This is a genomic window from Rhizobium sp. UFLA01-1127, from assembly GCF_059803845.1.
Window position 1 is genome coordinate 1 of sequence record NZ_JAUQTZ010000033.1, and the last position, 54162, is coordinate 54162.

Annotated in this window: 56 protein-coding genes; 25 read left to right on the forward strand and 31 right to left on the reverse strand. The window is 60.6% G+C overall.

The features are described 5' to 3' along the window. Nucleotides 1-134: 134 nt before the first annotated feature. Both Q4Q11_RS10800 and Q4Q11_RS10805 read right to left on the reverse strand, forming a co-directional pair. Nucleotides 135-1028, reverse strand: a complete 894-nt coding sequence (locus Q4Q11_RS10800; RefSeq protein WP_498569488.1) for a sugar phosphate isomerase/epimerase family protein — start codon at nt 1026-1028, stop codon at nt 135-137. A 4-nt stretch (nt 1029-1032) separates the two neighbouring features. Continuing rightward, nucleotides 1033-2076 (reverse strand): Gfo/Idh/MocA family protein, encoded by a 1044-nt coding sequence (locus tag Q4Q11_RS10805; protein ID WP_498569489.1) that lies wholly within the window; start codon nt 2074-2076, stop codon nt 1033-1035. A 135-nt stretch (nt 2077-2211) separates the two neighbouring features. On the opposite strand from Q4Q11_RS10805, the gene Q4Q11_RS10810 reads away from it, so the two are divergent. The 3 genes from Q4Q11_RS10810 to Q4Q11_RS10820 all read left to right on the forward strand — a co-directional run bounded on the left by Q4Q11_RS10810 (nt 2212) and on the right by Q4Q11_RS10820 (nt 4122). Next, a complete protein-coding gene (locus Q4Q11_RS10810; RefSeq protein ID WP_498569490.1) occupies nt 2212-3255 on the forward strand; it encodes a substrate-binding domain-containing protein in 1044 nt (347 codons plus the stop codon). 92 nt (nt 3256-3347) lie between these two features. Continuing rightward, a complete protein-coding gene (locus Q4Q11_RS10815) occupies nt 3348-3737 on the forward strand; it encodes a group II truncated hemoglobin (protein ID WP_112503717.1) in 390 nt (129 codons plus the stop codon). 7 nt (nt 3738-3744) lie between these two features. After that, the gene (locus Q4Q11_RS10820) at nt 3745-4122 is read left to right on the forward strand and encodes a DUF423 domain-containing protein (RefSeq protein ID WP_113213438.1); all 378 of its coding nucleotides are present in this window, start codon (nt 3745-3747) and stop codon (nt 4120-4122) included. 37 nt (nt 4123-4159) lie between these two features. Here the strand turns inward: Q4Q11_RS10820 and hmuQ are convergent, their stop codons facing one another. The 5 genes from hmuQ to Q4Q11_RS10845 all read right to left on the reverse strand — a co-directional run bounded on the left by hmuQ (nt 4160) and on the right by Q4Q11_RS10845 (nt 7065). Next, entirely contained in the window at nt 4160-4474 is a 315-nt protein-coding gene (gene hmuQ / locus Q4Q11_RS10825; RefSeq protein WP_113213439.1) for a heme-degrading protein HmuQ, read from the reverse strand. Nucleotides 4475-4492: 18 nt separating this feature from the next. Continuing rightward, on the reverse strand, nt 4493-4771 hold the full coding sequence (locus Q4Q11_RS10830; RefSeq protein WP_113213440.1) for a hypothetical protein: 279 nt from the start codon (nt 4769-4771) through the stop codon (nt 4493-4495). After that, nucleotides 4768-5166 carry a DUF2325 domain-containing protein gene (locus Q4Q11_RS10835; RefSeq protein WP_113213441.1) on the reverse strand — a complete coding sequence of 133 codons (399 nt, stop codon included), beginning with the start codon at nt 5164-5166 and terminating at the stop codon, nt 4768-4770. Before Q4Q11_RS10835 ends, Q4Q11_RS10830 begins: the two co-directional genes overlap by 4 nt. Before the next feature lie 197 nt (nt 5167-5363). Next, nucleotides 5364-6608, reverse strand: a complete 1245-nt coding sequence (gene tolA / locus Q4Q11_RS10840) for a cell envelope integrity protein TolA (protein WP_498569491.1) — start codon at nt 6606-6608, stop codon at nt 5364-5366. A 4-nt stretch (nt 6609-6612) separates the two neighbouring features. Further along, on the reverse strand, nt 6613-7065 hold the full coding sequence (locus Q4Q11_RS10845; protein ID WP_498569492.1) for a hypothetical protein: 453 nt from the start codon (nt 7063-7065) through the stop codon (nt 6613-6615). Nucleotides 7066-7253: 188 nt separating this feature from the next. Between Q4Q11_RS10845 and hemP the strand changes: the two genes are divergently transcribed. The 7 genes from hemP to Q4Q11_RS10880 all read left to right on the forward strand — a co-directional run bounded on the left by hemP (nt 7254) and on the right by Q4Q11_RS10880 (nt 12282). Then, nucleotides 7254-7427 carry a hemin uptake protein HemP gene (gene hemP, locus Q4Q11_RS10850; RefSeq protein WP_498569493.1) on the forward strand — a complete coding sequence of 58 codons (174 nt, stop codon included), beginning with the start codon at nt 7254-7256 and terminating at the stop codon, nt 7425-7427. Between the two features lie 8 nt (nt 7428-7435). Then, nucleotides 7436-8491, forward strand: coding sequence for a ChuX/HutX family heme-like substrate-binding protein (locus Q4Q11_RS10855; RefSeq protein ID WP_112503698.1), 1056 nt, complete (start codon nt 7436-7438; stop codon nt 8489-8491). Nucleotides 8492-8501: 10 nt separating this feature from the next. Next, on the forward strand, nt 8502-9437 hold the full coding sequence (locus Q4Q11_RS10860; protein ID WP_112503695.1) for an ABC transporter substrate-binding protein: 936 nt from the start codon (nt 8502-8504) through the stop codon (nt 9435-9437). 37 nt (nt 9438-9474) lie between these two features. After that, nucleotides 9475-10548: a FecCD family ABC transporter permease gene (locus Q4Q11_RS10865; RefSeq protein WP_498569509.1), complete on the forward strand. Its 1074-nt coding sequence runs from the start codon at nt 9475-9477 to the stop codon at nt 10546-10548. A 7-nt stretch (nt 10549-10555) separates the two neighbouring features. Further along, complete coding sequence (locus tag Q4Q11_RS10870; protein WP_498569494.1) at nt 10556-11347, forward strand: heme ABC transporter ATP-binding protein; 792 nt, start codon at nt 10556-10558, stop codon at nt 11345-11347. A gap of 170 nt (nt 11348-11517) precedes the next feature. Next, the gene (locus Q4Q11_RS10875; RefSeq protein ID WP_113213447.1) at nt 11518-11868 is read left to right on the forward strand and encodes a glycine zipper domain-containing protein; all 351 of its coding nucleotides are present in this window, start codon (nt 11518-11520) and stop codon (nt 11866-11868) included. Between the two features lie 9 nt (nt 11869-11877). Further along, on the forward strand, nt 11878-12282 hold the full coding sequence (locus tag Q4Q11_RS10880; RefSeq protein WP_498569495.1) for a hypothetical protein: 405 nt from the start codon (nt 11878-11880) through the stop codon (nt 12280-12282). Between the two features lie 141 nt (nt 12283-12423). Here the strand turns inward: Q4Q11_RS10880 and Q4Q11_RS10885 are convergent, their stop codons facing one another. Together Q4Q11_RS10885 and Q4Q11_RS10890 are read right to left on the reverse strand one after the other, a co-directional pair. After that, nucleotides 12424-12975, reverse strand: coding sequence for an RNA polymerase sigma factor (locus Q4Q11_RS10885; protein ID WP_112503680.1), 552 nt, complete (start codon nt 12973-12975; stop codon nt 12424-12426). 12 nt (nt 12976-12987) lie between these two features. Then, the gene (locus Q4Q11_RS10890; protein ID WP_112503677.1) at nt 12988-13194 is read right to left on the reverse strand and encodes a NepR family anti-sigma factor; all 207 of its coding nucleotides are present in this window, start codon (nt 13192-13194) and stop codon (nt 12988-12990) included. Nucleotides 13195-13457: 263 nt separating this feature from the next. Here Q4Q11_RS10890 and Q4Q11_RS10895 point away from each other — a divergent pair, with 263 nt between their 5' ends. The 4 genes from Q4Q11_RS10895 (at nt 13458) to preA (ending at nt 18596) form a co-directional block, all read left to right on the forward strand. After that, nucleotides 13458-14252: a response regulator gene (locus tag Q4Q11_RS10895; RefSeq protein WP_112503674.1), complete on the forward strand. Its 795-nt coding sequence runs from the start codon at nt 13458-13460 to the stop codon at nt 14250-14252. A gap of 228 nt (nt 14253-14480) precedes the next feature. Further along, nucleotides 14481-15431, forward strand: a complete 951-nt coding sequence (locus Q4Q11_RS10900) for a sensor histidine kinase (protein WP_498569510.1) — start codon at nt 14481-14483, stop codon at nt 15429-15431. Between the two features lie 479 nt (nt 15432-15910). Further along, nucleotides 15911-17269 (forward strand): NAD(P)-dependent oxidoreductase, encoded by a 1359-nt coding sequence (locus Q4Q11_RS10905; RefSeq protein WP_112503668.1) that lies wholly within the window; start codon nt 15911-15913, stop codon nt 17267-17269. Nucleotides 17270-17282: 13 nt separating this feature from the next. After that, nucleotides 17283-18596, forward strand: coding sequence for an NAD-dependent dihydropyrimidine dehydrogenase subunit PreA (gene preA / locus Q4Q11_RS10910; protein WP_112503665.1), 1314 nt, complete (start codon nt 17283-17285; stop codon nt 18594-18596). A 91-nt stretch (nt 18597-18687) separates the two neighbouring features. On the opposite strand, the gene Q4Q11_RS10915 is transcribed toward preA, so the two are convergent. After that, nucleotides 18688-19332 carry a TetR family transcriptional regulator C-terminal domain-containing protein gene (locus Q4Q11_RS10915; RefSeq protein ID WP_112503663.1) on the reverse strand — a complete coding sequence of 215 codons (645 nt, stop codon included), beginning with the start codon at nt 19330-19332 and terminating at the stop codon, nt 18688-18690. A gap of 309 nt (nt 19333-19641) precedes the next feature. On the opposite strand from Q4Q11_RS10915, the gene Q4Q11_RS10920 reads away from it, so the two are divergent. After that, complete coding sequence (locus tag Q4Q11_RS10920; protein ID WP_112503660.1) at nt 19642-20895, forward strand: Zn-dependent hydrolase; 1254 nt, start codon at nt 19642-19644, stop codon at nt 20893-20895. A gap of 250 nt (nt 20896-21145) precedes the next feature. Further along, a complete protein-coding gene (hydA, locus tag Q4Q11_RS10925) occupies nt 21146-22600 on the forward strand; it encodes a dihydropyrimidinase (protein ID WP_498569496.1) in 1455 nt (484 codons plus the stop codon). A gap of 135 nt (nt 22601-22735) precedes the next feature. On the opposite strand, the gene Q4Q11_RS10930 is transcribed toward hydA, so the two are convergent. Beyond that, complete coding sequence (locus Q4Q11_RS10930) at nt 22736-23149, reverse strand: cupin domain-containing protein (RefSeq protein WP_112503654.1); 414 nt, start codon at nt 23147-23149, stop codon at nt 22736-22738. 124 nt (nt 23150-23273) lie between these two features. Here Q4Q11_RS10930 and Q4Q11_RS10935 point away from each other — a divergent pair, with 124 nt between their 5' ends. The 7 genes from Q4Q11_RS10935 to Q4Q11_RS10965 all read left to right on the forward strand — a co-directional run bounded on the left by Q4Q11_RS10935 (nt 23274) and on the right by Q4Q11_RS10965 (nt 32498). Continuing rightward, the gene (locus tag Q4Q11_RS10935) at nt 23274-24065 is read left to right on the forward strand and encodes an ABC transporter ATP-binding protein (protein WP_112503651.1); all 792 of its coding nucleotides are present in this window, start codon (nt 23274-23276) and stop codon (nt 24063-24065) included. Nucleotides 24066-24074: 9 nt separating this feature from the next. Next, nucleotides 24075-24410, forward strand: coding sequence for a DMT family transporter (locus tag Q4Q11_RS10940; protein WP_498569497.1), 336 nt, complete (start codon nt 24075-24077; stop codon nt 24408-24410). Nucleotides 24411-24412: 2 nt separating this feature from the next. Then, the gene (locus Q4Q11_RS10945; protein ID WP_498569498.1) at nt 24413-25300 is read left to right on the forward strand and encodes an ABC transporter permease; all 888 of its coding nucleotides are present in this window, start codon (nt 24413-24415) and stop codon (nt 25298-25300) included. Continuing rightward, nucleotides 25297-26430, forward strand: coding sequence for an ABC transporter permease (locus Q4Q11_RS10950; protein ID WP_498569499.1), 1134 nt, complete (start codon nt 25297-25299; stop codon nt 26428-26430). The genes Q4Q11_RS10945 and Q4Q11_RS10950 overlap by 4 nt, the downstream gene beginning before the upstream one ends. Before the next feature lie 56 nt (nt 26431-26486). Beyond that, nucleotides 26487-27455, forward strand: a complete 969-nt coding sequence (locus tag Q4Q11_RS10955; protein ID WP_112503640.1) for an ABC transporter substrate-binding protein — start codon at nt 26487-26489, stop codon at nt 27453-27455. A 493-nt stretch (nt 27456-27948) separates the two neighbouring features. Further along, on the forward strand, nt 27949-29139 hold the full coding sequence (locus Q4Q11_RS10960; protein ID WP_498569500.1) for an efflux RND transporter periplasmic adaptor subunit: 1191 nt from the start codon (nt 27949-27951) through the stop codon (nt 29137-29139). A 14-nt stretch (nt 29140-29153) separates the two neighbouring features. Beyond that, complete coding sequence (locus Q4Q11_RS10965) at nt 29154-32498, forward strand: efflux RND transporter permease subunit (RefSeq protein WP_498569501.1); 3345 nt, start codon at nt 29154-29156, stop codon at nt 32496-32498. A 38-nt stretch (nt 32499-32536) separates the two neighbouring features. Here Q4Q11_RS10965 and ureG read toward each other — a convergent pair whose 3' ends face one another. The 16 genes from ureG to urtA all read right to left on the reverse strand — a co-directional run bounded on the left by ureG (nt 32537) and on the right by urtA (nt 46478). Beyond that, on the reverse strand, nt 32537-33148 hold the full coding sequence (ureG, locus tag Q4Q11_RS10970) for an urease accessory protein UreG (RefSeq protein WP_113336670.1): 612 nt from the start codon (nt 33146-33148) through the stop codon (nt 32537-32539). A gap of 202 nt (nt 33149-33350) precedes the next feature. After that, nucleotides 33351-34037: an urease accessory protein UreF gene (locus Q4Q11_RS10975; RefSeq protein ID WP_498569502.1), complete on the reverse strand. Its 687-nt coding sequence runs from the start codon at nt 34035-34037 to the stop codon at nt 33351-33353. A 6-nt stretch (nt 34038-34043) separates the two neighbouring features. After that, nucleotides 34044-34547: an urease accessory protein UreE gene (gene ureE / locus Q4Q11_RS10980; RefSeq protein ID WP_498569503.1), complete on the reverse strand. Its 504-nt coding sequence runs from the start codon at nt 34545-34547 to the stop codon at nt 34044-34046. 78 nt (nt 34548-34625) lie between these two features. After that, the gene (locus tag Q4Q11_RS10985; RefSeq protein WP_498569504.1) at nt 34626-35486 is read right to left on the reverse strand and encodes a GGDEF domain-containing protein; all 861 of its coding nucleotides are present in this window, start codon (nt 35484-35486) and stop codon (nt 34626-34628) included. 295 nt (nt 35487-35781) lie between these two features. Next, nucleotides 35782-37494: an urease subunit alpha gene (gene ureC, locus Q4Q11_RS10990; protein WP_113336674.1), complete on the reverse strand. Its 1713-nt coding sequence runs from the start codon at nt 37492-37494 to the stop codon at nt 35782-35784. 3 nt (nt 37495-37497) lie between these two features. Then, nucleotides 37498-38121, reverse strand: a complete 624-nt coding sequence (locus Q4Q11_RS10995) for a Urease operon accessory protein (RefSeq protein ID WP_112503619.1) — start codon at nt 38119-38121, stop codon at nt 37498-37500. Nucleotides 38122-38138: 17 nt separating this feature from the next. Then, entirely contained in the window at nt 38139-38567 is a 429-nt protein-coding gene (locus tag Q4Q11_RS11000) for a lysozyme inhibitor LprI family protein (RefSeq protein WP_498569511.1), read from the reverse strand. A gap of 128 nt (nt 38568-38695) precedes the next feature. Beyond that, nucleotides 38696-39001 (reverse strand): urease subunit beta, encoded by a 306-nt coding sequence (locus tag Q4Q11_RS11005; protein WP_112503616.1) that lies wholly within the window; start codon nt 38999-39001, stop codon nt 38696-38698. Nucleotides 39002-39011: 10 nt separating this feature from the next. After that, nucleotides 39012-39266 (reverse strand): DUF1272 domain-containing protein, encoded by a 255-nt coding sequence (locus Q4Q11_RS11010; RefSeq protein ID WP_112503834.1) that lies wholly within the window; start codon nt 39264-39266, stop codon nt 39012-39014. Nucleotides 39267-39273: 7 nt separating this feature from the next. Beyond that, nucleotides 39274-39576: an urease subunit gamma gene (locus tag Q4Q11_RS11015; RefSeq protein ID WP_104823998.1), complete on the reverse strand. Its 303-nt coding sequence runs from the start codon at nt 39574-39576 to the stop codon at nt 39274-39276. A gap of 31 nt (nt 39577-39607) precedes the next feature. Beyond that, nucleotides 39608-40429 carry an urease accessory protein UreD gene (locus Q4Q11_RS11020; protein ID WP_113213459.1) on the reverse strand — a complete coding sequence of 274 codons (822 nt, stop codon included), beginning with the start codon at nt 40427-40429 and terminating at the stop codon, nt 39608-39610. Nucleotides 40430-40697: 268 nt separating this feature from the next. Continuing rightward, complete coding sequence (gene urtE / locus Q4Q11_RS11025) at nt 40698-41393, reverse strand: urea ABC transporter ATP-binding subunit UrtE (RefSeq protein ID WP_113213460.1); 696 nt, start codon at nt 41391-41393, stop codon at nt 40698-40700. Nucleotides 41394-41579: 186 nt separating this feature from the next. After that, complete coding sequence (urtD, locus tag Q4Q11_RS11030; protein ID WP_498569505.1) at nt 41580-42335, reverse strand: urea ABC transporter ATP-binding protein UrtD; 756 nt, start codon at nt 42333-42335, stop codon at nt 41580-41582. Between the two features lie 4 nt (nt 42336-42339). Beyond that, nucleotides 42340-43500: an urea ABC transporter permease subunit UrtC gene (gene urtC, locus Q4Q11_RS11035; protein WP_113213462.1), complete on the reverse strand. Its 1161-nt coding sequence runs from the start codon at nt 43498-43500 to the stop codon at nt 42340-42342. Continuing rightward, nucleotides 43497-45122, reverse strand: a complete 1626-nt coding sequence (gene urtB, locus Q4Q11_RS11040; protein WP_498569506.1) for an urea ABC transporter permease subunit UrtB — start codon at nt 45120-45122, stop codon at nt 43497-43499. Before urtB ends, urtC begins: the two co-directional genes overlap by 4 nt. Before the next feature lie 66 nt (nt 45123-45188). Continuing rightward, on the reverse strand, nt 45189-46478 hold the full coding sequence (gene urtA, locus Q4Q11_RS11045; RefSeq protein ID WP_113213464.1) for an urea ABC transporter substrate-binding protein: 1290 nt from the start codon (nt 46476-46478) through the stop codon (nt 45189-45191). 229 nt (nt 46479-46707) lie between these two features. Here urtA and Q4Q11_RS11050 point away from each other — a divergent pair, with 229 nt between their 5' ends. Both Q4Q11_RS11050 and Q4Q11_RS11055 read left to right on the forward strand, forming a co-directional pair. Then, complete coding sequence (locus Q4Q11_RS11050) at nt 46708-50088, forward strand: hybrid sensor histidine kinase/response regulator (protein ID WP_498569507.1); 3381 nt, start codon at nt 46708-46710, stop codon at nt 50086-50088. Nucleotide 50089: 1 nt separating this feature from the next. Beyond that, entirely contained in the window at nt 50090-51013 is a 924-nt protein-coding gene (locus Q4Q11_RS11055) for a response regulator transcription factor (protein ID WP_113222843.1), read from the forward strand. 41 nt (nt 51014-51054) lie between these two features. On the opposite strand, the gene Q4Q11_RS11060 is transcribed toward Q4Q11_RS11055, so the two are convergent. From Q4Q11_RS11060 to Q4Q11_RS11075, 4 genes are all read right to left on the reverse strand, one after another. Beyond that, nucleotides 51055-52026, reverse strand: coding sequence for a 2-hydroxyacid dehydrogenase (locus Q4Q11_RS11060; protein WP_113213467.1), 972 nt, complete (start codon nt 52024-52026; stop codon nt 51055-51057). Between the two features lie 179 nt (nt 52027-52205). Beyond that, on the reverse strand, nt 52206-53327 hold the full coding sequence (locus tag Q4Q11_RS11065; RefSeq protein WP_112503588.1) for a branched-chain amino acid ABC transporter substrate-binding protein: 1122 nt from the start codon (nt 53325-53327) through the stop codon (nt 52206-52208). Nucleotides 53328-53511: 184 nt separating this feature from the next. Further along, nucleotides 53512-53865: a DUF6867 family protein gene (locus Q4Q11_RS11070; protein WP_112503586.1), complete on the reverse strand. Its 354-nt coding sequence runs from the start codon at nt 53863-53865 to the stop codon at nt 53512-53514. 24 nt (nt 53866-53889) lie between these two features. Continuing rightward, a partial coding sequence (locus tag Q4Q11_RS11075) for an ATP-binding cassette domain-containing protein (RefSeq protein ID WP_498569508.1) occupies nt 53890-54162 on the reverse strand: 273 nt, incomplete at its 5' end.

Sequence of the window (54162 nt, forward strand, 5' to 3'; positions counted from 1 at the left end):
ACATGGGACAAGGAGCGGACGCTCGGCAGTTCCTCCGTTTGGATACCCGTCCTGCCTGAAGCGTCAGCCGCTCCGGGCATTTCATTAACGCACAACTTGCCTCTTAAATCGATGCAGTTTTGCAAACGCATGCGCTACTCGACGAATTCGCCACCCCGGCTTGCCTTCAGATAGTTCAGGCCATGAACCTGGCCAGTCATTTCGAGCGCATCGCGATAGACCGGATCATGCCAGCCTTCGATGTCGATGGAACCGGACCAGCCGGCGAGGCGCAATTCGGAGATAATGTCGGTCCAGTTGCTGTCGCCGAAGCCCGGCGTGCGCATGAACACGAATTTCTCCTTGCCGAAGATGCCGTGCTCCTTGATGACATCCCAGCGGATCGTCGCATCCTTGCCGTGGACGTGGAAAATCTTTTTCGCCCATTTGCGGATCTGCGGCAGCGGCTCGATCAGATAGACCATCTGATGGCAAGGCTCCCATTCCAGGCCGAGATTGTCGTCAGGCGTCTCGTTGAACATCAGCTCCCAGGCGTCGGGATTATGCGCGATGTTCCAATCGCCGGTCGCCCAGTTGCCGTCCATGGCGCAATTTTCGAAGGCGATCTTGATGCCCCTGTCGGCAGCGCGCTTGGCAAGCTCGCTCCAAACCTGCTTGTAGCGCGGCAGGCTGTCGGTGAGCGGCTTGTTGCGGATGCGGCCGGTGAAGCCGGCAACGCAGGTCGCGCCGAAATGATGGGCATTGTCGATGCAGTCCTTCCAGCCTTGCAGCGTCTGCAGGTCCATCTCGCGCTCTTCGAGCGGATTTCCGAACATGCCGATGGTCGAGATGGTGATGTCGCGATCGCCGATAGCGTCGCGGCAGCGCTTGCCGAGTTCCGCGAGATTCTGGCCGTTGGTGCTCTGCCAGAAGAAGGGTTCGAAACTTTCGAAGCCCAGATCGGCGATCTTGGCGATGTTGTTGGCGGCATCCTCGTTCGTCGCCCTGATCATCGTGCCGATACGGATGGCTTTTGCCGGATTTGTCATGATGTCATTGTCCTTGTGCTGAAATATCGACGCGCCGGCCGGTCTTGGCGCTCTCGATGGCGCCTAAAACCATGGCGAGGCTGCAAATATTGTCGTCGCTTGCGGTCTCGGGAGCCTTGCCCGTCTTAACCGCCTCGATGAAGGAGGCGATGACGCTGGCATGGCCATGCGTTTCTTCCTCATGTCTCGGTCCAGGGACCTCGATCGGCGTGAAGCCGTGCAGCAGGCCGGGCTCGTTGCCGGCAACGGCAGCTTCGAAATTCTCTTCGCCGTCCCAGGTCAGCATGCCCTTGCTGCCGGTGAGCCGCCATTGGCTCTCCCAGCTCGTGCGCCGGCCCTCCGCGCACCAGGAGCCGCGATAGCTGAAAACAACATCATCGGAAAAATCGAAGAGCGCGTGCGCCGAAGCGCCGTGCTTGTACCAGGAGCCCACGGGGTTCTTCTCGACGCAGTAGACCGAAAGCGGCACCTTGCCGGACACAAAACGAGCGGCATCGAACGTGTGAATCGCCATGTCGAGCAGCAGCACATTGTCCATCTCCTCGCGGAAACCGCCGAAATGCGGACCGAGGAAGAAATCGCAATGAACGCCCGTCAGCTCGCCGATCGCCCCCTCCTCGACGAAGCGCCGCAGGCGACGGATCCCGGAAATGAAGCGGCGGTTCTGGATAATGGCATGGACCTTGCCGGCCTTGGCGGCAAGCTCGATCAGGGCCGCACCCTCGGCCAGCGACGTCGCCATCGGCTTTTCGCTCAAGACATGACAGCCGGCCTTAAGCGCCGTCGAAACCACGCCGAAGCGCGCCGCCGGAATGACGACGTCAAAAACGAGGTCTGCCTTGGTCGCAGCGATGACGTCTGCGAGGTCGGAGCCAATGACGGCACCTTCGAGGGAAAACTCTTTCGCAAGGTTTTCGGCGGTCGCCCGATTGAGATCGACCAGACCGACAACCTGAATGGATTCGGCAAGCGATGGTGTCGCGGCGATGGCCCTGAGCCAGCCCTTGGACATAGCTCCGCACCCGCACAAAATGGCATTAAATTTCACGATGTCCTCCAGCGGGCGGTGCGTAACCCCTCATGACACGCGCTCCGTAAACGTTTACGATACTATGCGAAAAGATTTTCCTGTGTCAATAGAGGAGGACTACGGAAAATGGAGCATGGAGGAAAACCGCGGCCGATGAAGGGAATTCGTCAGCTTGCCGAGCATCTCGATATCTCGATCGGCACAGTATCACGCGCGTTGAACGGCAAGCCTGATGTCAACGAGGAAACCCGCAAGCGCGTTCTCGCCGCCGCCGAACAGCTCGGCTATGTGGCAAACCAGTCCGGGCGCAGTCTTAGGCAAGGCACGACGAACGTCATCGGGCTGATGATCCAGTCCAGCCGGGAAACGGTTGAAAACAGCGACAACTTCTTTCTGACCGTAACGGGCGGACTGCAGAGCGTGTTCTCGCGCCATAAGCTCGATCTGATCATGCTGCCCTGCCCGCATGACGAGGACCCTTACGAATATCTGAAGCGCATGGTGGCAAGGCGGATTGTCGATGCGCTGATCATTTCGGAAACGCAGCGCGTCGACAAGCGCTTCGATCTGCTCGCCAAGGCGAAAATCCCGTTTGCCGCGCTAGGCCGCAGTCTTTCGGGCACACAGCATCCATGGGCCGACCTCGATTTCGACGGCGTCGTCAATTGCGCCGTCGACCGGCTCGTGGCGCATGGACATCGCCGCATCGCCGTCAGCGCGCCTTCAAGCGACATCAATCTCGGCTTCATCTTCGTCGAGGGCTATCGCCAGGCGCTGGAGCGACATGGCATCGCCTATGATCCGGCATTGGTCATTCGAGCCAAATCGAGCGAACAGGGCGGCTATCAGGTTGCCGACGAACTGCTGAACCTCGAAAGCAGGCCGACGGCCGTGATCCTGATATACGAATTGATGGCGATCGGCTTCTATCGGCGCGTCATGGAAGCCGGCATCATTCCGGGGCGCGACATTGCGGTCGTCAGCTTCCGTGAGGCGCCGCGCGCCAAATTCCTGCAGCCGGCGCTGACCTGCTTTCGCACGTCCGTACACGATCTTGGCGTCGAGCTGGCTGAAATCCTGCTTTCCAGTATGCCCGCCTACAGCGAGGAATACCCTAGGAAGACACGCCAGACGGTGTGGCCGCTCGAGCTCATCCCCGGGGAAAGCGACGCATTTCACTTGAAGGTCGAAACATAAAACAGCGCCGAAACGCCGCACCGGCCGCTTCGACGATTGCGGCCTTGCCCGTGAGTCGCCATGTAGGACATCGCAAAACAGGGGCCGGGGGCTTGAGCGAAGAAACCATCACACTTTACCAGGCGATCGGCGGCGACCCGACTGTGCGGGCTCTGACGTCGCGCTTTTACGAATTGATGGACACACTGCCGGAGGCTGCCAATTGCCGCGCCGTGCATCCACCGAGCCTCGAAGGCTCGCAGGAGAAATTCTACGAGTATCTGACCGGCTATCTCGGCGGGCCGCAGCTCTATATCGAGAAGCGCGGCCATCCCCGCCTGCGCAGCCGCCATTTCGTCGCCGCGATCGGCCCGAAGGAGCGCGACGAATGGCTGCTGTGCTTCCGCCGCGCCATGGATGAGACCATCGAGAACGAAAAGCTGCGTGCCATCATCTGGGAGCCGGTCGAGCGTCTGGCATTCCACATGCAGAACCGGGAATGAGGAAGACATGACCATAGGCACCATAATCCGTCCGGTCACCCTGTTTATCGCCGGCATCCTCGGCGGCGGCGGTGTCGCGCTGGCCGCGGCTGCCACCCATGGCGGCGACACGCATTTCCTTGGTGCGGCCTCCACCATGAGCCTCGCCCATGCGCCCGCCCTTCTGGCCCTTTATGCCGGCTATGACCGCATCCGCACTGCGCCGATCGCTGCAGTCCTGCTGGGATTGGGAACGCTGATCTTCGCCGGTGACCTGACCATGAGGCATTTTGGCGGAAACTCGCTCTTTCCGATGGCTGCTCCGGCGGGCGGGATGGGCATGATCGCCGGCTGGGCCGCGATAGCGCTCGGCGCCTTCTTCAGGATGAGTTCCACAAAGGCGTGAACCCGGCACGATTACGTACGATGCTGGTTATTCAGGCTCAAATACCGGGAACCACGCTGAAGCCTTCGAATTGCGGCGGCCCCCAATAGAGCCGCTTGTTTTCGCCCGCATTGCGATGCGCCATGCGAAAATGCTCGGATTTCGTCCAGTTGATGAAATCCTCTTCGCTGTGCCAAGCGGTGTGCGATGAAAACAGCGTATAGCCGCCATCGACATCGGCCTTGCCGCGCAGAAGACGAAACTCCAGAAAACCGGGCACTTCGGAGAGCCGGGAATCGCGCCCTCTCCACACCTCTTCGAATTCGCCCTCCAAACCGATGACGACCTTGAAGCGGTTCATGGCGATGTACATGGCAACCTCGTTCGACGATCAGACTTTCTCGCGACCGGCGACAGTCTTATCCACGTCAGACGCAAAGGCAATGACATTTGCGCCATCGCGGCCCGCGTCATTGAGAGGCCGATCCGATGCCTTTCCCGGCAGCCGCGCCTTCCAGGCGGGGAAGGATGCGATGTTGGCGGCGCGCTGCCGCTCTTCGGCGCGGCGCATCAGCAATTCGCAGAGTTCGGGCACAAGCCCGTCGCCATTCTGTGCGGCCAGCTTGTGCAGGCCGATCAGCATAAGCCCGTCAGGGCCATTATCGATCATCTTGAAGCATCCCGTTCATTCATCGTCTGCAGCGCCCGCTCCAGGCTGGACTTGCTGCCGTTGCGCAAGGGAATGAAGGCCTTGCCGAACTTCTTGCAGCCGGTCTTCACCCGCAGGCAGGCGTCGTGGCTGATGCAATCGATCGGGCAGAAGACGCAGTCGACCGATGGCAGGACGGTGTCGATGCGAGATACCGCTTCGCGCAGGCCGCCATCGTGATGGATCAGCTCGGCGCCGAAGCTGCTGGCGATCTGACGCAGATGCGCCACCTGGCAATCGCGACCGCCCACATAAAGGAAACTGCACCCGTCGAGACCGGATTTCCCGGAAATCTGCGCCGCCGCCTGCGCTTCGCGACCCTCGCGCCCAGAATCTTTCTTCCCCTTACGCGCCATGCATCACCCGTTTGCTGGTTGCTCTCGCGCGCTCGAGTCCATCGAGCGCGAGGCGACCTTATTGAACTTGATTTTTGCAGTAAAGTATAAAGTTGAGAGTTTTAATCATATTTTTAAGCACAGCGCCAATGCCCTTGCGTTTTCAGTCGCAGCCGGCAACCGGAATCCAATCCCGCGCGTGGATCGAGTGCTCAATCCTATCGTCCCGTCACTTGCACTTCTTGGGTGAACGACCAGCTCGGCTTGCCCCATTCCGAGGGCAACGGCGGGAACGGTGCCGCCCGACGGATACCGCTGGTGACTGCTTCGTCCAACTCCGGAAAACCCGAACTCCGCGCGATAGAAAGAGCGGTCAGATCACCGCTCGAGCCGATTGTGAGGCGGACACGAACAGTAATACCGGGTTGGTATTTGGATGAGAGACGCACAGCGCGCCGGATACGCGACTGCACCTTGCCCGGATAATTGGCGACGGCTGCACTTCCGGCGCCGGTCCGGTGAGCGTTTATCTGTGAATTATTATCGGATTGCGCCGTTTCGGTCCCATCGACAGAGCCCTTCTTCGAATTCTCCTGGCTCTCGCCGCGCGATCCCGACTTTACCTTCGCGACTTTGGCGACGGGCTTCTTGACTTCCTTCGGCCGCTCGACCGGCTTCGGCTTTTCGACGGGCGTTACGACTTCCGGCGGCGGATTCGTCGGCTGAACTTCCGCGATCCGGGTATCTATAGGCTGCACCGGTTCGGCCGGCTGGACCACCGTCGTCTCGGCTGGTGCTTGCGTCGCCAGAATCTGCGGCTGTTCCGACGCTACTTCCGGCGGCTGGGTTCGCTCGACCGGCTGGAGGGTTTCAGCGGTTTGCACCTGCTGCGTTTCCACCTCCTGCGGCTGGACAACACCGGGCTGCGGCGGCGCCTGGTCAGGCGTCACCTCGGTCGGCCGCACCGTCTGCGGCTGCACGGCCTCGGCGGTTACCTGCTCTGGCTCCATCTGCGGGTTTTCCTCGCCCATGGCCATCTGATCGGCATCGGAATTGCCGATCATGAGGACACTGACGGTGTCACCGGCCTCTTCCTGCGCCTCCTCTGGCGCCGCTGCGAAGGTGAATAACAATGTGGCGACGATGGCGGCATGGAACAGACTTGAGCCGAGGCCGGAAAAAAGGAGCGGCATCCTGTGACCCGATAGGGTCCGATGCGGCTTTTCGGGAAGCGCGTCCATTGGCAGGGCTTCAGTTGCCTGGACGGCAGGCTCCGCCGGATGATCCGGAAACAAGCCGATCTCGGTAAAGCGGCTATAGTGCACCACAGCCTCGCCCGCCGGCGGTCGCGGCACGCCCTCGAGGCCGGTCAGTTCGTGACCGGGCAGCACGCTCGGATAGTTGTCATTCAAGCCGCCATTGGCGCGGCGCTCCATGGAAACTTTCGCCGAGCGTGTCGCCATGGCTTCAGCCTTCGAAAGGAACAGATGTCTGCGAGCGCGTGTTTAGAGCGGCCTTGCACTCACCTGCGGCCGGACCGTCACAGACCGGCGTGTCGTTGACGATGATGCGCGATAGGGTCTCGCACTTCACCCCCGGCATATCGAATTGCCGCACCCGCTTCTTGCCGAGCGGCAGATCGCGAAAATCGAGCACAATGACGCGGTCGACGGCATTCTTGTCGTTGAAGAAGGCAAGCTCGAACGAGATCTTGTTGATCGGTATCGCCATATCGTTTTCGGCAACAAAGGTCATCATGCATCCCTTCTGCGAGGAAGCCAATGCATTGAGCTCGACGGTGAGCTTGTGCGCAGCCGATGCGGGTGCCGCGGAATTCGCATCCTGAGCGAAAGCAGAAACAGAAGATGCCGCTGCAAACAGCCCCGAGGCGGCGAGCGCCAAGATCGTTTTCGTCAGCATCAGCATGTCTCCTGTATGTGCTTGACGCCGCTCGCCCAGCGCGGCCCTGGCGTGTATCGTCGAAATTTTTAAACTTGACTCTATAGGTATCCTATTGTGTGTTTATGAAACCATGAGTAAGAGAGTCAAGATAAATTTGGCCGCGCAACGGTTCGGCCTCCGATGAATTTTAGGCAAAACTAAACAGGATGATTGCTGAGAAGACCCCTACGCCGCCGGTGCAATACATGGCCGCACCACAGATACGAATTGTCGAGAGCACGGATATTTTCCGGGGCCAGACCGAAATCATGATCAAGCATGAGGGCGTTATCTACCGCTTGAAGATTACCCGCCAAGGCAAGCTGATACTCAACAAATAGGCAGACAGATGACTGAGACGACCCGCCCAACCCCCGCTGAAATCCGCGCCTTCCGCGCCGAAAACCCGAAGATGCGCGAGCGCGATATCGCAGCCCGCCTCAACATTTCCGAAGCCGCTCTTGTGGCGGCGGAAGTCGGCATCTCGGCCATCCGGATCGACGCGAATGTGGATCGCTTCCTGGCGCACATTGCTTCGCTCGGCGAGATCATGGCCCTGTCGCGCAACGAAAGCGCCGTGCATGAGAAGATCGGCGTCTATGAAAACATGAAGTTCGGCGCGCAGGCTGCCATCGTACTTGGCGAGAATATCGATCTGCGCATCTTCCCGAAGCGCTGGGCGCATGGCTTTGCCGTCACCAAGACGGATGGCGAGCAGAAGAGGCTGAGCCTCCAGTTCTTCGACAAGGCCGGCGATGCGGTCCACAAGGTGCATCTGCGCCCGGCCTCGAATGTCGCGGCCTATCATGCCATGGTCGCCGAACTGCGGGTCGAAGAGCAGTCACAGGAATTCGTCGAAGATCGCTCGGGTTACGACAATGGCGCGACCGACGGCGGTGTCGGCCGTGACGAGCTGCGCGACAACTGGAGCCGCATGACCGACACGCATGAATTCTTCGGCATGCTGAAAAAGCTGAAGATCGGCCGCCAGGAAGCGATCCGCACCGTCGGCGATGACTACGCATGGAGGCTGGACGCCGGCGCTGTTGCCGAGATGATGCACGCCTCGGTACGCGAGGGTCTGCCGATCATGTGCTTCGTCGCCAATGAAGGCACCGTCCAGATCCATTCCGGCCCGATCCATAACGTGCAGACCATGGGTCCCTGGATCAATGTCATGGATCCGACCTTCCACCTGCATCTGCGGCTGGATCACATTGCCGAGACCTGGGCCGTGCGCAAGCCGACTAAGGACGGCCATGTCACCTCGCTCGAGGCCTATAATGCCAAGGGCGAGATGATCATCCAGTTCTTCGGCAAGCGGAAGGAAGGCTTCGACGAGCGCCCCGATTGGCGCACCATCATGGAAAGCCTGACGAGATCAGGCGCCAGCGTCGCCGCGTGAGAAATGGTGCATGACGATGTTTAAGAACCTCAAGCACATCCGGCCATGGGAAATCGCCCTGACCATGATGGTGATGAGCCTGCCGCTCGTGCCGGCCAATCCGATCGCGGGCCTTGGCAGCTTCGTGCGCCACACACACGCCGCCGAGGCGGCACCGAAGATCGATACGTCACGCCTCGTCACCATCGGCGGCGATATCACCGAAATCGTCTATGCGCTCGGCGAGGAAAAGCGGCTGATCGCCCGAGATTCCACCAGCCTCCACCCCAAGGAAGCGACCAAGCTTCCCGATGTCGGCTATATGCGTGCCTTGTCGCCGGAAGGCATTCTGGCCGTCAATCCGACCGCCATCATTGCCGTCGAAGGCTCCGGCCCACCGGAAGCGCTGGCGGTGCTGCGCAATGCCAGCCTGCCTTTCGAGACCGTGCCGCAAACCTACGATCGCGACGGCATCCTGAAGAAGATCGAAGTCGTCGGCGCGCTGCTCGGCGTGCCGGACAAGGCCAAGACTCTGGAAGGCAAGGTCGCCGCCGATCTCGACGCGGCCATCAATGAATCTGCAAGGCGCCCGGAGGCCGAGCGCAAGCGCGTGCTCTTCGTGCTCAGCAATCAGAACGGCAAGATCATGGCTTCCGGCAGCGACACGGCCGCCGACGGCATCATCAAGCTCGCCGGCGCCATCAATGCCGTCAGCGGCTTCTCCGGTTACAAATCGGTGACCGACGAGGCGATCATCGAAGCCAAGCCTGACGTCATTCTGATCATGGACCGCGAAGGGCCACTGTCGATGTCGAACGAAGACCTTCTCACGCAGCCGGCCATTTCCCTGACGCCGGCGGCCAGCCGCAGGGCTATCGTGCGGATGGATGGCATGCACCTGCTCGGCTTCGGACCGCGTACCGCAAGCGCCATCCGCGAGCTGAACATTGCGATCTACGGAGGCTGACGTGGCATTCAACGATGCTGTGGCGGGGCTGAAGCAGATGTCGCGAACCACGGCTCGCCGGCGCCAAGGGGATCGCACCGCCCTTGCGGCCCTCGTCATCGCCGGCCTCGCTCTGTTTTCAGCAGCGGCCTTTCTGTTTTCGATCACGACAGGCGCGGCGAATGCTTCGGTCATCGACGTGATTGAGGCCATGCTGAGCGGTAGCGCGGAAAGCACGCTCAGCATTCGCGACCGCATCGTTATTTTCGATATCCGCCTGCCCCGCGCAGTCCTCGGCTTCCTGATCGGCGGCGGGCTGGCGGTCTCGGGTGCTGTCATGCAGGGCCTCTTCCGCAATCCGCTCGCCGATCCCGGCTTGATCGGCGTATCGGCCGGCTCCAGCCTCGGCGCTGTCGCCATGATCGTCCTCGGTGGCGGTACGCTTGTTCCCGTCGCACATCTGTTCGGCATCTTCGCTCTGCCCATCGCCGCCTTCGTCGGCGGCCTGGTAACGACGATACTGCTTTACAAGATTGCAACCCGATACGGGCAGACATCCATCGCAACCATGCTGCTCGCCGGCATCGCACTCGGTTCGCTGGCGCTCGCAGCGACCGGAATCCTCATCTACATGGCCGACGACCGGCAATTGCGCGACCTCACCTTCTGGAGCATGGGATCGCTGGCGGGCTCGACCTGGAGCAAGGTTACGGCCGCAGCTCCGATCATCCTCCTTTCGCTCCTGCCCCTGCCCTTCATGGCACGCGGGCTGAACGCGCTGACGCTCGGCGAAGCGGCCGCGTTCCACATGGGGATAGCCGTGCAGCGATTGAAGAATATCGCCATCGTCAGCGTAGCCGCGGCGGTCGGCGCCTCCGTCGCCGTCAGCGGCGGCATCGGCTTCGTCGGTATCGTCGTGCCGCATGTTCTGCGCATCGCGATCGGGCCGGATCATCGCTTTCTGCTGCCCGCCTCGGCGCTGCTGGGCGGCTCCTTGCTCGTCATCGCCGACGTGATTGCCCGCACCGTCGTTTCCCCGGCAGAATTGCCGATCGGCATTCTGACGGCCGGTGTCGGCGGTCCGTTCTTCCTTTGGATGCTGCTCAGGCAGCGCTCGCGCCTCAGCCTGTGAGCCCGCGATGATCGAGGTCTCCAATCTGAACGTACGGCTTGCCGGCAAGCCGGTCGTGCGCGACGTCTCCTTCACGGCCGAGGCCGGAACGCTGACGGCGATCTGCGGACCGAACGGCTCCGGCAAGACCACGACGATGAAAGCCGTCTCCGGCGAACTCGCCTATCGCGGTTCCGTGCACATGAACGGTGCCGAGATCGGCGGTCTGGAACCCTGGCAGCTCGCCGAGATGCGCGGCGTGCTGCCGCAGGCAAGCTCGATCTCCTTTCCCTTCACCGTGCGCGAAATCGTTCGCATGGGTCTCGCGAGTGGCCGCAGCCGTCATCCGGAGCAGGCCGACCGCATCGCGACCGAATCGCTTGCCGCCGTCGATCTCGGCGGCTTCGAGGGCCGCCTCTATCAGGAGCTCTCCGGCGGCGAACAGCAACGTGTGCAGCTCGCCCGCGTGCTGTGCCAGATTTCCGAGCCCATCACGGACGGCAGGCCGTGCTGGCTGCTTCTCGACGAACCGGTCTCCAGCCTCGATATCAACCATCAGCTCGCCATCATGACGCTTGCCCGGCAATTCGCCCGGCGCGGCGGCGGCGTCATCGCCGTCATGCACGATCTCAACCTGACCGCGCTTTTCGCCGATCGGATGGTCCTGCTCAAGGACGGCCGGCTGCAGGCCGAGGGTTCGGTCAAGGACGTGCTGACGGACCGGCATCTTCAGGGCGTGTTCGGCTGCAATCTCAGGGTCAACCGCGTCCCCGCCGATGGCGCCTCTTTCGTCCTCGCTCATAGCGCGCTGGGCGACTGACCATCCACCGCCCTGCACGCTCCGGAACTTTTTGCTGCATCCGCGCGTTGGGAACAAGTGATCGAAATCAATGTTTCAAATGCAAGATTGCGTAGTGTTTCGGATATTCTCCGACAAAGGCGGATAACAGGCGCCTTGAGGCGCGCAAGCAAAGCGAAAGGGAGCTGAACATGGCTACATCCATTCTGCATTCGGCGCGCCGCAAGCGCGATGGCGGCAGTCTGCAACAGGTCGAAGCAAGCATCGAGGATCAGATCGAATCGCTGCGCGAAGAAGTCGCAGCCTTCGCCAAGCTCGTAAGCGAAAACAGCGCCAAGCAGGGCGAGAAACTGCGTGCGAGCGCGGAATCCGGATTTGACGATTTGACTGTTCGTGGAGAGGAGCTGCTGCGCGATTTGCAGCGTGGCTACGCAAGAGGATCGCGCGAGGTCCGCAGGACCGTGCGCCAGCACCCGGTCGCCACCATCGGCGCGGCGGCCGCATTCGGCCTCGCCGTCGCTCTACTTCTGTCTCGCCGCTAGGGTGGCGGCATGATCGCTCCGGTCCTACGCCTGCTTCTGTTGGGCACATTCAACCGAACCGTTGCGCGAACCAAACGCAACGGTATTTTCATTGTCATCGCAGCCCTTCTTCTATTGACGGCCTATGTCTTCGCGCTTGTCGCGGCAGCCATCTGGCTTGTCACGATCTACGGCGCGGCGGTATCGGCACTGTTGATCGCAGCGGGTGCCTTGCTGCTTGGCCTAATCGTCCTCGTCATCATGGCAATCATCAACCAGCAGGAGCAGCGGCGGGCCCGTGAGCGTCGGCTGGCGATGGAATCGATGGCAGCGGCGGTCCTTGGCCTCGCGCGCAAACAGCCGTTGATGACGGCTGCCATTGCTGCTGCCCTCATATTCGGCAGCCTGTTCGGAACGAGCGACGAAGACGATTGATCCGGCGATCCCTAAAGCGGGAAACGGTTGGCAACACGGAAATACATCCACAGTGCCCACGACTTTCCAGCCAAGGCATGAAGCCACGCGAAATTATCAAGGCATACACCGCCCGCCCGGTCTGCCGGGCGGGCCTGCTTATCAGAAAGCGAATGCTTTGGAGGTCAGCGGCGCGGAGGTAGCATCGGGCCCGAAATCCGCCTCGCCGGAAATATCAAGCAATTCCTGCAGCCTCTGGCGCGCACGATTGACGCGGCTCTTGATGGTGCCGACCGCACAGCCGCAAATCTCGGCCGCTTCCTCATAGGAAAATCCGGACGCACCCACCAGGATGATGGCTTCGCGCTGATCCGGCGGCAGCTGATCCAGTGCCTTGCGGAAATCCTGCAGATCGACGGCACCGTATTGCGAAGGATGCGTCGCCATGGATTCGGTGAATACGCCGTCGGTGTCCTGCACCTCCCGGCCGCTCTTGCGCATCTGGCTGTAGAGTTCGTTTCGCAGGATGGTGAAGAGCCAGGCTTTCATATTCGTGCCCATCTCGAAATGGTCCTGCTTGGCCCATGCCTTCATGATGGTGTCCTGGACAAGATCGTCGGCGCGATCGTGACGACCCGTCAGGGAAATGGCGAACGCGCGCAGGCTCGGGAGGGCCGCGAGGAGTTCGCGCTTAAAGCTCGATTGCGTTTCCATCGCGCCCACCTCCTATTCGGAGACCTTTGCGGAAGCCAGGCGCTCGGCCTGATCAAGCTTCTCGAGCAGATCGAGAAAGCGATCGGGAATGGCTTCATCCTGCGCGGCGGCATAAAACGAACGCAGCCGGTTGCCGATTTGATTGTTGGGATCGAGGATATCCACCGCGCGCAGGTCTGATGTCTTCTTGTCCGCGTCCTCGTGATTCTGGATAGTCATTATAGCCCGCTCGCTTCTCAATTGTCTCGCGTTCATGGATAAGCGCACCCTTCGCCTCCCCGTCAGGAGGCCTGATTGAACTCATCCAAACGTGTTGCCTAACGAATCGTAAAGGATGAGGACTGCCGATTGTAAGCATTGTAATGCGACTGCCTAAAAAAAGTTCCGGCAAACAGGAACTTTTTTACTCAACTGACGTTTGTTAGTCATTACGGCGTCTGCGCTGTATTTAATTAGAATTTGATAAAGGGCGGGAGCCATTGATGACACTTTCAACACGCATTGCGCCGCATCTTCCCTATTTGCGTCGCTATTCTCGTGCTTTGACCGGAACACAGACGTCGGGAGACGCCTATGTTGCTGCGGTTTTGGAAGCCATCATCGCCGACATCTCCATCTTTCCGGACACGGACAGCGACCGCGTCGCACTCTATAAACTGTTCACGAAGCTGTTCGGTTCCGTGACACTTCAGATTGCTGAACCGGCATCTCCCTTTGCTTGGGAACAGCGCGCCTCGGTGAACCTTTCGAAGGTCCCCCCGCTTGCCCGCCAGGCCTTCCTGCTGGCATCGGTCGAAAGTTTCCGCATCGGCGAGATCGCCGATATCCTCGACATTTCAGAAAGCGACGCCATGCACCTGCTCGATACCGCGTCTCAGGAAATCTCGCGGCAGGTGGCGACGGACATCATGATCATCGAGGATGAGCCGCTGATTGCGATGGACATCGAACAGATGGTGGAAAGCCTCGGTCATCGCGTTACCGGCATCGCCCGCACGCATGCCGAAGCGGTCGCGCTCTACAATGCGACCAAACCGAGCATGGTGCTTGCCGACATCCAGCTCGCGGATGGCAGCTCGGGTATCGACGCCGTCAACGACATCCTCAAGACCGCAAGCATACCGGTAATCTTCATCACCGCCTTCCCCGAGCGGCTGCTGACCGGCGAGCGGCCTGAACCGACCTTCCTCGTGACCAAGCCGTTCAATCCGGACATGGTTAAGGCCCTCATCAGCCAGGCCCTCTTCTTTAACGAAACCACAAAGGTGGCCGCCTGATCGAAGTAAAATCCCTGTGTCGGAACAAAGATTATGACCGGACGTTGCTGTCGAGGGCGGCCGGTTTACCGACTGTTATATGGAGCGATTTTATAGGTCGGTTCAAGTTGTTGCGAGTGAGAACGTCCTATCGGCGGGGTTCTCGGAATTCGAGTGAAAGGCAGGCCGGTGAATACCTCTGAACCATTACCCGGTGCGCCTTTGAGCTTGGAAGGCAAAGCCGCTCTGATGGAGCGGGCGCTTGCGAGGGCCAGCGTGTCGATCCTGTTTCAGGATGCCAATCTTTCGATCCGCTATGCCGACAACCTGCCGGATCATCTGCAGCCGTCCGTGGTCATAGGCGGCAACGACTCGCATCTCTTCGGCGAGAAGGATGGAGAGCATCTTTCTCGGCTAAAGCGGGGCGTACTTGAAAGCGGCAAGCCTGCAACCGCCGAGGTCGAAATCGCCAGTGGCGACGGCATACGCATCTATGAGCTGAAGATGGAGCGTATCGGCGGCCGCAAGCCGCAGGGCGTGCTCTCCGTCATCTCCGAGATCACCGAAAGCCGCCACCGCGAGAAAGTGCTGAAGTCGCTGTTGCGGGAACTGTCGCATCGCTCGAAGAACCTGCTGGCTATCATCCAGGGCATCGCAACGCAGACCGCGCGCCACACGCTTTCCGTCGACAATTTCCTCATCAAGTTCCGCGGCCGCCTGCAATCCCTGTCGAATTCGCAGGATCTCATCACGGATTCCAGCTGGCGCGGCGCATATCTCTTCGAACTCGCGGAAAAGCAGTTTGCCCCCTATTGGCCGGATGCCGGCGTGCCGATGCCGATCTACGGCATCAATGCCCACCTCACACCCAATGCCGCGGTTCATCTGGGGCTCGCCCTGCACGAGCTGATCGTCAATTCCGCATCGCATGGCGCCATCTCGACGGGCGCCACCAGTATCACGCTGAATTGCAAGGAGGCCGAACTCGACGGCAAGAAGGCCATAGAGGTCGCCTGGTCGGAGCGTTTTTATGCGCCCACCAGCCATGAATTCGAGGACAACAGTTTCAGCCGTACAGTGCTTGAGCGTGTCGTTCCGACCTCCATGAACGGCCGCGCCGACTTCGCCATCGACGACGGCAGTATCGGCTACCGCCTGACCATTCCCGAAACCGAATACGAAATTCTGAGACGCCGCTGAAGCGCGGCGAAGACAAAAGAAAACAGTCAGTGCGAGGGCGGCGCACTGACTGCTTACACTCATCGGGAGGGGACCGTGAGTAGAAGTCCTGAGATATATTGGGCGTGCATCAGGAGATGCGATCATCATCAGGACAGTTACATAACGACGCTGCAAAGCCTTGGTTCCACGCACCTGTTAAAAAATTCATCTATTTTTCATATTTCCTCGCGGCCGTAAAAATGATGCCGGCCCCCGCTTGATGCACGCCCCTCTCCCTAACGGAGCCAGACTTCGGCAATCCGCTTCTTCTTCCACTGCAGAAAAATTTAGCTGAAACATAGGCTTGTCCAGATATGGGAGCCGGTTCGACATATGTTTTCGCTGCGGCGGAAATGCGTCTCCTGGCGGATTTCATGGTCAAAATTTTACCGTTTGATAAATTTTTTAAGCTGAGTTACCGTTCCCGTACTAGCCGTTTACTATAAGAGGGAACTTCAATGGGACGACTGGAAACTGGGATTCATAAGGGCAGGCTGACGCCCGCCGAATATGATGCAAACTTTTCCGATCTTCACCCGCGCCTCAACAAGCATGAGGCGCTGGTCGCATCCGACCGCTGTTATTTCTGTTACGACGCGCCGTGCATGACGGCCTGTCCCACCTCCATCGACATTCCGATGTTCATTCGCCAGATCTCGACGGGCAATGCGCTCGGCTCGGCCAAGACGATCTTCGACCAGAACATCCTCGGCGGCATGTGCGCCCGCGTCTGTCCCACCGAACAGCTCTGCGAGCAGGCTTGCGTGCGCAATACCGCCGAAGAGCGCCCGGTCGAGATCGGCCGGCTGCAGCGCTATGCGACCGATGCGGCGATGGCCGAAAACAAGCAGTTCTATACGCGTGCCGAATCCACCGGCAAGAAGATCGCCGTCATCGGCGCCGGCCCGGCAGGCCTTGCCTGCGCCCACCGTCTCGCCGTCAACGGCCACGACGTCACCATCTTCGACGCCCGCGAAAAGGCCGGCGGCCTGAACGAATATGGCATCGCCACCTACAAGACGGTCGACGACTTCGCCCAGAAGGAAGTCGACTATGTGCTCGCCATCGGCGGCATCGAGGTGAAGAACGGCCAGACGCTCGGCCGCGATTTCAGCCTCTCCGACCTCTCGCAGCAATATGACGCCGTCTTCCTCGGCCTCGGCCTTGCCGGCGTCAATGCGCTGCGTGCCGAAGGCGAGGATCTCGATGGCGTCGCCGACGCCGTCGCCTATATCGCCGAGCTTCGTCAGGCCGGCAGCAAGGCCGACATCGCCATCGGCCGCCGCGTCGTCGTTCTCGGCGGCGGCATGACCGCAATCGACGCCGCCGTACAGGCGAAACTGCTCGGCGCGGAAGAGGTGACGATCTGCTACCGCCGCGGCAAGGAGCACATGAATGCCTCGGAATTCGAGCAGGATCTAGCCGCCTCCAAGGGCGTCATCATCCGCCATTGGCTCGCACCGAAGCGCATCCTCGACAAGGACGGCAAAGTCGCCGGTATCGAGGTCGAATATACGGAGTTGCGTGACGGCAAGCTCGTAGGCACCGGCGATGTCGGCGTCATCGCCGCCGATCAGATCTTCAAGGCGATCGGCCAGACGTTCGAGGCTTCAGGCCTCGGCGCATTGCGCATGGAATCCGGCCGCATCGCCATTGATGGCGAAGGCCGGACCTCGATCGAAGGCGTATGGGCCGGCGGTGACTGCGTGCTTGGCGGCGATGACCTGACGGTCTCGGCCGTAGCACAAGGTCGTGACGCGGCCGAATCCATCAACCGTGCGCTTAGCTCGGCCACGCCGGCCGCTGCAGTCGCCTGAAGGGAGCACCGACATGGCTGATCTCCGCAATAATTTCGTTGGCATCAAGTCCCCGAACCCGTTCTGGCTGGCCTCCGCGCCGCCGACCGACAAGGCCTACAACGTCGAGCGCGCCTTCAAGGCGGGCTGGGGCGGCGTGGTCTGGAAGACGCTCGGCGAAGAAGGCCCGCCGGTCGTCAACGTCAACGGCCCGCGCTACGGCGCGATCTGGGGCGCCGACCGCCGTCTCCTCGGCCTCAACAATATCGAGCTGATTACGGACCGCGACCTCTACACCAACCTGCGTGAGATGAAGCAGGTGAAGAAGAACTGGCCGGATCGCGCGCTGATCGCCTCGATCATGGTGCCTTGTGAGGAACAGGCCTGGAAGGCGATCCTGCCGCTGGTCGAGGAAACGGAAGCGGACGGCATCGAGCTCAACTTCGGCTGTCCCCACGGCATGTCCGAGCGCGGCATGGGTTCCGCGGTGGGGCAGGTACCGGAATATATCGAAATGGTCGTGCGCTGGTGCAAGCAATATACGCGCATGCCCGTCATCACCAAGCTGACGCCCAACATCACCGATATCCGCAAGCCAGCCCGCGCCGCCAAGGCCGGCGGCACCGACGCGGTATCGCTCATCAATACGATCAACTCGATCGTATCGGTCGATCTCGACAACTTCGCTCCGAATCCGACGGTCGGCGGCAAAGGCAGCCATGGCGGCTATTGCGGCCCGGCGGTCAAGCCGATCGCGCTCAACATGGTGGCCGAGATCGCCCGCGATGCGGAAACCTATGGCCTGCCGATCTCGGGCATCGGCGGCATCACGACGTGGCGCGATGCCGCCGAGTTCCTGGCGCTCGGCGCCGGCAACGTGCAGGTCTGCACGGCGGCGATGACCTATGGCTTCAAGATCGTGGAGGAGATGATCACGGGCCTTTCCGACTGGATGGATGAGAAGGGGCACCGCACTCTGGACGATGTTATCGCCCGCGCCGTGCCGAATGTCTCCGACTGGCAGTATCTCAACCTCAACTACATCGCCAAGGCCAAGATCGACCAGGATGCCTGCATCAAGTGCGGCCGTTGTCACATTGCCTGCGAGGACACCTCGCACCAGGCGATCACCAACATGGTCGATGGCGTCAGACGCTTCGAGGTGATGGAAGAGGAGTGCGTCGGCTGCAATCTCTGCGTCAACGTTTGCCCTGTCGAAAACTGCATCACCATGGAAGAACTGCCGGCAGGTTCGCTCGACAAGCGTACCGGCAAGATCGTCGACCCGAACTACGCCAACTGGACGACCCATCCGAACAACCCGATGGCGCGTCAGGCGGCGGAGTAGAGCAAACCGCTATCGAAAACTTCCGCATCCATGCTCCCTGCATGGGTGCGGAAGATGGTGACTGTGGTGACGATGTGAGGAGGACACTGAGCTACAGGCGCCGAATCCGAAGGCCATCGACGAAAAGCTGTTCGAGATAACGGGCGGCATCCTCGAAACGACCCTCGCCCGAATGCTCCTCACCGAGCACGGCACGCACCTGCACATCGAAGTCGGCATAATGCTGCGTGGTCGACCAGATCGAAAAGATCAGGTGATAGGGATCGCATTTGGCGATCTTGCCAGCCTGCGCCCAGGCGCGGATGACTTCCACCTTCTCGTCGACGAGCGCCTTCAGCGGCCCGCGCAGCTCATCCTCGACATGCGGCGCACCTTGCAGCATCTCATTGGCGAAAAGCCGGCTTTCACGGGGGAAATCCCGCGCCATCTCGAGCTTGCGGCGGATATAGGAGCGGATCTCGCTTTCAGGATTGCCATTGGCATCGAAGGCGCGCAGCGGCTCCAGCCATGTAAAAAGCACCCGGTCGATCAAGGCCCGGTGCATCGCTTCCTTGGTGCGGAAATAATAGAGCAGATTGGGCTTCGACATGCCGGCGACGTCTGCGATCTGATCGATGGTCGAGCCACGGAAGCCGCTGACGGAAAACACATCCAGCGCGGCTTCCAGTATGATTTCCTCTTTCTCTTCCTGGATTCGTGTGCGGCGCTGTGTCCTGGCGGCTCTCGGGATGGCCATGTCTGCTCTGTTTCTCCTTGAAATCCAAGCCTTTCGGCCATGCCCTCATTCACTCTGCCGATGCATCGGATTTGGGCAATCGCCTGAAATTTTATCGGAAATTTTCGTTCTTTTCGTCTTGAGCCGCGCCACGGAAGTTGTAATGTTTACCAATCGGTCAAATTATCTGTCAGATGTTTCTTAAACGCAACTGGCGATTTTCCGGGCGAGAAAAACAAGACGCGCGCTCGGGAATTTGAAATAAGACCAACGGGAACAATTTGGGCATGCGCCTTGCATGCCCCAGGACAAACAGGTGAGGATTGCATCATGGTGGCAGCGCCAGGAGAAAACATGCGTATCAATGGCGATCGCCTTTGGGATACGCTAATGGACATGGCGAAAATCGGCCCCGGCATTGCCGGCGGCAACAATCGCCAGACGCTGACCGATGCCGATGCCGAGGGACGCAGCCTTTTCAAGAGCTGGTGCGACAAAGCCGGCATGACCGTCGGCGTCGACAAGATGGGCACGATGTTCGCGACCCGTGCCGGCACCGACCCGAACGCGCTGCCCGTCTATGTCGGCTCGCATCTCGACACTCAGCCGACCGGCGGCAAGTATGACGGCGTGCTCGGCGTGCTCGCCGCGCTCGAAGTCGTCCGCACGATGGACGACCTCGGCATCAAGACCAAGCATCCGATCGTGGTCACCAACTGGGCGAATGAGGAAGGCGCGCGCTTCGCTCCCGCCATGCTGGCCTCGGGCGTCTTTGCCGGCGTACACACGCTTGACTATGCCTATGGCCGCAAGGATCCGGAGGGCAAGACCTACGGCGACGAGCTGAAGCGCATTGGCTGGCTCGGTGACGAAGAGGTCGGCGCGCGCAAGATGCACGCCTATTTCGAATACCATATCGAGCAGGGTCCGATCCTCGAGGCAGAGGACAAGACGATCGGCGTCGTCACGCACTGTCAGGGTCTGTGGTGGCTGGAATTCACGCTGACCGGCAAGGAAGCCCATACAGGTTCGACGCCGATGGCCATGCGCGTCAATGCCGGCCTTGCCATGTCGCGGATCGTCGAGATGGTGCAGAGCGTGGCGATGGAGAGCCAGCCGGGCGCCGTCGGCGGCGTCGGCCAGGTCTTCTTCTCGCCGAACTCGCGCAACGTCCTGCCGGGCAAGGTGGTATTTACGGTCGATATCCGCACACCCGACAAGGCAAAGCTCGATCGCATGCGTGCCAGGATCGAAGCGGAAGCGAAAGAGATTTGCGATTCCCTCGGCGTCGGTTGCTCGGTGGAAGCCATCGGCCATTTCGAACCGGTCACCTTCGATCCGAAGCTCGTCGCATCCGTGCGCAATGCCGCCGAGAGGCTCGGCTACAGCCACATGAACATCATCTCCGGGGCAGGCCACGATGCCTGCTGGGCCGCCAAGGTCGCGCCCGCCACGATGGTCATGTGCCCCTGCGTCGGCGGCCTCTCGCACAACGAGGCCGAGGAAATCTCCAAGGAATGGGCGACCGCCGGCGCGGATGTGCTGTTCCACGCAGTCGTAGAGACGGCGGAGATCGTGGCGTGATCATGGCCTACGCCCAGCCATCCCCCTCATCCGCCCCTGAGTTGATCGAAGGGCAGGCACCTTCTCCCCGAGGGGAGAAGGGGATTCCCGCCGCAGCGCCATCTTTCTTAGCAAGCCGCCGGCGCAGTCGGAAATTGCGCTGCACCAATGGCGCCACGCCTCACCTTCTCTCTTCGGGGAGAAGGTGGCCCAAAGGGCCGGATGAGGGAGCGCCGAGGATGCCAGAATCTCAAAACAGGGAACAGACACCATGAGCACAGTCATCAAGGGTGGAACCATCGTCACGGCCGACCTGACCTATAAGGCCGACGTCAAGGTCGAAGGCGGCAGGATCGTCGAGATCGGGCAGAACCTCTCGGGCAACGAAGTGCTTGACGCTTCCGGTTGTTACGTCATGCCCGGCGGCATCGATCCGCATACGCATCTCGAAATGCCATTCATGGGCACCTATTCCTCCGACGATTTTGAAAGCGGCACGCGCGCAGCCCTTGCCGGCGGCACGACCATGGTGGTGGATTTCGCGCTCCCCTCGCCCGGCCAGTCGCTGCTCGAAGCGCTCACCATGTGGGACAACAAGTCCACCCGGGCGAATTGCGACTATTCCTTCCACATGGCGATCACCTGGTGGGGCGAACAGGTCTTCAACGAGATGGAAGCCGTCGTCCGTGACAAGGGCATCAATACCTTCAAGCACTTCATGGCCTATAAAGGCGCGCTGATGGTGGACGACGACGAAATGTTCTCCTCCTTCCAGCGCTGTGCCGAACTCGGCGCTTTGCCGCTCGTCCATGCCGAAAACGGCGATGTGGTCGCGCAGATGCAGGCAAAGCTGCTGGCCGAAGGCAATAACGGACCGGAAGCGCACGCTTACTCCCGCCCGGCCGAAGTCGAGGGCGAGGCAACGAACCGCGCCATCATGATCGCCGACATGGCAGGCTCGCCCGTCTATATCGTCCATACCTCCTGTGAACAGGCGCATGAAGCCATCCGCCGCGCGCGCCAGAAGGGCATGCGCGTCTATGGCGAGCCGCTGATCCAGCACCTGACGCTCGACGAAAGCGAATATGCCAATCCGGATTGGGATCACGCCGCCCGCCGCGTCATGTCGCCGCCCTTCCGCAACAAGCAGCATCAGGACAGCCTCTGGGCCGGCCTCGCCTCCGGCTCGCTGCAGGTGGTCGCGACCGACCATTGCGCCTTCACGACCGAGCAGAAGCGCTTCGGCCTCAACGACTTCACCAAGATCCCGAACGGCACCGGCGGTCTTGAGGATCGCATGCCGATGCTCTGGACCTACGGCGTCAATACCGGCCGCCTGACGATGAACGAATTCGTCGCCGTCACCTCGACCAACATCGCCAAGATCCTCAACGTCTATCCGAAGAAAGGCGCGATCCTCGTCGGCGCCGATGCCGATATCGTCGTTTGGGACCCGAAGCGCTTGAAGACCATCGCCGCCAAGACTCAGCAGTCGGCGATCGACTACAACGTCTTCGAAGGCAAGGAAGTCACCGGCCTGCCGCGCTATACGCTGACGCGCGGCGTCGTCGCCATCGAGGAAGGCACGATCAAAACGAAAGAAGGCCATGGCGAGTTCGTCAGGCGCGACCCGTTCACCGCTGCCAACCGCGCGCTTTCCACCTGGAAAGAAGTCACCGCGCCGCGCAAGGTGCAGCGCAGCGGCATCCCCGCAAGCGGGGTATGACGCTTGGGCACGGCGCTTCGGCTCATCGGCCGCCTAGAGCAATTCCAGGAAAAGTGCGTAGCGATTTTCCGTCTGGAATTGCGAGAAAATAAAGAGATAGAGCATTTTCGCGATTCGAAGAAAAGCGAAACGGCGCTAGCGCGGCACATACCGCTCCAGATCCGGCAGCAGGACCACGCTTTCCTGCTCGTTCGGATCGGTGCGGGCGATGACCGCTGTCGCCGGCCGGTCGCTGAGGTTGGCGGGAAGATGCGGAACGCCGGCCGGGATATAGAACATCTCGCCCTCGCGCACGATGACGTGCTCCTCCAGACGCTCGCCGAACCAGCAATGCGTCTCGCCGGAGATCGCGTAGATCGCCGTCTCATGCGAGGCGTGAAGATGCGCCTTGGCGCGGGCGCCCGGCGGAATGGTCAAAAGATGCATGCAGATCCCCGTCGAACCCACTGTCTCGGCGGCAATCCCTTCGAAATAATTGAGGCCCTGTTTTCCGGCATAGGTGCTGCCGGGCCGCACGACACGGCAGGTGGGCTTCGATGAGACACTCATGGCATTGCTCCCCTCTGTCCAGCAGCCACAAGGCGTCCTCGCCTCTTCGGACTGCGGCAATGCCAAACAGAATAACACGCAATCCGCCCCAACCATGCGGCGAAAACAGGACTGGTAGGTGTTAATGACGTCATCCGCTTCCTCCGTCGTCTCCGCGCGGAATCTCTGTCTCACCTACAATACGAACGACGGGCCGGTGCATGCGCTGAGCAATGTCGATCTCGATGTGCGCAAGGGTGATTTCGTCTCCTTCATCGGCCCTTCTGGCTGCGGCAAGACCACTTTCCTGCGCGTCATCGCCGATCTCGAGCGCAAGACATCGGGCGACATCAGCGTCAACGGCATGTCGCCGGAAGACGCCCGCAAGGCTCGCGCCTATGGCTATGTCTTCCAGGCCGCAGCCCTTTATCCCTGGCGCACCATCGAGAAGAACATCGCCCTGCCGCTTGAGATCATGGGCTATGACAGGCAAGAGCAGGCCAAGCGCATCGCCCGGACTCTGGAGCTGGTCAATCTTAACGGCTTCGAACACAAGTTTCCCTGGCAGCTTTCCGGCGGCATGCAGCAGCGCGCCTCGATCGCCCGTGCTCTGGCCTTCGACGCCGATCTGCTGCTGATGGACGAGCCCTTCGGCGCGCTTGACGAAATCGTCCGCGACCACCTGAACGAACAGCTTCTGAAGCTGTGGAAGCAGACGAACAAGACCATCTGCTTCGTCACCCACTCCATACCGGAGGCCGTCTATCTGTCGACCAAGATCGTGGTCATGTCGCCGCGGCCAGGCCGCGTCACCGATGTCATCGAATCGACGCTTCCGGCAGAGCGGCCGCTCGGCATTCGCGAAACGCCGGAGTTCCTGGAAATTGCCCACCGTGTCCGGGAAGGCTTGCGGGCCGGACATAGCTACGAGGAATAGGACCGAGCCATGAACCCGCAATTCCTCCTTTGGCTTGTCGGCGCGATGGCGATCTTCATCGGCGGTGCCACAGCCTCGCGCGCCTATATCGCCAACAACAATATGCTGGTGCTGGTCCTGTCGCTGGCGCTCTATTGCGTCGGCAATCTGATGATGGTGCGGCTGATGCGCGAGGGCGGGCTTGGCCTGGCGATCTCCGCCTCCTCCATCGCCCAGCTCGTCGTCGTCAACGTCATCGCCTTCATCGTCTTTGGAGAACGGCTGAGCCTGCAGCAGCTTGCCGGCGTGGGCCTTGGCATCGTCGCCATGATCCTCATGCTGCTTCCCGCGCAAGGAAGGGCGTGACCATGGAAAAGGAACAGTTCTTCAAGCACAGGTTCCTGCCGGTCGCGACGATCGTGCTGGCGATCATCCTGCTCTGGTATGTCTTCGCCGTCATCCTCAATGCGCCGTTCCAGCGCGATATGGACCGGCGCGGCAATGCCAGCCCGACAGCGATGGAATTCATCGGCAAGACGCTGTCGCAGCCGAAACCCACCCTGCCCGCACCGCATCAGGTTGCGCAGAATGTCTTCGAAAACACCTTCCTGCGGGTTCCGACAAGCAACCGCAGCCTTGTCTACAATGCGTGGGTGACGCTGGCGCCGACGGCGGTCGGCTTTGCCTTCGGCACAATCCTCGGCGTGCTCTTCGCGGTCGGCATCGTTCATCTCGTCGCGCTCGACCGCAGCCTCATGCCCTGGATCATCGCATCGCAGACGATCCCGATCCTTGCCATCGCCCCGACGATCATCGTCGTCTTCAGTGCCCTTGGCATCGATGGTCTGATCCCCAAGGCACTGATTTCCACCTATCTGTCGTTCTTCCCGGTCACCGTCGGCATGACGAAGGGCCTGCGTTCGCCGGAAATCATGCATCTCGACCTGATGCGCACCTATAATGCCAGCAGCTGGCAGACCTTCTGGAAACTGCGCGTGCCGGCCTCGATACCCTTCCTCTTCACGTCCATGAAAGTCGCGATTGCCGCAAGCCTCGTCGGTACGATCGTCGGCGAACTGCCGACTGGCGCCGTCGCCGGCATCGGCGCAAAGCTCTTGGCAGGCTCCTATTACAGCCAGACGATCGATATATGGGCGGCGCTGGTCGCAGGCTCGGTCCTTGCGGCAATTCTCGTCGGCATCGTCAGCATCGCTGCCCGCATCGTCGAGCGCTCGATGGGAGGCAGAACGGCATGAGATCCTTTCATTTCTCCTGGCAGGGCATATTCGCCATTCTTCTCTGTCTTGCGGCGATCCCCGCCTTGCCGCTGGCTGCGGCAGATGCCGCCGCACCTTTCAGCAGCGGAACGACCTTCGTCATCTTCATTCTCATTGCCGCGGCCGCCGCCCTATCCTTCATGCACCTTTCCGAAGACCTGAACGCGGCGATCCTCTTCTTCGGCGCGCATGCGGCGGCATGGCTGCTGCTCGCGGGAATTTCCGGCAATGAAGGCAAGGCGCAAGCGTCCTTCTTTATTCTGATTGCCGCTGCCTGGCTACTGGCCTGGCGCTGCGTTTCCGTCCTGTCGTCGATGCGCTCGCAGTCGGCCGCCGGCAGCTATACGCTGCGGCTGCTGATCCCGGCGATCTTCGGCATATGGATACTGATCGTCTGGGAAGCCGTCACCCGCGGCGGCGGTGTTTCCCTGGTGCTGCTGCCGCCGCCAAGCACTATTGGCGCTCGGATCGCCAGCTCGCTTCCGACGCTCTGGATCGATGTGCGCCAGACGATCCTCACCTCCGTCCTAATCGGCTATATCATCGGCTGCGCCAGCGGTTTCGTCGTTGCCATTCTCGCAGACCGTTTCGCCTTCCTGCGTCGCGGTCTGCTGCCGATTGGCAACTTCGTCTCGGCTTTGCCGATCATCGGCGTCGCACCGATCATGGTCATGTGGTTCGGCTTCGACTGGCAGTCGAAGGCCGCCGTCGTCGTCATCATGACCTTCTTCCCGATGCTGGTGAACACGGTGACGGGCCTTGCCGCAGCCGGCAACATGGAACGCGACCTGATGCGCACCTACGCATCGAGCTATTGGCAGACGCTGTTCAAGCTGCGCCTGCCGGCTGCCGCTCCTTTTATTTTCAATGCGCTGAAGATCAACTCGACCCTGGCGATGATTGGTGCCATCGTGGCGGAATTCTTCGGCACGCCCATGTCGGGCATGGGCTTCCGCATTTCAACCGAAAACGGCCGGTTGAATCTCGATATGGTCTGGGCCGAGATCGCGGTTGCCGCGATCGCCGGCTCGGTCTTTTACGGTATCGTCGCCATCATCGAACGAATGGTGACGTTCTGGCATCCGTCTATCCGCGGTGGGCAGACGTAATCCAGGATCCCTTCCAAGGGATCAAGGCATAACTCCAGAGGGAAAAGGGTGAAGACATGAAAAAAATAATGTTTGCATTGATGGCAAGTGCCATGACGCTTGCCGCCACCCAGGCCGCAATGGCGGCGGACAAGGTGACCTTGCAGCTGAAATGGGTGGCTCAGGCGCAGTTCGGCGGCTACTTCGTTGCCAAGGACAAGGGCTTCTACAAGGACGAAGGTCTCGATGTCGATATCAAGGCGGGCGGCCCCGATATCGCTCCGGAGCAGGTGATCGCCGGCGGCGGCGCCGATGTCATCGTCGACTGGATGGGCGGTGCGCTGGTTGCCCGCGAAAAAGGCGTTCCGCTCATCAACATCGCCCAGCCCTTCGAAAAATCCGGCCTGGAACTGATCTGTCCGAAGGATGGCCCGGTCAAGACGGAGAAGGATTTCAAGGGTCATACCCTCGGCGTCTGGTTCTATGGCAACGAATATCCCTTCTTCGCCTGGATGCACAAGCTTGGCCTGAAGACCGACGGCGGCAAGGATGGCGTCAATGTTCTGAAGCAGAGCTTCGACGTGCAGCCGCTCGTCCAGAAGCAGGCCGACTGCATCTCCGTCATGACTTATAACGAGTACTGGCAGGCGATCGATGCGGGCTTCAAGGCCGAAGACCTGACCGTCTTCAACTACACCAAGCTCGGCAACGACCTTCTGGAAGACGGCCTCTACGTCAAGGAAGACAAGCTGAAGGATGCGAAGTTCAAGGCCGACATGGTGAAGTTCGTCCGCGCTTCGATGAAGGGCTGGAAATATGCCGTCGAGCATCCGGACGAAGCCGCCGAAATCGTCATGGACAATGGCGGTCAAAATGAAAGCCACCAGAAACGCATGGCAGGCGAAGTCGCCAAGCTCATCGGCAACGGCAAGCTCGACATGAAGACCTATGACCGTACGGTCGAAGCCTTGCTCGATCAGAAGATCATCAACAAGAAGCCGGCTGGCGCCTATACGCATGAAATCACGGACGCTGCTCTGAAATAGTTTTAGATCATGGCGCACCATCGAAACGCGCGGGGCTTCCGGTCCCGCGCTTTTTTTCATTTTGTAACAGCAGCAACAAAAGGCTGGCTTTCTTGCAGCAATTGGCTGAAAAGCCTCGGCCATCAATTATTCGAATGCTGACATCACAATGCCGTGATTGCTTCGCATGGTTGCAAACGATAGGAATACCCGCGAAATCATTTTCTCGTGATCTTGCGAGAATTGAAAACCGCTCCCATTTACAGGGGCGATTTTAGGATGAGGGGCTGCAAGGCATGACAGACGGATATTACAACGCCGCGCATCGCATGCGACGCGCAAAAGTCGCCGTAACACTTTAAAGTTGATGCATAAGTTTACCCTTAAGTCGATTCCGATTTGAGGAATTGTGCGGTAATCCCGCCGGGAAGCCGGCTCGCATGCAGTGATCTCCCGTGTTCGCGACGGAAAACCGCGAAATCCTTTGACCAAATGCCAAACTGGAACCGGACGCATGGCCCTCACGCCGTTTAGACTTCTGAGCACGACCGCCATTCTGCTTTCCCTGCTGGCCGCATCGGCCGCCCGGGCAGAGCAGCCCGCCGTGACCACGCCGAAGCAGAACCTGCCCGCAATCGTCATCACCACAGCCGCAATGCGCCATCTGACCGACAAGGTCGTCGCGACCGGCACGGTGAAGGCCGTCGAGGAGGTCTACATCCAGCCGCAGGTGGATGGCCTCTCGATCCGCTCTCTTAATGCCGATGTCGGCGACAAGGTCACGGCGAACAGCACGCTTGCCACGCTGAACGACGATGCGCTGATCCTGCAGAAAAGCCAGATGCAGGCAACGCGGGCCAAGGGCGAGGCAAGCCTTGCACAATTGCACGCACAGCTCACCGAAGCCCGCGCCAATGCGGAAGAGGCCGAGTTGCAGCGCGTGCGCGCCGTCGCCATGGGCGCCAAGGGCACGATGTCGACCTCCTCTGTGGAACAGGCAAATGCTTCGGCCGCCGCCAACAAGGCGCGTGTGGTGTCCGCAGAACAGGCGATCGCCGTTGCCGAGGCCGACCTCAAGGTCACCGACAGCCAGATCGCCGACACCGACCTGAAGCTCGCCCGTACCGGCATCAAGACCCCGGTCTCAGGCACCGTCGCATCGCGCGATGCCCGCATCGGCGCCATCGCCAACGGCAATGGCGATCCGCTTTTCACCATCATCCGTGACAGCCAGCTCGAACTGGTTGTCGATGTGTCCGAGAGTGACATCACCAGGATCTCGACCGGGCAGAAAGCCTTGATCGCGCTTTCCGGCAGCCGCGAAAAGCTTGCCGGAACCGTCCGCCTCGTCGCGCCGATCGTCGATTCCGTCACACGTCTCGGCGCGGTGCATATCACGATCGACGACGGCGAGAAGGCGCGCGCGGGCATGTATGGCAGCGCCGCGATCATCATTCGCCAGGAAGATGGTGTCGCTCTGCCGCTGACGGCAGTCAACAGCGAGGAAAACGGCTCTTCGGCCCGCAAGGTCGAAAACGGCGTGGTCAAGTTCGTCAATGTCGAGACCGGCATTCAGGACGGAGGCTATGTCGAGATCATCAAGGGTCTGAAGGCCGGAGACGACGTCGTCGCCAAGGCCGGTGCCTATGTCCGCGACGGCGATCACATCACACCCGTGCGCGACACGTCGCAAGCCTCCAACTGAGCGAGAACGGCAAGATGAACTTCTCCGCCTGGTCCATCAGAAATCCGGTCGCCCCGCTCCTCGGCTTCTTCCTGCTGATGGTGGTGGGTGCGCACGCCTTCTTCAATCTGCCCATCACCCGCTTTCCGAACATCGATGTGCCTGTCGTCAACGTCACCGTGAAGCAGAGCGGCGCTTCGCCGGCCGAGCTCGAGATGCAGGTGACCAAGGAGATCGAAGACGCCGTCGCCAGCATCAACGGCATCGACGAGATCCAGTCGACCGTGACGGACGGCCAATCGCAGACCGTCGTGATCTTCCGCCTGGAAGTGCCTACCCAGCAGGCCGTTCAGGATACCAAAGACGCGATCGACCGCATCCGTGGCAACCTTCCCTCAACGATCGACGAGCCGATCGTCTCCAAGGTCGACGTTGCGGGTCAGGCGATCCAGAGCTTTGCCGTTTCTTCGCCGAACATGACGCTCGAAGAGCTGTCCTGGTTCGTGGACGACACCGTCAAGCGCGCGCTGCAGGGCAAGGCGGGCATCGGCCGTGTCGACCGCTACGGCGGCGCCGACCGCGAAGTGCGCATCGAACTCGATCCCAACAAGCTGAACGCCTACGGCATCACGGCGCTTTCGGTGAGCCAGCAGCTTCGCAGCACCAATATCGATCTCGGCTCCGGCCGCGGCCAGGTTGCCGGCAGCGAGCAGGCGATCCGCGTGCTCGGCGACGCCCGCGATGTCGCGCAGCTCGCCGACACGACGATCGCGCTCACCAACGGCCGCTTCGTCAAGCTCTCGGATCTCGGCGCGATCAAGGACACCTATCAGGAGCCGAAGTCGTTCTCGCGGTTCAACAGCACGCCGGTCGTCACCTTCGGGGTATTCCGCTCCAAGGGCGCGAGCGAGGTGACCGTGGCCAAGACGGTGGCCGACACGCTCGACAAGGTGCGCGCGGAGAATCCGAACGTCTCGATCGAGATGATCGACGACGCCGTCTACTACACCTATGGCAACTACGAATCCGCAATGCACACGCTGATCGAGGGCGCCATACTGGCCGTCATCGTCGTTTTCCTGTTCCTGCGGAACTGGCGCGCGACGCTGATATCTGCGGTCGCACTGCCTCTCTCCGCGATCCCGACATTCTGGATCATGAACCAGATCGGCTTCTCGCTGAACCTCGTCAGCTTCCTGGCATTGACGCTGGCGACCGGGATCCTGGTGGACGATGCCATCGTCGAGATCGAGAACATCGCGCGCCACATCAAGATGGGCAAGACGCCCTATCGCGCCGCCATCGATGCCGCGGACGAAATCGGCCTGGCGGTTATCGCGACGACCTTCACCATCATTGCCGTCTTCGTGCCCGTCTCCTTCATGCCTGGTATCCCGGGCCAGTACTTCATCCAGTTCGGCCTCACCGTCGCCTTCTCGGTGTTCTTCTCGCTGCTGGTGGCACGTCTGATCACGCCGATGATGGCCGCCTATCTGATGCGCGCCGAAGACGGTGTCCACGATCATCACGACAATGACGGCCGCTTCATGCGCGGTTATACCTGGCTGGTACGGCAGACGACGAAGCGCTGGTATACGCGTTATCCGACGCTGCTTGCCGCCTTCGCCTTCTCTGTCGCTTCGGTCTTCGCCCTCATCATGTTTGTCCCCGGCAGCTTCATCCCGCCGGAAGACTCCTCGCGCATCGTGCTGTCGGCGGAACTGCCGCCGAACGCCCGGCTCGACGATACCGAACAGGCGACAAACGAGATCTATCGCCGCGTCAGGAACATCGACGGCGTTGACAGTGTCTTCGTGCTCGGCGGCGCCTCGCCGAAGGGCGACCTGGAATTGCGCCGCGCTACGGTGACGCTGACGCTCGGCAAACTCGACCAGTCGCTGGCCAAAAAGCTGGTGAACGACGTCCTCGATTCGCTGCCCATCATTGGTCCCCACCTGCCAAAGGTTACCGCCCATGGCCGCGTACGTCCGCAATGGGAGATCGAAAAGGAAGTCTTTGCCAAGCTGCGCTCGATTCCCGACGTCCGCATTACCAAGCTGAACGATCGTGGCGATCGCGACCTGACCTATAACTTCCTCTCGCGCAGCGAAAAGGATCTGAACCAGGCCGTCGGCATCCTGGAAGCCAAGCTGCGTACAGATCCGGCGCTCGCCAACGTCAGCGCCGACGGCGCCCTGCCGCGGCCGGAACTGCAGATCTATCCGCGCAAGGACGAGGCTGCGCGCCTTGGCATCACGCCGCAGATGATTTCCGACACGATCCGCGTGGCGACCATCGGCGATATCGACGCTTCGCTCGCGAAGATCTCGCTCGACGATCGCCAGATCCCGATCCGCGTTCAGGCCTCCCTCGGCATGCGCCGCGATCTGGCGGCGATCCGTGCCTTGCGCATCAAGACGTCCATGGGCACCACCGGACAGGCGTCCGCCGGCCCCACCGTGCCACTGTCGAGCGTCGCCGACATCGACTATTCGGAGGGCCTATCCTCTATCAAGCGCAATAACCGCTTCCGCGTCGTCGCGATCGGCGCCGACCTGCCGCAAGGCGTGGCACTTGATACGGCGTCCGAACATTTCCTCGATATCGTCAACAACGCCAAGATCCCGGCAACGGTACATCTGGCGGAAAGCGGCGACACCAAGGTGCAGAAGGAAATGCAGCAGAGCTTCGGCAATGCCATGCTGCTCGGCCTCATGCTTGTTCTGACCGTGCTGATCCTGCTGTTCAAGGATGTGATCCAGCCTTTCACCATTCTGCTGTCGCTGCCCTTGGCGATCGGCGGCGTGGCGCTGGCCTTGATCCTGACCGGCAATGCGCTTTCCATGCCTGTCATGATCGGCATTCTCATGCTGATGGGCATCGTGACGAAGAACGCAATCCTGCTGGTCGATTTCGCCATCGAGATGATGCATCGGGGCATGCCGAGGTTGGAAGCGGTCATCGAGGCCGGCCGCAAGCGTGCCCGTCCGATCATCATGACCTCGATCGCCATGTCGGCCGGCATGCTGCCATCCGCCCTCGGCGTCGGCGAAGGCGGCTCGTTCCGCGCCCCGATGGCCATTGCCGTGATCGGCGGCATCATCGTTTCGACCGTGCTCAGCCTGGTGGTCGTGCCGTCCTTCTTCCTGATCATGGACGACCTGTCCCGCCTGCTCGGCTATCTCTTTGGCAGGCTTGTCGGCAAGAAGGATGTGGATGACGAGGTGGTCACCAAGGAAGGCCTGGCGGCCGCCGTCAACGAAAACCGTCAGTCGCTCACCAGTCTGGAGGAGCGGCTTGAGATCATCGAGAACAAGGATGGCAGAGGCAGGTCCGTGGGCACGAATGTCCTGAAGCTGCCGCCCTTCGCGGCAGAATAGGCCAGTTTCAGCAGATGAAATGATAGTGACGGGGCGGCTCAGAGGCCGCCCTGTTCCTTCAGGAAATCGACGATCTTGCTGACGCCCTCGCCCCGCTTCATGTCGGAAAAGACGAAAGGACGCGTCTGGCGCATCCGGGTCGCATCGCGGTCCATTACGTCGAGATCGACGTCGACGAAGGGCGCCAGATCCTTTTTGTTGATGACGAGAAGATCGGATTTGGTGATGCCGGGACCGCCCTTGCGCGGAATTTCCTCCCCCTGGCACACCGAGATCACATAGATGGTGATATCGGCAAGATCGGGCGAGAAAGTCGCTGCCAGATTGTCGCCACCGGATTCGATGAAGACGACGTCGAGATCGGGCAGCCGCTCGTTCAGACCGGCAATGGCCTGCAGATTGATCGTCGCATCCTCGCGGATCGCGGTGTGCGGGCATCCGCCGGTCTCGACGCCGACGATGCGGTCGGATGGCAGCGCCTGCATACGCACCAGCGCTTCGGCGTCCTCGGTCGTATAGATGTCGTTGGTAACAACAGCGACGGAATAATCGTCACGCATCGCCTTGCACAGCTTCTCCGTCAATGCCGTCTTGCCGGAACCGACCGGGCCGCCGATGCCGACGCGCAAGGGTCCATGTTTCGATTTCATGCTTGCAACTCCGATAAAGCAACAGAGCAATTCCAGGAAAAGTTCGGAGCAGTTTTCCGTCCGGAATTGCGCAAAAACAAGGGGATAGAGCGCTTTCGCGATTCGAGGAAAAGCGGAATAGCTCTATCATAGCGAAGCACCTGACCGCCGCACAGCGGCGAATGACGTAGGTGGTGCTTCGGTTGCGGTATTTTCGTATGCATCATGAGCGGAAGAGCCGCGTACGCTGGATCTCATGGCGCAAGCTCGCAATATCCGCCTGCACCGTCGCAGCGCCGAGATCATCGAGGCTGGATCGGGCCGCCCGTCGCGCAACATCTGCAAAGAGATCTTCCAGCCGTGCCAGAATGGCAACGCCATCTTTCTGCCCGCTGACGCCAAGGCGAATGCCGGCAGATACCATCTGCGAGGCCAGCGCGTGCAGGAAGGCGGCAGCCGCCTTTTCCACTGAAATGCCATGTGCGCCGGCAATGGCGCCGACCGCAACCGGATAGGCCATTCTTGCCGGGAGCGTGGAAAAGATCTCATGTGGCCAGGCGGAAGCAGCCGAAAGAAAGGCATCTCCAAGCAGCATGGTCTCGTTATGCCGCTCTTTCGAGCCGGCCAGCGCCTCGGCAAGTTCTGCAACGGCCGCAAGCCGCCTTGTATCCGAACCCGCCCGATGCGCCTCGACCAGCAGGACTGCGTCATTCCACACCGCACCATTCTGGATAAGCGCTGAGATCCAGTCTCTCAATCCTATGCTATCGCACACAAGATCGTCATGGACAGCGCGCTCGAGACCGCTGGAATAGGCGAACGATCCCACCGGAAACGCGGGCGACAGCCAGGCCATCAGCCGCAGGAGCGCCTGCAGATCGCGATTATCCGTAACCGCCGTATCGGTCATCGCGGTTCAATCATGCGAATGGTTGTGATGATCGTGCCCGTGATCATGATGGTGGTCCTGGCCATGCGTATGGCCGCCATGAGAGTGATAGGCGCCGCGCGCAGGCTGGAAAGGCTCGCTGACTTCGGTCACCGTCGCACCCAGCCCTTCGAGCATCGAACGGATCACATGATCGCGCAGGATCAGGATACGCTCTTCCTCGATCTGAGCGGAAAGATGCCGATTGCCCAGATGCCAGGCAAGCTCGATCAGATGCCGGCGGTCACGCGGGCGGATTTCGAAAAGCTTTTCGTCCGCCGCAACGATCTCGATCAGCTCGCCATCCTCGCGCACCAGCAGATCGCCGCTGGCAAACAGCACCGGCTCCTTCAAATCGAGCATGACCATCTCGCCATTTTCGAGATGCAGCAGCTTGCGGCGCAGGTGGCGCAGATCGTGCGGCAGGACGACGCGATCGATCGGATTGGAGGAAGGGGTGCCGGCCGGCAGATAGGAGGTGACGCGTAGCATGGCTGTTCCAGATGAATACTTTGTCGGACCATGCAAAATAGTCGCCTTCCGCGCAAGCATCAATGACGCGCCGGAGCCTTACATCCGCTGTACATAGCGTTGCAGTTCCCTGACATCCGCCGCCGCTTCCCGTTCCTGCTCCGTGGCGCAGCGATGCCAAACCTGCGAAAGCCGCTCGCACTCGTGCATGACGCGGTTGCGGCCAAGCGTCTTGGCGAGATAGAGCGCCTTGTCGGCTGCTGCATAGACGCCTTCCGCCTTGCGGTCGCTGCCTAGGTCGGCAACTCCGGCGGAGATGGTGATCTTCACTGAACCGCCTTCGACGAGGACCGGACATTCGGCAATCCGCTCCTTGATTTCCTCGATACGAGCAATGCGTTCGGCCGTATCGCCGCCGTGAATGATGGCGCCGAATTCCTCGCCGCCAAGCCGGGCGATCACGTCTTCTCCGGTGAAGGCGTTGGAAAACATCTGCGAGACGGCGACGATTACAGCGTCGCCGGATGCGTGCCCAAAGCGATCGTTGATCGTCTTGAAGCGGTCAAGATCGAAGATTGCCAGCGACGCGCCCTCGCCCGCCCGATTCAGCGCTTCGGTGAAAGCACGACGATTGAGCAGGCCGGACAGCATATCGGTCCGGCTCAGCCGCTCGAACTCGGCGTGGGAGACGGCAAGCTTGTGGATGGAAAAGCCCGTCAGTACCGCCAGCACACCGGAAACCGTCCCCCCGATGATCCATGCCATCAGGACCCCGAAGCACATCGCCTCCAGAATCGGCACCGGCAGAAGATTGCACCAGTCCAGCACGAACAGCATCGTGATGATGATCGCAAGCGACATGATGACGGCGGCAAAACTCATCTTAAGCGCGAAAATAAAAATCGCACGCCGTTGCTGAAAGTTACCGAGCTCGGCCTGCAGCGAAATCCATTGTTTCATGCGATTCACCTTCCTCAGCCTACCGTTTCGATCATGTGAGATAGGGGTGAAGGAGCTTCCAGCACTTTAACGCAATCATTAAAATGCGATGCGTTTCCCAAGTTGTGAACAGCCGGGACCCGCTATTTGCAAAATCGGCTTTCCATATGGAATTGCGTCGAAGCAAAAGGACAGAATCTTTTCGCGCTTCGAAGAAAAGCGAAGGGTTTCGATGCTGCATCCAGTGCGCGATATGGGAAAAGCCTCGGACGGCCGAGGCTTTGAAGCCTGCTGGTGACTGACGGCAGAAATAAGCTCAGAAGAGGAAATAGCGCTGTGCCATCGGCAGCACCGTCGCCGGTTCGCAGGTCAGAAGCTCTCCATCGGCACGCACTTCGTAGGTTTCCGGGTCCACCTCGATGTGCGGCGTCAGGCTGTTGTGAATCATCGACGCCTTGGAGATGCCGCCGCGCGTGTTCCTGACGGGCAGCAGCGTCTTGGCGACCCCGAGTTTGCCGGCAAGTCCGGCATCGAATGCAGCCTGGGAAACGAACGTCACGGAGGAATTCGTCCGGTTCTTTCCGAAGGCGCCGAACATCGGCCGGTAATGCATCGGCTGCGGCGTCGGGATCGACGCATTCGGGTCACCCATGGGCGCTGCCGCGATGGAGCCGCCAAGCAGAACCATCTCCGGCTTCACGCCGAAAAATGCCGGATTCCAGAGAACCAGATCGGCGCGCTTGCCGACCTCGATCGAGCCGATCTCATGGCTGACGCCGTGCGCAATCGCCGGATTGATCGTGTATTTGGCAATATAGCGCTTCACGCGGAAATTGTCGTTGTCGCCGATTTCCTGGGCCAGGCGGCCACGCTGGCGCTTCATTTTGTCGGCGGTCTGCCAGGTACGGATCGCCACTTCGCCGACACGGCCCATGGCCTGGCTGTCGGATGAAATGATCGAGAAGGCGCCGATGTCGTGGAGAATATCCTCGGCAGCAATCGTTTCCTTGCGGATACGGCTTTCGGCGAAGGCGATATCCTCGGGAATCGAAGGCGATAGATGGTGGCAGACCATCAGCATGTCGAGATGTTCGGCGATCGTATTAACCGTATAGGGCCGCGTCGGATTGGTCGAAGACGGAATGACGTTCGACTGACCGCAGATCTTGATGATGTCGGGCGCGTGTCCACCGCCTGCGCCTTCCGTGTGAAATGCGTGGATCGTGCGACCCTTGATGGCACCGATCGTATCCTCCACGAAGCCGCTTTCATTCAACGTATCCGTGTGGATCATCACCTGAACGTCGTATTCGTCGGCAACGCTGAGGCAGCAGTCGATCGCCGCCGGTGTGGTGCCCCAATCCTCATGCAGCTTGAGCGCACAGGCACCGCCGAGCACCATCTCTTCCAGGGCGGCCGGCAAGGATGCATTGCCCTTGCCGGAAAGGCCGATATTCATGGGAAAGGCATCGAAGGATTCGATCATGCGTGCCAGATGCCAAGGTCCCGGCGTGCAGGTCGTTGCCAGCGTCCCATGCGCCGGCCCAGTGCCGCCGCCGAGCATGGTGGTGATACCGGACATCAGGGCTTCTTCGATCTGCTGCGGGCAGATGAAATGGATGTGGCTGTCCATGCCGCCGGCGGTCACGATCTTGCCTTCGCCTGCGATCGCCTCCGTGCCAGGCCCGACGATGATATTGATATTGGGCTGCATATCCGGATTGCCGGCCTTGCCGATGGCGACGATGCGGCCGTCCTTCAGGCCGATATCCGCTTTGACGATCCCCCAGTGATCGAGGATCAGCGCATTGGTGATGACGGTATCGACCGCTCCGGCAGCCCGCGTCACCTGGCTTTGCCCCATGCCATCGCGAATGACCTTGCCCCCGCCGAACTTCACTTCCTCGCCATAGGCGGTGAAATCCTTCTCCACTTCGATGAACAATTCGGTGTCGGCCAGACGGACCTTATCGCCAACGGTCGGTCCGAACATGTTGGCATAGGCGGCACGGGAAATCTTGTAGGGCATGAATCAGTCTCCTTGGGAGGCAGAGATGAGGTTCGTGTCGGCAAGGCGCCTCAGACGGCCGAGGGACACGTAGGCATCCACCAGCCGCTTCTCGGCGGCAAAGGGATGCTCGTCCCAGCCCGTATGGCTGAAGCCGGTAATGGCGATATCGTCGTCAGGATAGCGGAGCAGCGCATCGGCAATCACGATCATGCCGCTGCTCGGCACCACATAGGAGCCAGGATCGTAGTCCGCCAGCGCCGTATCGACGCTCTCATGCACGGATCGGTCTATCACCACATGCCGCTTGCCGGTCGCCTGGCAAAAAGCGGTGAACTGATCGGTATAGTCATCGCAGAAATCGTCGAGCTCCGGATGCGAGATTGCCAGCGCTGCGCGCATCTCGGCGAATTTGACCGGATCGCGCACGCTCCAGATTTCCGACGCGGCGGCGACGGCACGGCTCTTGCGCCACTCGGCCGAGCCGAGCATGGCCCGCGCCGGGCGGCCAGTATTGCAAACCGCGATGACATCGGTCCGGCTGCCGCCCGCGCCCACGGAACGGCAATCGTTGAAGCGGATCACCAGATCGGCGGCATCGATGACATCGGCTGCACCTGCCGCGATCTCGCCATTGCCGATAATCATTATGCTGCGCCTCAGGCTCACTGATTGTCCTCCGGCCCGTCTGCGAGATCCTTCAATTCCTTGGTCCGGTTCTTGGTCAGGTCCGCCTTGCAGGCGGAAACGAGCATGGGCTCCATGGAGCCGCCCCGCGCCTGGAACCCTTGGGCCTCGCATTCGCCGTCACGATAGTCCACCCAGGCGCGCTGCGCCTTGACGAGTGCCTTTTCGGCCCCCTTCATGTCGGCATCGAGATCCGCGTCGACGGCGACCATCGCGGCGCGTGTCTTCTTGTATTGCGCATTCAGCGCCTTGTCGGCCGTATCGAAATCGAGTGCGGCACAAATGTTCAAATCCGTCTGCGCCTCCGCCTTAGCACAATCGATCTTCGGCTCATCCGGATTGTTCTGCGCAAAAGCAGGAGCGCAGATCAGGACTGCGGCAAGAGCAGCAGGCGCAAGCAATTTCATCGACATCAAATCCCCCCGAGAAAACTGAGAGCAGTTCCAGCAAAGGTGCGAAGCGATTTTCGCGTCCGGAACTGCGTAAAAACAATAGGATAGAGCGTTTCTGCAATTCGAAGAAAAGCGGAAATGCTCTAGAGCTTGCCCATGACCTGCTGACGGAAACCATAGACTTCGCGCTTCCCAGACAGCGGGATCAGCGTCACCGAACGCGTCTGTCCCGGCTCGAAGCGCACGGCGGTTCCAGCGGGAATGTCGAGCCGCATGCCCCTTGCCTTGTCGCGATCGAAGGAAAGCCCGGCATTGGTCTCGGCAAAATGATAGTGGCTTCCGACCTGCACCGGACGGTCGCCGGTATTGGAAACCTCGAGCGTCACGGTCGGCGCTCCGGCATTGAGTTCGATGTCGCCGCTCGCAGCGATGATTTCACCTGGGATCATGGTTCTCTCCTTATGCAGCCCGGACGGGCGCACATCCCTCAGCTTTCAGAACACGCTTGGTCGAAGCAGGATATTTGGCAAGCAAGGCTGCCGGACGGATGGGACGCCGGACGAAATCGCCGCCGCAGTTAGGGCAGACGCCGCCCAATACAGTGTCGGCACAATCGGCACAGAAGGTACACTCGAACGTGCAGATCATCGCCTGCCTGCTTTCCGGCGGCAAATTCCTGTCGCAGCATTCGCAATTGGGTCTCAGTTCCAGCATGGCAGCCTCAACGGATCGGTTCATGGACGGTGACGAGCTTGGTGCCGTCAGGGAATGTCGCCTCGACCTGAACGTCATGGATCATCTCGGCAATGCCTTCCATCACCTGCTCGCGGGTGATGACATGGGCGCCGGCCTCCATCAGCTCGGCGACGGGGCGGCCGTCGCGCGCGCCTTCGACCACGAAATCCGTGATCAGCGCGATGGCTTCAGGATGATTGAGCTTGACGCCCCGCTCCAGCCGCCGCCGCGCCACCATCGCCGCCATGGAAATCAGCAGCTTGTCTTTTTCTCTCGGAGTGAGGTTCATCGCCTACCTATGTGATTGCTGTTTGCCCAATTTACAGGTTCCAGACTTTCGGCACTGGCGCTCCATTGCGCAAGGCGGAAATGATCGGGATTAGAATTTTTCTGAGCGCGAAGCCATCGGCAGCGGCGAGCCGTACGACGAGCTTCTCGCCCCAGTGACTGGCGCCTCCCATATGCGTTTCGAGGAGAGGCCTGATGCGGCCGAGATAGGCCTCGGCCAATGGACCGACGTAGAGCAGGGTCGCGAAGGCAACCTGCCCGCTGAGGACAGCCGCTTTGCCCGTCAATGCAGCCACATCGCCATCCAGTCGCAGCTCCTCGGCATGAACAAGCCGCCCGCCGCGGCGGATGCGCCAGCGATCACGGAACAATCCCCGCGCCATGGTTTCACCCATGGCTTTCCGCCCGAGCAGGATCGCTTCGACGGCAAGGAATTCGGCCGTATCGTCAAGTTCCACATTCAACGCACGCGAAAGCGAGGCGCGATCGAAGAGGATGGTCTCCTGCGGCAGCCAATCGACCCGAGCGCCGCTCCCGACCTTGATCGAGGTTTCAACCTCGGCCGTGCCGGCCGAAGCCTTGTAGATTTTTTCACAGGCCTGCGTCGTCACATCGATGCGCGTGCCCGGCCCGGCCACGACGCTCCAATCCATCCGGTCGCCGCCCGTCAGGCCGCCTGCCGTGTTGATGATGACCGCTTCCATGGAATGATCGAAGGTTTCCGGCAGCCTGATCTTGGCCGCCCCCTCCTGAAAGAGCTCGGCAAGACGCGTGCGGCCGCCAAGCGCCTTGGCCGCAAGATGGCCGCGACCACGCGCCCTCTGCGGTCTTGTGCCTGCCGCCGTCATCGCCATCTGCCTCTCCACACACCACACCATTCCGAAGCCTCCTGCATAACTCCTTAAATCGGCATCGATTTAAGGGTAAAGTTATCCAGCAGATTAAAAGTGCTACAGCGACCTTTGTGCGTCACAAATGACGCGCGGCGCTGTAGCCATTGAAACCCGGCAAGGAGTAAAGGCAAGCAATTTCTATGCCTTATGCAATGCAGCTCGATATTGGCCCATCGCCGACCGTATCAGCCGCATTTTCCGTCAAACGCCGAAAAGAAAGGCAACGACCTCAAACCGTCAGGTGCCTGCGGGCCTCCGGTGTGTCCAGTGTCTCTGCCAGCCCCTCGTGCACGATCTCGCCGCGATCCATGATGTAGACGTAGTCGGCAAGTTCGCGGCAGAAATCGAGATATTGCTCGACCAGCAGGATCGCCATGCCGGTGGAATCCCTGAGATAGCGGATTGCCCGGCCGATATCCTTGATGATCGACGGCTGGATGCCCTCGGTCGGCTCGTCCAGGACCAGGATCTTCGGCCTGGTTACCATCGCCCGCCCGATCGCCAGCTGCTGCTGCTGGCCACCCGAGAGATCGCCGCCGCGGCGCGACAGCATCGATTTCAGCACCGGAAACAGACTGTAGATGTCATCAGGAATAGTGCGGTCGCGGCGCGAAAGCGGAGCGTAACCGGTTTCGAGATTCTCCTTCACGGTCAGGAGCGGAAAGATCTCGCGCCCCTGCGGCACGTAGCCGATGCCCCGTTTGGCGCGTGCGAACGGCGCCATGCCGTTCAGCATCACGCCGTTGAAGGCAATCGTACCCGCCGACAACGCATGCTGTCCCGTGACAGCGCGCAGGAGCGAGCTTTTGCCGACGCCATTGCGCCCGAGGACACAGGTGATCTTGCCCATCTCCGCCTTGATGGAGATCCCCCGCAGCGCCTGGGCGGCGCCGTAATGCAGGTTTGCGTTTTCGACTGTCAGCATGGCTTCATCTTCTTTCTGTTCCCTCAAGCCCCCTCACCCTGACCCTCTTCCCGAGGGGGGATGACCTTTGTATCCTCGCCTGAGCAGCGACTGGAGGCTTGCTGGCGCTCGTTTCTCCTTCTCCCCTCGGGGAGAAGGAGAAACGACAGGCCGGATGAGGGGGCTCTTCCCACCCACGAAGGCCTACTACCGCCCCAGATAATTCTCGATCACCTTTGGATCGCTGCTGACGAAATCGATCGAGCCCTCCGCCAGAACCGATCCCTCCGCCAGGCATGTCACCTTAACGCCGAGATCGCGGATGAAACCCATATCGTGCTCGACCACGACGACCGAACGCGTCTTCGCAATCTCCTTCAACAGCACCGCCGTTTCTGCCGTCTCCGCATCCGTCATACCCGCCACCGGCTCATCGACCAAGAGTAGCTTCGGTTCCTGCGCAAGCAACATCCCGATCTCAAGCCACTGCTTCTGACCATGGGAAAGATTGGCCGCCAGTTCTTCCCGCCGATGCGACAACCGCACCGTCTCGAGGATTTCCTCGATACGATCGCGATCGATTGGCGTCAGGCGATAGAAGAGAGTCGAAAAGACACCGCGGCTGCGGTTGAGCGCCAATTCGAGATTGTCCCAGACGGTGTGGCTTTCGAAGACGGTCGGCTTCTGGAATTTCCGGCCGATGCCGAGCTGGGCGATGTCAGCCTCGTCCTTCTTGGTCAGATCGATCTGGCCATTGAAGAATACCTCTCCCTCGTCGGGTCGGGTCTTGCCCGTGATGATGTCCATCATCGTCGTCTTGCCCGCGCCGTTCGGGCCGATGATGGCGCGAAGCTCGCCCGGCTCGATAACAATCGACAGCGAATTCAAAGCCTTGAACCCATCGAAGGATACCGAGACATTGTTGAGATAAAGCATGCTGTTGGGTTTGATGTCGGGGATCATGGTCCTACTCCGCGGCCTGTACCGACTGCTGATCGTCATCCTTCGCAGCCTCCGCCGGCGGCTTTGCAGGCACGCGCTTTTTGCCAAAATATTGTGCGATGGTGCCGACGATGCCCTTCGGCAGGAATAGCGTCACCGCGACGAACAGGCCACCGAGCGCAAACAGCCAGAAATCGGGAAACAGGCCGGTGAAGATGGTCTTGCCGCCATTGACCAGGATGGCGCCGATGATCGGCCCGATCAGGGTGGCGCGGCCGCCAACGGCTGTCCAGATGACGACTTCGATCGAATTGGCGGGCGCGAATTCTCCTGGATTGATGATGCCGATCTGCGGCACGTAGAGCGCGCCGGCAATGCCCGCCATCATGGCCGATACGACGAAGACGAACAGCTTCATATGCTCGACGCGATAGCCGAGAAAGCGCGTGCGGCTTTCGGCATCGCGCACGCCCACAAGCACCTTGCCGAACTTCGAACGGACAATGGCCGAGGACAGCATCAGCGCCAGCGCCAGGAATACCGCCGTCGCGGCAAAGAGCACGGCACGCGTGCCATCGGCCTGAATGTTGAAGCCAAGAATGTCCTTGAAGTCCGTCAGGCCGTTATTGCCGCCGAAACCCATGTCGTTGCGGAAGAAGGCAAGCAGCAGCGCATAGGTCATGGCCTGCGTGATGATCGACAGATAGACGCCGTTGACGCGCGAGCGGAAGGCAAACCAGCCGAAAACGAAGGCCAGCAGGCCGGGTGCCGCAAGCACCATGAGCATGGCGAACCAGAACTGATCGAAGCCGTACCAGAACCAAGGCAGCTCCTTCCAGTTCAGGAAGACCATGAAATCGGGCAGGATCGGATTGCCGTAGGTGCCGCGCGAGCCAATCTGCCGCATCAGATACATGCCCATGGCATAGCCGCCGAGCGCGAAGAAGGCTCCGTGGCCGAGCGAAAGAATGCCGCAATAGCCCCAAACGAGATCGAGCGCCAGGGCGAGCAGGGCATAGGTCAGATACTTGCCGAACAGCGACATGAGATAGGTGGGTACATGCAATGCGCTCGTTTCCGGCAAGGCCAGATTGGCGAGCGGCACCAGCACCGCGACGGCAAGAAGGAGCGCGATGGCGATGCTGATCCGGCGGTCGAGCGCGCGGAGGATAAAGGCCGTGATCATGCTTCCACCGCCCTTCCCTTGAGCGCGAAGAGGCCGCGCGGACGTTTCTGGATGAAGAGGATAATGAGGACGAGAACGAGGATCTTGCCAAGCACTGCCCCCGCATAGGGTTCGAGGAACTTGTTGAGAATGCCGAGCGAGAAGGCGCCGACCAGCGTCCCCCAGAGATTGCCGACGCCGCCGAACACCACGACCATGAAGCTGTCGATGATGTAGCTCTGACCAAGGTTCGGCGAGACGTTATCGATCTGCGAGAGCGCGACGCCTGCCATCCCGGCGATGCCGGACCCGAGCGCGAAAGTAAAAGCATCGACCCAGGACGTGCGGATCCCCATCGAGGAGGCCATGCGCCGGTTCTGCGTCACCGCGCGCATCTGCAGGCCGAAGGCCGAGCGCTTCAAAAGAAGCAGGAGCGCGACAAACACGCCGAGCGCAAAGACGATGATCCAGAGGCGGTTCCAGGTGATCGAGAGATAGCCGAAATCGAAGGAACCCGACATCCATGAGGGATTGCCGACCTCCTGATTGGTCGGCCCGAAGATCGAACGCACCGCCTGCTGCAGGATCAATGAAATGCCCCAGGTGGCGAGCAGCGTCTCCAGCGGCCTGCCATAAAGAAAGCGGATGACGCCGCGCTCGATAACGAGGCCGACGGCCCCGGTGACAATGAAGGCGACCGGCAGGGCGATCGCCAGCGACCAGTCGAACAGTTCGGGATAGGATGTGCGGATGATACTTTGAACGACGAAAGTAGAATAGGCGCCGAGCATCACCATCTCGCCATGCGCCATGTTGATGATGCCCATGACGCCGAAGGTAATCGCAAGGCCGATGGCGGCCAGCAGCAGTACGGAGCCGAGCGACAGGCCGTACCACACGTTCTGCACCGCATCCCAGATCTTCAACTGCTCCTGTATGCCGGCGACGGCGGCAGCGACATCTGGCTTGAGGCTCTGGTCCACGGAAACCGAGGAGAGAATGCCGATCGCATCCCGACCGCCTTCGACCTTGATCGTTTCGATCGCTGCCTTCTTGTCTTCCATCGGGCGATCCGAGCCAAGTATGGCAACGGCTCTCGCGCGCTCGAGCACGCCCCGGACCTCTCCGTCCTTCTCGCTCTGCAGCGCCGTCTCGACGGCTTCGAGCGAATCCGCACTCGGCGCCTTCAAAATGGATTGCGCCGCCGAAAGCCGCGTCGCGCGATCCGGGCTCATCAGCGTCAGACCGCCGAGAGCCGCGCGAACCGCACGGCGCAGATTGTTGTTGATCTTGATCTTGCCGAGATTGTCCTTGGCTTCCTGACCGGCCGCCTGCCCGGTCAAGGGGTCCACCAGATCCATCATGTCGCCGGAGGATTTGGCGATAAAGACCTGATTGTCGGATTTTCTCATATAGAGATCGCCGTCGGAAAAGGCCTGCAATGCAGGCACCACCTTCGGATCGCCCGTCTTGGCAAGGGCTTGAACGATATCGCCGGCCTTCTGGAAATTGGCTTGGCCGAGGGAATTGATCAGGCCGTGGGCGTCCTCCTGGGCACGCAGGCTCGTCGCGGTCAACGCCAGCACCAGACAGAAGCCGGCGACCAGCGCCAAGGCCATGCGGTAAACGAATTTGTCGAACATTGCGTAGTCCCCTCGAGCTGCCGCGGGCAGACAAGCCTGCCCGCGGCGGTCTTGCGTCGGCAGATATCAGGAACCCTTGCCGCCGCACTTGCCGGTGGTGACGTTGAAGTTGCCGCAGTTCATCGGCATGCGCCAATCCGAGATCAGGTCCTTACTGTCGGGCAGGTAATCGGACCATTCCTTGCCGACCACGGCAGGGGTTTGCGAAACGACATCGAACTGGCCGTTTTCCTGCACTTCGCCGATGAGGACCGGCTTGGTGATGTAATGGTTCGGCATCATGGTAGCGGTGCCGCCGGTGAGGTTCGGAACGGAAACGCCGACGAGCGCGTCGATGACCTTGTCCGGATCGGTCGTGCCGGCCTTCTCGACGGCCTTCACCCACATGTTGAAGCCGATATAGGCGGCTTCCATCGGGTCGTTGGTGACGCGCTTGTCGTTCTTGGTGTAGGCGTGCCATTCCTTGATGAAAGCAGCATTGGCGGGCGTGTCGACGGACTGGAAGTAGTTCCAGGCAGCGAGATGTCCGACAAGCGGCTTGGTATCGACGCCGGCCAGCTCTTCTTCACCGACCGAGAAGGCGACGACCGGAATATCCTCGGCCTTGACGCCCTGGTTGCCCAGTTCCTTGTAGAAGGGAACATTGGCATCGCCATTGATTGTGGAGACGACCGCAGTCTTCTTGCCGGCCGCGCCGAAGGCCTTGATCTTGGAGACTTCCGTCTGCCAGTCGGAGAAGCCGAAGGGTGTGTAGTTGACGATGATGTCTTCGTCCTTGACACCCTTGGACTTCAGATAGGCCTCGAGGATCTTGTTGGTCGTGCGCGGATAGACATAGTCCGTGCCTTCGAGCACCCAGCGCTGCACGCCTTCATTCTTCATCAGATAATCGACGGCCGGAATTGCCTGCTGGTTCGGAGCGGCTCCCGTATAGAAGACGTTGCGCTCCGACTCTTCGCCTTCGAACTGCACCGGATAGAACAGGATCGAATTCAGTTCCTTGAAGACGGGCAGCACCGACTTGCGCGACACCGAGGTCCAGCAGCCGAAGACGGCGGAGACCTTGTCCTTCTGGATCAGTTCGCGGGCCTTTTCGGCAAAGAGCGGCCAGTTGGAGGCCGGGTCGACGACGACGGGCTCGAGCTTCTTGCCGAGGACGCCGCCCTTTTTGTTCTGCTCGTCGATGAGCATCAGCATGGCGTCCTTCAGCGTCGTTTCCGAGATCGCCATGGTGCCGGAAAGCGAATGCAGGACGCCGACCTTGATGGTGTCGTCGGCGGCAAACGCGCCGTGGAATGCGGTGGTTGACATGATGGCGCCAAGCAGCGCGCCGGAGACGAGAGTCTTGAATTTCATCCGTGGTTCCCCTCTTTTGTCTGCCGCAACGGCCGGTAAACAAGGATTAACCGTTGCCTTCGGCGACTATCTGGCAGCCCCTGGGGAAACCACATACGTAAAACGACGTAGGAGGCGGGGCGAAATGTGCAGCTTTGGGCACCCTCATGCCCTTAAGCACCGTACCGATCCGTGTTACGACATTTCCGGACCGCCGAAGTGACTGTGGCGGGACTGCTGAAGGGTAAGCATGGCGGCGCGGCAACGCATCATTCCGGTAAGGCGCGAATATAATCGCTGGGTCGCGAACCAGACGCTGGAAGACTACGCCCTGCGTTTCACCGCCAAGAGCGCCCGGCAATTTTCATCGCAACGCATCTCGCAGACCGCGATCGGCGCTATTTCCTTCCTGGCGCTGGAGGCGATCGGCGGCACGATCACGCTTTCCTACGGCACGACCAACGCATTCTACGCCATCATCGTCGCCAGCCTCGTCATGCTGGCCGTGGGCCTGCCCATCAGCCGATATGCCATCCGCCATGGCGTCGATATCGATCTGCTGACACGGGGCGCGAGCTTCGGCTATATCGGCTCGACCGTCACCTCGCTGATCTATGCCAGCTTCACCTTCATGCTCTTTGCGATCGAAGCCTCGATCATGTCCGGCGCGCTAGAGCTGACGCTCGGCATACCCGTTTGGATCGGCTACATCATCAGTGCCGTGATGGTGATCCCGCTCGTGACGCACGGTGTGCGCCTCATCAGCCGGTTCCAGTTGCTGACGCAACCCTTCTGGATCGTTCTCAACATCCTCCCTTTCGCCTTCATCGCCTTTGCAGATTGGGGAAAATTCGATCTCTGGCGGGCCTTCGCCGGTATCCATCATCCTGCAAGCGCGCCGGGCACAGCCGCCCCTTTCGATCTGGTAGAATTCGGCGCGGCTTCGGCCGTCATCCTGGCGCTGATGTCGCAGATCGGCGAACAGGCCGACTTCCTGCGCTTCCTGCCGCCGGACGGCCACCGCAAATGGCGCCATCGCCTGGCCATCTTCCTGGCCGGGCCGGGATGGGTCATCATCGGCGCGCCGAAGCTGCTCGCCGGCTCATTTCTCGTCGTTCTGACGCTGACCTCAGGCGTGCCTGTAGGTCGCGCCGCCGATCCCGCACAGATGTATCTGACCGCCTTCGGCTATATGATCCCCTGGCACAATGCCGCGCTGCTTTTGATGGCTGCCTTCGTGATGATCTCGCAACTGAAGATCAACGTCATGAACGCCTATGCCGGCTCGCTCGCCTGGTCGAACTTCTTTTCGCGGCTGACACACAGTCACCCGGGCCGCGTCATCTGGCTGGTCTTCAACGTCGCCATCGCGCTTTTGTTGATGGAACTCGGCATCTATCGGCTGCTGGAGGAGACGCTCGGCATCTTCTCGATCATCGCCATGGCTTGGCTCTGCACCGTTTCCGCCGATCTTTTCATCAACAAGCCGCTGCGGCTTGCCCCTCCCGGCATCGAATTCAAGCGCGCGCATCTCTACGACATCAATCCGGTTGGCCTTGGTGCCATGGCGCTTTCGGCAACCATCGCTCTCATCGCGCATTTCGGCGTCTTCGGCTCGATTGCCGCATCGCTTGCACCCTATGTCACCCTGATCGTGGCATTCATCGCCTCGCCCGCCATCGCCTGGGCCACAAAGGGCAAATATTATCTCGCCCGCAAGCCACGGCAGAGCTGGAAGAACCTGACGACCATTACCTGCTCCGTTTGCGAACATCCGTTCGAGCCGGAGGACATGGCCTGGTGCCCAGCCTATGCCGCGCCGATCTGCTCGCTCTGCTGTTCGCTCGACAGCCGCTGCCACGACATGTGCAAGCCGAAGGCTCGGCTCAATACGCAGGTCGCCACCGTCGCAAAGACCCTGCTTCCTGAAAGTATCGTTGCCAAACTTGCAACGCGCCTCGGCCGCTACGGCATTGCCGTTGCCTTGGCGCTGACCGCCATGGGTGCGATCCTGGCGATGATCGCGCATCAGGTCGGCGCCGCCTCGCCCGAGACGGCATCGGTGGTCGACCGCACCATCCTGATCGTCTTCTTCGTCTTTGCCGTGATCGCCGGCGTCGCCTGCTGGTTCTATGTGCTTGCCCATGACAGCCGTGTGGTCGCCGAGGAGGAATCCTCGCGCCAGAACACGCTGCTCCTGAAGGAGATCGCCGCCCACAAGAAGACGGACGCCGCCCTGCAGGGTGCCAAGGAGGCGGCAGAGGCGGCAAACCGCGCCAAGAGCCGCTATGTCGTGGGCCTCAGCCACGAATTGCGCACGCCGCTCAATGCCGTGCTCGGCTATGCGCAGATATTGGAACGCGACGAGACCATTCCGGCACCCCGGCAATCCTCCCTGAAGGTGATCCGCCGCAGCGCCGAGCATCTTTCCGGCCTGATCGACGGGCTTCTCGATATTTCCAAGATCGAGGCCGGCCGCCTGCAGGTCTATTCCAACGAGATCAACATCCAGGATTTCCTCGACCAGATCGTCGACATGTTCCACCCCCAGGCACAAGCCAAGGGCCTGACTTTCATCCATGAGCGTGCCGCCGCCCTGCCCGACTATGTCCGCACCGACGAGAAGCGGCTGCGTCAGATCCTCGTCAACCTGCTTTCCAACGCCATCAAGTTCACCGATGCGGGCACCGTTCGCTTCGAGGTGGGTTACAGAAACCAGGTCGCGACTTTCACCGTTGCAGACACCGGCCGCGGCATCGCGGCAAAGGACATCACCCGCATCTATGAGCCTTTCCAGCGCGGCGAAGCCGATAGCATCAGACCGATGCCGGGCCTCGGCCTCGGCCTCACCATCACGCAGCTGCTGACCAATACGCTCGGTGGCGAGATTTCGGTCACCAGCGAGAAAGACGTGGGCTCGACCTTCAAGGTACGCCTGATGCTGTCGGCCGTAATCCGGCCTATGAAACCGCCGGCGCAGGAACAGCGTATCGTCGGCTACGAAGACCCACGCCGCACCATCGTCGTCGTCGACGACAATGAAGATCATCGCGAGCTGATGCGCGAAATCCTGTCGCCGCTCGATTTCATCGTCCTGACCGCCGCCGGCGGTCCCGATTGCCTGACGCTGATCGAAGGCATCAAGCCGGATCTTTTCCTGGTCGATATTTCCATGCCCGGCATGAATGGCTGGCAACTCGTCTCGCGGCTCAGGGAAAATGGCCAGACGGCGCCGATCGTCATGCTGTCCGCCAATATCGGCGACGCTGCGGCCGCGACCGACAGCGACGACAGCCACAGCGACGCCATCGCCAAGCCGGTCGACATCCGTCAGCTTCGCGACAAGCTCGCCCTGCATCTCGGGCTGAAATGGATTTACGCCGATGCGTCCGCGCCGGTTGCGCCAAAACCGCCCCCACCGTTGAAAAGCCCGGGGATAGAGCATATCCGCGAACTGATCCGGCTCGGCGAGATCGGCTATGTCAGGGGCATGGAGGCAAAGCTTGCCGATCTTGCCAAGCTCGACGAGAACAAGCCCTTCACCGACGCCTTGCGTACCCATGTGCAGGCATTCGATCTCGACGGCTTCCTGAACGTGCTGCACGCCTTCGATACTGAAAAGGTTGAATAGATTGGCTGAGCTTACCCATCCCCGCGACATAGTCTTGCTGGTGGACGATTCGCCCGAGGCGCTCGGCTTCCTCACCGACGCGCTCGAGCAGTCCGGCTTCTCGGTTCTGATCGCCACGTCCGGATCGGCGGCTTTGAACATCGTCGAGCGCATTACGCCGGATCTCATCCTGCTCGATGCCGTCATGCCGTCCATGGACGGGTTTGAGACTTGCCGCCGGCTGAAGGCCAATGCCGGCATCGCCCAGATTCCGGTCGTCTTCATGACCGGGCTTACCGAAACCGAGCATGTGGTGCATGCGCTTGAGTCCGGCGGCGTCGATTACCTCACCAAGCCGATCAATGTCGATGAACTGCGCGCCCGCATCCGCGTCCACTTGCGCAATGCCCGCTCCGCCCAGAGCGCGAGAGTGGCGCTCGATGCTGCGGGCCGTCATCTCCTAGCGGTCAAGGGCGATGGCGCCATCCATTGGTCGACACCCCAGGCAACCCGTCTCATCAACGCCGCCACCGGCAGCGACGACGGCCTTGATCTCGCCTCGAAACACATTGCCGCCTTCATGCTGGAACGTGAACGGCTCGGCCCCGCTCGCGACAATCTTCTTTCCATGAACAATGGCGGTCAGGCAGCGCTGCAGTTCACCTTTCTCGGCGCCATCGGAGCCGACGAATATCTCTTTCGCCTGACGGCCACCAGTCAGCGCGCCGACGACGGCGTTCTGCGTCAGCATTTCTCTCTGACGCAGCGCGAATCCGAGGTGTTGCTATGGCTCGCCAAGGGCAAATCCAACCGCGACATCGGCGAGATCCTCGGCCTGTCCGCCCGCACCGTGAACAAGCACCTGGAGCAGATCTACGTGAAACTGGGCGTTGAAAATCGGGCTTCCGCCGCCGTCAAGGCAGCGCATGTTCTGCACGAGGTATAGTGGCGAGCCATTCTTCTCCCAGCGTTGCGGGTCGAAGGATTCTAGGCAACCCGATCCGGCGGCGCTTGTCCGGCAAAGAAGGCAATGACGTTGTCGGCCACTTTCATGCCCATGGCGGTGCGCGTCTCTTCCGTGGCGCTGCCGAGATGCGGCAGGAGCACGACATTGTCCATCGCCCGCAACCGCTCGGGAATATTGGGTTCCGCCTCATAGACGTCGAGGCCGGCGCCGCGGATCTTTCCCTGCTCCAGCGCCGAGATCAGCGCCGCCTCATCGACAACATCGCCCCTCGCCGTGTTGATCAGGAAGGCGCCGGGCTTCATGACCGCGAAACGGGCTGCGTTCATGAGATGGCGGTTCCCGGCGCCACCAGGGCAATGCAAGGAGACGAAGTCCGAAACTTCGAGAACGTCCTCTATCCTCTGCAACTGCACGGCGCCATAGCGCGCAGCTTCCATCGGATCGATAGCCGAGCGATTGTGGAAAACGACGTCCATGCCGAAACCGAAATGACAGCGCTGCGCGAATGCGCGGCCGATACGGCCGAAGCCGATGATGCCGACGGTCTTGCCGGTGACCTTGGTGCCGACGAGATGCGTCGGCCGCCAGCCGCTCCACGCGCCGGCCCTTAGCTCGCGCTCCCCCTCGCCGCTGCGGCGCGCGGCGGAAAGAAGGAGCAGCATGGCGAGGTCGGCCGTGCAGTCGGTCAAAACGCCCGGCGTGTTGGTGACGACCACGCCCTTTTCCCTGGCAGCCGCGATGTCGATGTGATTGAAGCCGACGCCGAAATTGCCGAGAATCTTCGTTCGGATCGTCTGACCCTCGAAAAGCGCGGCCGGAAGCTTGTCGGAGACGGTCGGCAGAACCGCGTCATAGATGTGCAGCGCCTCGCGCAGCTGACCCACGTCGAGGGCCGTGTCATCCTTGTTCAGCGTGGTGTCGAAACGCTCCGAAAGCACTGTCTCGACCGCCGCCGGCCAGCGCCGGGTAACGAGAATACGGGGTTTGCTCATGCTGTCATTCTCCTGCCGATACACTGCTGGCGATACAGGGGCAGACTTAAAGCAGCTCCGGCAGGAAAGAAATGGCGAACCGCTTTCGCGGACATGAAAATGGCGCGAACGGAAAAGCCCGGCCAACGGCCGGGCTCCTCAGATCGCATGCCTGCCGAAAAATCGGCGTGTCTCTCAGATTACTTCGAGATTTCAGCGTAGTTGTACTTGCCGTCGGAACCCTTGGACCACTTGTACATGACGTAGTCCGGACGGGTAATGTCGCCCTTGGCGTTGAAGCCGAGGTCGCCGATAGCGGTCTTGAACGGACCCTTTGCCTTGATTGCGTCGGCAACGGCCATCGGATCGTTGGAACCGGCAGCCTTGGCGGCGGCGGCGATGACCTGCAGAGCCGAGTAGGAGTAGAGCGTGTAGCCTTCCGGCTCGTAGCCGGCAGCGCGGAACTTGGCAACGAGATCGGCGGAAGCTGGGTTCTTGCGCGGGTCCGGAGCGAAGGTCATCAGCGTGCCGTCGACGGCGTCGCCGGCGATGGAGGCCAGCTCGTTCGAGACGATACCGTCACCCGACATGAAGTGAGCCTTCACGCCCTGGTCGGCCATCTGGCGCATGATGAGGCCGGCTTCCGTATGCAGGCCGCCGTAATAGACGAAGTCGACGCCAGCCTGCTTCATCTTGGAGATCAGGGCCGAATAGTCCTTGTCGCCGGGGGTGATGCCTTCATAAAGAACTTCCTTCATGCCGTCGGCATTGAGGTTCTTCTTGGTTTCGTCAGCCAAGCCCTGACCATAAGGCGTCTTGTCGTGAACGATGGCAACCTTGGCGCCCTTGAAATTGTCGGCGATATACTTGCCGGCGACCTCGCCCTGCTGGTCGTCACGGCCGCAGGTGCGGAAGGTGTTCCACAGGCCGCGTTCGGTGAACTTCGGGTTGGTCGAGGCGGGAGTGATCTGCAGGATGCCGTTTTCAGCGTAGACTTCCGAGGCCGGAATGGAAACGCCGGAGTTGAAGTGACCGACAACGAACTTCACGCCGTCGGCAACGAACTTGTTCGCGACCGAAACGCCCTGCTTGGCATCGGAGACGTCGTCGCCAAGTTCGATCTTGATCTTTTCCCCATTGATGCCGCCGGCCGCGTTGATGTCGGCAGCTGCCTGCTCTGCACCCTTCTGAAGCTGCGAGCCAAACGCAGCGTTCGGGCCGGTCAACGGACCGCCAACGCCAACAATGATGTCTGCCTTGGCAACGCCGCCGAAAGCGATCATCGCCGACAAAGCCACCGCCGACAGAAGATACTTCTTCATATTATTACTCCCAATTTTTGAGCGGGTTCCGTTTGATCTGCCCTGCGCGATACCCACCAATCATCACGCCGGCAACGCTTGCATTCCGAATTCTGGAAGCATGACCCGGCCCGTTCCCGTCTGCTTTTTATGGGCTGGGTGACGCTTGGTTGTACGAGAGACTGTGCCTAGTTTAGGCGCACTGTCAATTCTTCTTCTTCCAGGAAAAGGCTGAGGTCTTTTCATAGAGCCAGTAATAATTGTTCACCATTTGATCGGTACGCCGATACCGGTACCCAGCCGTCGCAAAGATCAGCAGAAGCGCGACGTCGATGATGTAGATGATGACGTCGAACACCGGGCCGTCGAACAGCGCATGGTGCAGAAACTGCAGGCCAAGGCCGATCAGAAAGCTGTATATGACGACAAGCGGATAGGTTTCCCAGCTGGAAGCGACAGCGCGGCCTGCGCGCCACGCGGTCCAGAAACCCAGGATGACGATAACGGCGCGGATGACCATGCGGCCGCCGGTATCGCTGTCGAAGAGAAGTCCCTGCATCTCAAATTCTCCGCGAAACGAAACTCAATGATGTCCGCCTTCGAGATAGGCGGCGCGTACTTCCGGATTGGCGAGCAAGTCCTTGCCCGAACCGCTCATCGTCACCCGGCCGTTGACCATCACATAGGCGCGGTCGGAAAGCTTCAGCGCCGCAAAGGCATTCTGTTCGACGAGGAACACGGTGAGCCCTTGGGTCTGGTTCAGAACCTTGATCGCTTCGAAAATGCCCTTGACGATCAGCGGTGCCAAGCCAAGCGACGGCTCGTCCAGCAGCAGCAGTTTCGGGCGTGCCATCAG

Bases quoted from the DNA above. Each gene is read 5' to 3' on its own strand.
- hemP (WP_498569493.1), top strand. From the start codon at position 7,254: ATGATTGCTGAGAAGACCCCTACGCCGCCGGTGCAATACATGGCCGCA.
- ureC (WP_113336674.1), bottom strand. From the start codon at position 37,494: ATGCCCTACAAGATTTCCCGTGCCGCCTATGCCAACATGTTCGGACCG.
- Q4Q11_RS10845 (WP_498569492.1), bottom strand. From the start codon at position 7,065: ATGCTGACGAAAACGATCTTGGCGCTCGCCGCCTCGGGGCTGTTTGCA.
- urtD (WP_498569505.1), bottom strand. From the start codon at position 42,335: ATGATCCCCGACATCAAACCCAACAGCATGCTTTATCTCAACAATGTC.
- urtC (WP_113213462.1), bottom strand. From the start codon at position 43,500: ATGATCACGGCCTTTATCCTCCGCGCGCTCGACCGCCGGATCAGCATC.
- Q4Q11_RS11070 (WP_112503586.1), bottom strand. From the start codon at position 53,865: ATGCAGGGACTTCTCTTCGACAGCGATACCGGCGGCCGCATGGTCATC.
- Q4Q11_RS10965 (WP_498569501.1), top strand. From the start codon at position 29,154: ATGAACTTCTCCGCCTGGTCCATCAGAAATCCGGTCGCCCCGCTCCTC.
- hmuQ (WP_113213439.1), bottom strand. From the start codon at position 4,474: ATGTACATCGCCATGAACCGCTTCAAGGTCGTCATCGGTTTGGAGGGC.
- Q4Q11_RS11060 (WP_113213467.1), bottom strand. From the start codon at position 52,026: ATGAGCAAACCCCGTATTCTCGTTACCCGGCGCTGGCCGGCGGCGGTC.
- Q4Q11_RS10915 (WP_112503663.1), bottom strand. From the start codon at position 19,332: ATGGCCATCCCGAGAGCCGCCAGGACACAGCGCCGCACACGAATCCAG.
- Q4Q11_RS10895 (WP_112503674.1), top strand. From the start codon at position 13,458: ATGACACTTTCAACACGCATTGCGCCGCATCTTCCCTATTTGCGTCGC.
- Q4Q11_RS10935 (WP_112503651.1), top strand. From the start codon at position 23,274: ATGACGTCATCCGCTTCCTCCGTCGTCTCCGCGCGGAATCTCTGTCTC.
- urtA (WP_113213464.1), bottom strand. From the start codon at position 46,478: ATGAAATTCAAGACTCTCGTCTCCGGCGCGCTGCTTGGCGCCATCATG.
- Q4Q11_RS10950 (WP_498569499.1), top strand. From the start codon at position 25,297: ATGAGATCCTTTCATTTCTCCTGGCAGGGCATATTCGCCATTCTTCTC.
- Q4Q11_RS10800 (WP_498569488.1), bottom strand. From the start codon at position 1,028: ATGACAAATCCGGCAAAAGCCATCCGTATCGGCACGATGATCAGGGCG.
- Q4Q11_RS10945 (WP_498569498.1), top strand. From the start codon at position 24,413: ATGGAAAAGGAACAGTTCTTCAAGCACAGGTTCCTGCCGGTCGCGACG.
- Q4Q11_RS10985 (WP_498569504.1), bottom strand. From the start codon at position 35,486: ATGAAACAATGGATTTCGCTGCAGGCCGAGCTCGGTAACTTTCAGCAA.
- Q4Q11_RS11000 (WP_498569511.1), bottom strand. From the start codon at position 38,567: ATGAAATTGCTTGCGCCTGCTGCTCTTGCCGCAGTCCTGATCTGCGCT.
- preA (WP_112503665.1), top strand. From the start codon at position 17,283: ATGGCTGATCTCCGCAATAATTTCGTTGGCATCAAGTCCCCGAACCCG.
- Q4Q11_RS11065 (WP_112503588.1), bottom strand. From the start codon at position 53,327: ATGAAGAAGTATCTTCTGTCGGCGGTGGCTTTGTCGGCGATGATCGCT.
- Q4Q11_RS10890 (WP_112503677.1), bottom strand. From the start codon at position 13,194: ATGACTATCCAGAATCACGAGGACGCGGACAAGAAGACATCAGACCTG.
- Q4Q11_RS10835 (WP_113213441.1), bottom strand. From the start codon at position 5,166: ATGGCGCGTAAGGGGAAGAAAGATTCTGGGCGCGAGGGTCGCGAAGCG.
- Q4Q11_RS11020 (WP_113213459.1), bottom strand. From the start codon at position 40,429: ATGGCGATGACGGCGGCAGGCACAAGACCGCAGAGGGCGCGTGGTCGC.
- Q4Q11_RS10860 (WP_112503695.1), top strand. From the start codon at position 8,502: ATGACGATGTTTAAGAACCTCAAGCACATCCGGCCATGGGAAATCGCC.
- ureG (WP_113336670.1), bottom strand. From the start codon at position 33,148: ATGAAATCGAAACATGGACCCTTGCGCGTCGGCATCGGCGGCCCGGTC.
- urtE (WP_113213460.1), bottom strand. From the start codon at position 41,393: ATGCTGACAGTCGAAAACGCAAACCTGCATTACGGCGCCGCCCAGGCG.
- tolA (WP_498569491.1), bottom strand. From the start codon at position 6,608: ATGGCGACACGCTCGGCGAAAGTTTCCATGGAGCGCCGCGCCAATGGC.
- Q4Q11_RS10940 (WP_498569497.1), top strand. From the start codon at position 24,075: ATGAACCCGCAATTCCTCCTTTGGCTTGTCGGCGCGATGGCGATCTTC.
- Q4Q11_RS10920 (WP_112503660.1), top strand. From the start codon at position 19,642: ATGGTGGCAGCGCCAGGAGAAAACATGCGTATCAATGGCGATCGCCTT.
- Q4Q11_RS10880 (WP_498569495.1), top strand. From the start codon at position 11,878: ATGATCGCTCCGGTCCTACGCCTGCTTCTGTTGGGCACATTCAACCGA.
- Q4Q11_RS10855 (WP_112503698.1), top strand. From the start codon at position 7,436: ATGACTGAGACGACCCGCCCAACCCCCGCTGAAATCCGCGCCTTCCGC.
- Q4Q11_RS10900 (WP_498569510.1), top strand. From the start codon at position 14,481: ATGGAGCGGGCGCTTGCGAGGGCCAGCGTGTCGATCCTGTTTCAGGAT.
- Q4Q11_RS10960 (WP_498569500.1), top strand. From the start codon at position 27,949: ATGGCCCTCACGCCGTTTAGACTTCTGAGCACGACCGCCATTCTGCTT.
- Q4Q11_RS10810 (WP_498569490.1), top strand. From the start codon at position 2,212: ATGAAGGGAATTCGTCAGCTTGCCGAGCATCTCGATATCTCGATCGGC.
- Q4Q11_RS10820 (WP_113213438.1), top strand. From the start codon at position 3,745: ATGACCATAGGCACCATAATCCGTCCGGTCACCCTGTTTATCGCCGGC.
- Q4Q11_RS11015 (WP_104823998.1), bottom strand. From the start codon at position 39,576: ATGAACCTCACTCCGAGAGAAAAAGACAAGCTGCTGATTTCCATGGCG.
- Q4Q11_RS10885 (WP_112503680.1), bottom strand. From the start codon at position 12,975: ATGGAAACGCAATCGAGCTTTAAGCGCGAACTCCTCGCGGCCCTCCCG.
- Q4Q11_RS11005 (WP_112503616.1), bottom strand. From the start codon at position 39,001: ATGATCCCAGGTGAAATCATCGCTGCGAGCGGCGACATCGAACTCAAT.
- Q4Q11_RS11050 (WP_498569507.1), top strand. From the start codon at position 46,708: ATGGCGGCGCGGCAACGCATCATTCCGGTAAGGCGCGAATATAATCGC.
- Q4Q11_RS10930 (WP_112503654.1), bottom strand. From the start codon at position 23,149: ATGAGTGTCTCATCGAAGCCCACCTGCCGTGTCGTGCGGCCCGGCAGC.
- Q4Q11_RS10905 (WP_112503668.1), top strand. From the start codon at position 15,911: ATGGGACGACTGGAAACTGGGATTCATAAGGGCAGGCTGACGCCCGCC.
- Q4Q11_RS10865 (WP_498569509.1), top strand. From the start codon at position 9,475: ATGTCGCGAACCACGGCTCGCCGGCGCCAAGGGGATCGCACCGCCCTT.
- hydA (WP_498569496.1), top strand. From the start codon at position 21,146: ATGAGCACAGTCATCAAGGGTGGAACCATCGTCACGGCCGACCTGACC.
- Q4Q11_RS10955 (WP_112503640.1), top strand. From the start codon at position 26,487: ATGAAAAAAATAATGTTTGCATTGATGGCAAGTGCCATGACGCTTGCC.
- ureE (WP_498569503.1), bottom strand. From the start codon at position 34,547: ATGCTACGCGTCACCTCCTATCTGCCGGCCGGCACCCCTTCCTCCAAT.
- Q4Q11_RS10995 (WP_112503619.1), bottom strand. From the start codon at position 38,121: ATGATTATCGGCAATGGCGAGATCGCGGCAGGTGCAGCCGATGTCATC.
- Q4Q11_RS10830 (WP_113213440.1), bottom strand. From the start codon at position 4,771: ATGATCGATAATGGCCCTGACGGGCTTATGCTGATCGGCCTGCACAAG.
- Q4Q11_RS10875 (WP_113213447.1), top strand. From the start codon at position 11,518: ATGGCTACATCCATTCTGCATTCGGCGCGCCGCAAGCGCGATGGCGGC.
- Q4Q11_RS10975 (WP_498569502.1), bottom strand. From the start codon at position 34,037: ATGACCGATACGGCGGTTACGGATAATCGCGATCTGCAGGCGCTCCTG.
- Q4Q11_RS10870 (WP_498569494.1), top strand. From the start codon at position 10,556: ATGATCGAGGTCTCCAATCTGAACGTACGGCTTGCCGGCAAGCCGGTC.
- urtB (WP_498569506.1), bottom strand. From the start codon at position 45,122: ATGTTCGACAAATTCGTTTACCGCATGGCCTTGGCGCTGGTCGCCGGC.
- Q4Q11_RS11010 (WP_112503834.1), bottom strand. From the start codon at position 39,266: ATGCTGGAACTGAGACCCAATTGCGAATGCTGCGACAGGAATTTGCCG.